This is a genomic window from Mycobacterium sp. NPDC050041 (assembly GCF_049541695.1).
Lineage (GTDB): Bacteria > Actinomycetota > Actinomycetes > Mycobacteriales > Mycobacteriaceae > Mycobacterium.
The window spans coordinates 168,969-224,746 of the sequence record NZ_JBMVDG010000008.1; the positions used below are offsets into that span (position 1 = coordinate 168,969).

Annotated in this window: 55 protein-coding genes (1 of these 55 only partly in view); 23 read left to right on the plus strand and 32 right to left on the minus strand. The window is 71.4% G+C overall.

What is annotated here, in order from left to right; all coding sequences use genetic code 11:
• A protein-coding gene (locus ACPCHZ_RS22815; protein WP_423486824.1) for a protein adenylyltransferase SelO crosses the window boundary here: on the plus strand, positions 1-477 show its 3' portion. The gene continues 975 nt to the left of window position 1, outside the view; the window shows 477 of its 1,452 coding nt (coding positions 976-1,452); the start codon falls outside the window, past its left edge; it ends in the stop codon at positions 475-477.
• A 6-nt stretch (positions 478-483) separates the two neighbouring features.
• Here the strand turns inward: ACPCHZ_RS22815 and ACPCHZ_RS22820 are convergent, their stop codons facing one another.
• From ACPCHZ_RS22820 to ACPCHZ_RS22845, 6 genes are all read right to left on the minus strand, one after another.
• On the minus strand, positions 484-1,146 hold the full coding sequence (locus ACPCHZ_RS22820; RefSeq protein WP_423486825.1) for an IF2 family translation initiation factor: 663 nt from the start codon (positions 1,144-1,146) through the stop codon (positions 484-486).
• 25 nt (positions 1,147-1,171) lie between these two features.
• The gene (locus tag ACPCHZ_RS22825; protein WP_423486826.1) at positions 1,172-1,717 is read right to left on the minus strand and encodes a CsbD family protein; all 546 of its coding nucleotides are present in this window, start codon (positions 1,715-1,717) and stop codon (positions 1,172-1,174) included.
• 82 nt (positions 1,718-1,799) lie between these two features.
• Complete coding sequence (locus tag ACPCHZ_RS22830; protein WP_423486827.1) at positions 1,800-2,228, minus strand: Zn-ribbon domain-containing OB-fold protein; 429 nt, start codon at positions 2,226-2,228, stop codon at positions 1,800-1,802.
• A gap of 1 nt (position 2,229) precedes the next feature.
• On the minus strand, positions 2,230-3,438 hold the full coding sequence (locus ACPCHZ_RS22835) for a thiolase family protein (RefSeq protein WP_423486828.1): 1,209 nt from the start codon (positions 3,436-3,438) through the stop codon (positions 2,230-2,232).
• A 36-nt stretch (positions 3,439-3,474) separates the two neighbouring features.
• Entirely contained in the window at positions 3,475-5,694 is a 2,220-nt protein-coding gene (locus ACPCHZ_RS22840; protein WP_423486829.1) for an acyl-CoA dehydrogenase, read from the minus strand.
• Positions 5,691-6,710: an NAD-dependent epimerase/dehydratase family protein gene (locus ACPCHZ_RS22845; RefSeq protein WP_423486830.1), complete on the minus strand. Its 1,020-nt coding sequence runs from the start codon at positions 6,708-6,710 to the stop codon at positions 5,691-5,693. Before ACPCHZ_RS22845 ends, ACPCHZ_RS22840 begins: the two co-directional genes overlap by 4 nt.
• A 96-nt stretch (positions 6,711-6,806) precedes the next feature.
• Between ACPCHZ_RS22845 and ACPCHZ_RS22850 the strand changes: the two genes are divergently transcribed.
• Together ACPCHZ_RS22850 and ACPCHZ_RS22855 are read left to right on the plus strand one after the other, a co-directional pair.
• Positions 6,807-7,406 (plus strand): TetR/AcrR family transcriptional regulator, encoded by a 600-nt coding sequence (locus tag ACPCHZ_RS22850; protein ID WP_423486831.1) that lies wholly within the window; start codon positions 6,807-6,809, stop codon positions 7,404-7,406.
• Between the two features lie 11 nt (positions 7,407-7,417).
• Positions 7,418-8,200: a hypothetical protein gene (locus ACPCHZ_RS22855; RefSeq protein ID WP_423486832.1), complete on the plus strand. Its 783-nt coding sequence runs from the start codon at positions 7,418-7,420 to the stop codon at positions 8,198-8,200.
• 3 nt (positions 8,201-8,203) lie between these two features.
• On the opposite strand, the gene ACPCHZ_RS22860 is transcribed toward ACPCHZ_RS22855, so the two are convergent.
• From ACPCHZ_RS22860 to ACPCHZ_RS22870, 3 genes are read right to left on the minus strand one after another with little or no spacing between them, the layout of a single operon-like run.
• Positions 8,204-8,452 carry a DUF6480 family protein gene (locus ACPCHZ_RS22860; protein WP_423486833.1) on the minus strand — a complete coding sequence of 83 codons (249 nt, stop codon included), beginning with the start codon at positions 8,450-8,452 and terminating at the stop codon, positions 8,204-8,206.
• A gap of 41 nt (positions 8,453-8,493) precedes the next feature.
• Positions 8,494-8,859 (minus strand): hypothetical protein, encoded by a 366-nt coding sequence (locus tag ACPCHZ_RS22865; RefSeq protein ID WP_423486834.1) that lies wholly within the window; start codon positions 8,857-8,859, stop codon positions 8,494-8,496.
• 60 nt (positions 8,860-8,919) lie between these two features.
• Entirely contained in the window at positions 8,920-9,555 is a 636-nt protein-coding gene (locus ACPCHZ_RS22870; protein WP_423486835.1) for a TetR/AcrR family transcriptional regulator, read from the minus strand.
• Between the two features lie 56 nt (positions 9,556-9,611).
• On the opposite strand from ACPCHZ_RS22870, the gene ACPCHZ_RS22875 reads away from it, so the two are divergent.
• The 10 genes from ACPCHZ_RS22875 (at position 9,612) to ACPCHZ_RS22920 (ending at position 19,590) form a co-directional block, all read left to right on the plus strand.
• Positions 9,612-10,247 carry a hypothetical protein gene (locus ACPCHZ_RS22875; RefSeq protein ID WP_423486836.1) on the plus strand — a complete coding sequence of 212 codons (636 nt, stop codon included), beginning with the start codon at positions 9,612-9,614 and terminating at the stop codon, positions 10,245-10,247.
• A gap of 13 nt (positions 10,248-10,260) precedes the next feature.
• The gene (locus ACPCHZ_RS22880) at positions 10,261-11,145 is read left to right on the plus strand and encodes an endonuclease/exonuclease/phosphatase family protein (RefSeq protein WP_423486837.1); all 885 of its coding nucleotides are present in this window, start codon (positions 10,261-10,263) and stop codon (positions 11,143-11,145) included.
• On the plus strand, positions 11,145-12,122 hold the full coding sequence (locus tag ACPCHZ_RS22885; RefSeq protein WP_423486838.1) for a DNA polymerase domain-containing protein: 978 nt from the start codon (positions 11,145-11,147) through the stop codon (positions 12,120-12,122). Before ACPCHZ_RS22880 ends, ACPCHZ_RS22885 begins: the two co-directional genes overlap by 1 nt.
• A gap of 93 nt (positions 12,123-12,215) precedes the next feature.
• Positions 12,216-14,504, plus strand: a complete 2,289-nt coding sequence (gene treS, locus ACPCHZ_RS22890; RefSeq protein ID WP_423486839.1) for a maltose alpha-D-glucosyltransferase — start codon at positions 12,216-12,218, stop codon at positions 14,502-14,504.
• Between the two features lie 38 nt (positions 14,505-14,542).
• On the plus strand, positions 14,543-14,953 hold the full coding sequence (locus tag ACPCHZ_RS22895) for a MarR family winged helix-turn-helix transcriptional regulator (RefSeq protein WP_423486840.1): 411 nt from the start codon (positions 14,543-14,545) through the stop codon (positions 14,951-14,953).
• The gene (locus ACPCHZ_RS22900; protein WP_423486841.1) at positions 14,946-15,920 is read left to right on the plus strand and encodes a GlxA family transcriptional regulator; all 975 of its coding nucleotides are present in this window, start codon (positions 14,946-14,948) and stop codon (positions 15,918-15,920) included. Before ACPCHZ_RS22895 ends, ACPCHZ_RS22900 begins: the two co-directional genes overlap by 8 nt.
• A 63-nt stretch (positions 15,921-15,983) precedes the next feature.
• Complete coding sequence (locus ACPCHZ_RS22905) at positions 15,984-16,763, plus strand: SDR family oxidoreductase (RefSeq protein WP_423486842.1); 780 nt, start codon at positions 15,984-15,986, stop codon at positions 16,761-16,763.
• 6 nt (positions 16,764-16,769) lie between these two features.
• Entirely contained in the window at positions 16,770-17,777 is a 1,008-nt protein-coding gene (locus tag ACPCHZ_RS22910; protein ID WP_423486843.1) for a CobW family GTP-binding protein, read from the plus strand.
• A gap of 28 nt (positions 17,778-17,805) precedes the next feature.
• On the plus strand, positions 17,806-18,522 hold the full coding sequence (locus ACPCHZ_RS22915) for a TVP38/TMEM64 family protein (RefSeq protein ID WP_423486844.1): 717 nt from the start codon (positions 17,806-17,808) through the stop codon (positions 18,520-18,522).
• Between the two features lie 45 nt (positions 18,523-18,567).
• Positions 18,568-19,590 (plus strand): YihY/virulence factor BrkB family protein, encoded by a 1,023-nt coding sequence (locus ACPCHZ_RS22920; RefSeq protein ID WP_423486845.1) that lies wholly within the window; start codon positions 18,568-18,570, stop codon positions 19,588-19,590.
• On the opposite strand, the gene ACPCHZ_RS22925 is transcribed toward ACPCHZ_RS22920, so the two are convergent.
• From ACPCHZ_RS22925 to ACPCHZ_RS22940, 4 genes are all read right to left on the minus strand, one after another.
• Positions 19,568-20,020 (minus strand): DUF350 domain-containing protein, encoded by a 453-nt coding sequence (locus ACPCHZ_RS22925; RefSeq protein ID WP_423486846.1) that lies wholly within the window; start codon positions 20,018-20,020, stop codon positions 19,568-19,570. The genes ACPCHZ_RS22920 and ACPCHZ_RS22925 overlap by 23 nt on opposite strands.
• Before the next feature lie 14 nt (positions 20,021-20,034).
• Positions 20,035-21,198, minus strand: a complete 1,164-nt coding sequence (locus ACPCHZ_RS22930; RefSeq protein WP_423486847.1) for a glutathionylspermidine synthase family protein — start codon at positions 21,196-21,198, stop codon at positions 20,035-20,037.
• Positions 21,199-21,711 (minus strand): hypothetical protein, encoded by a 513-nt coding sequence (locus ACPCHZ_RS22935; protein WP_308214653.1) that lies wholly within the window; start codon positions 21,709-21,711, stop codon positions 21,199-21,201.
• Between the two features lie 264 nt (positions 21,712-21,975).
• On the minus strand, positions 21,976-22,464 hold the full coding sequence (locus tag ACPCHZ_RS22940) for a hypothetical protein (protein WP_423486848.1): 489 nt from the start codon (positions 22,462-22,464) through the stop codon (positions 21,976-21,978).
• Positions 22,465-22,599: 135 nt separating this feature from the next.
• Between ACPCHZ_RS22940 and ACPCHZ_RS22945 the strand changes: the two genes are divergently transcribed.
• Positions 22,600-23,835 (plus strand): HNH endonuclease, encoded by a 1,236-nt coding sequence (locus tag ACPCHZ_RS22945; protein ID WP_423486849.1) that lies wholly within the window; start codon positions 22,600-22,602, stop codon positions 23,833-23,835.
• 7 nt (positions 23,836-23,842) lie between these two features.
• On the opposite strand, the gene ACPCHZ_RS22950 is transcribed toward ACPCHZ_RS22945, so the two are convergent.
• The 9 genes from ACPCHZ_RS22950 to ACPCHZ_RS22990 all read right to left on the minus strand — a co-directional run bounded on the left by ACPCHZ_RS22950 (position 23,843) and on the right by ACPCHZ_RS22990 (position 35,750).
• Positions 23,843-26,047, minus strand: coding sequence for a molybdopterin-containing oxidoreductase family protein (locus tag ACPCHZ_RS22950; protein ID WP_423486850.1), 2,205 nt, complete (start codon positions 26,045-26,047; stop codon positions 23,843-23,845).
• 66 nt (positions 26,048-26,113) lie between these two features.
• A complete protein-coding gene (locus ACPCHZ_RS22955) occupies positions 26,114-27,298 on the minus strand; it encodes a metallophosphoesterase (protein ID WP_423486851.1) in 1,185 nt (394 codons plus the stop codon).
• A 54-nt stretch (positions 27,299-27,352) separates the two neighbouring features.
• Positions 27,353-27,769, minus strand: a complete 417-nt coding sequence (locus tag ACPCHZ_RS22960; protein WP_364982103.1) for a DUF5313 domain-containing protein — start codon at positions 27,767-27,769, stop codon at positions 27,353-27,355.
• 25 nt (positions 27,770-27,794) lie between these two features.
• Positions 27,795-28,286: a MarR family winged helix-turn-helix transcriptional regulator gene (locus tag ACPCHZ_RS22965; RefSeq protein WP_423486852.1), complete on the minus strand. Its 492-nt coding sequence runs from the start codon at positions 28,284-28,286 to the stop codon at positions 27,795-27,797.
• Between the two features lie 65 nt (positions 28,287-28,351).
• The gene (locus ACPCHZ_RS22970; protein WP_364982098.1) at positions 28,352-28,678 is read right to left on the minus strand and encodes an STAS domain-containing protein; all 327 of its coding nucleotides are present in this window, start codon (positions 28,676-28,678) and stop codon (positions 28,352-28,354) included.
• Positions 28,678-32,841 (minus strand): SpoIIE family protein phosphatase, encoded by a 4,164-nt coding sequence (locus ACPCHZ_RS22975; RefSeq protein WP_423486853.1) that lies wholly within the window; start codon positions 32,839-32,841, stop codon positions 28,678-28,680. Before ACPCHZ_RS22975 ends, ACPCHZ_RS22970 begins: the two co-directional genes overlap by 1 nt.
• A gap of 92 nt (positions 32,842-32,933) precedes the next feature.
• The gene (locus ACPCHZ_RS22980) at positions 32,934-33,953 is read right to left on the minus strand and encodes a helix-turn-helix domain-containing protein (RefSeq protein ID WP_423486854.1); all 1,020 of its coding nucleotides are present in this window, start codon (positions 33,951-33,953) and stop codon (positions 32,934-32,936) included.
• Positions 33,954-34,169: 216 nt separating this feature from the next.
• A complete protein-coding gene (locus tag ACPCHZ_RS22985; RefSeq protein ID WP_364982086.1) occupies positions 34,170-34,763 on the minus strand; it encodes a TetR family transcriptional regulator in 594 nt (197 codons plus the stop codon).
• Positions 34,764-34,790: 27 nt separating this feature from the next.
• On the minus strand, positions 34,791-35,750 hold the full coding sequence (locus ACPCHZ_RS22990) for a GlxA family transcriptional regulator (protein ID WP_423486855.1): 960 nt from the start codon (positions 35,748-35,750) through the stop codon (positions 34,791-34,793).
• A 90-nt stretch (positions 35,751-35,840) separates the two neighbouring features.
• Between ACPCHZ_RS22990 and ACPCHZ_RS22995 the strand changes: the two genes are divergently transcribed.
• Entirely contained in the window at positions 35,841-36,500 is a 660-nt protein-coding gene (locus ACPCHZ_RS22995) for an HD domain-containing protein (protein WP_423486856.1), read from the plus strand.
• A gap of 1 nt (position 36,501) precedes the next feature.
• Here ACPCHZ_RS22995 and ACPCHZ_RS23000 read toward each other — a convergent pair whose 3' ends face one another.
• Positions 36,502-37,308, minus strand: coding sequence for a YhjD/YihY/BrkB family envelope integrity protein (locus ACPCHZ_RS23000; RefSeq protein WP_423486857.1), 807 nt, complete (start codon positions 37,306-37,308; stop codon positions 36,502-36,504).
• 24 nt (positions 37,309-37,332) lie between these two features.
• On the opposite strand from ACPCHZ_RS23000, the gene ACPCHZ_RS23005 reads away from it, so the two are divergent.
• Positions 37,333-38,010: a CDP-alcohol phosphatidyltransferase family protein gene (locus ACPCHZ_RS23005; protein WP_423486858.1), complete on the plus strand. Its 678-nt coding sequence runs from the start codon at positions 37,333-37,335 to the stop codon at positions 38,008-38,010.
• Here ACPCHZ_RS23005 and ACPCHZ_RS23010 read toward each other — a convergent pair.
• Together ACPCHZ_RS23010 and ACPCHZ_RS23015 are read right to left on the minus strand one after the other, a co-directional pair.
• Complete coding sequence (locus ACPCHZ_RS23010; protein WP_423486859.1) at positions 37,919-39,463, minus strand: phytoene desaturase family protein; 1,545 nt, start codon at positions 39,461-39,463, stop codon at positions 37,919-37,921. The genes ACPCHZ_RS23005 and ACPCHZ_RS23010 overlap by 92 nt on opposite strands.
• A complete protein-coding gene (locus ACPCHZ_RS23015) occupies positions 39,460-40,578 on the minus strand; it encodes a glycosyltransferase (protein ID WP_423486860.1) in 1,119 nt (372 codons plus the stop codon). Before ACPCHZ_RS23015 ends, ACPCHZ_RS23010 begins: the two co-directional genes overlap by 4 nt.
• 40 nt (positions 40,579-40,618) lie before the next feature.
• Here ACPCHZ_RS23015 and ACPCHZ_RS23020 point away from each other — a divergent pair, with 40 nt between their 5' ends.
• A complete protein-coding gene (locus ACPCHZ_RS23020; protein WP_423486861.1) occupies positions 40,619-41,428 on the plus strand; it encodes a carotenoid biosynthesis protein in 810 nt (269 codons plus the stop codon).
• Here the strand turns inward: ACPCHZ_RS23020 and ACPCHZ_RS23025 are convergent.
• Genes ACPCHZ_RS23025 through ACPCHZ_RS23035 form a run of 3 tightly spaced genes read right to left on the minus strand, consistent with a single transcriptional unit; the run spans position 41,409 to position 44,372 of the window.
• Positions 41,409-42,866: a phospholipase D-like domain-containing protein gene (locus tag ACPCHZ_RS23025; protein WP_423486862.1), complete on the minus strand. Its 1,458-nt coding sequence runs from the start codon at positions 42,864-42,866 to the stop codon at positions 41,409-41,411. The two genes, ACPCHZ_RS23020 and ACPCHZ_RS23025, sit on opposite strands and share 20 nt — an antisense overlap.
• A gap of 19 nt (positions 42,867-42,885) precedes the next feature.
• Positions 42,886-43,611, minus strand: coding sequence for an NUDIX hydrolase (locus ACPCHZ_RS23030; protein WP_423486912.1), 726 nt, complete (start codon positions 43,609-43,611; stop codon positions 42,886-42,888).
• Positions 43,612-43,643: 32 nt separating this feature from the next.
• Positions 43,644-44,372 carry a hypothetical protein gene (locus tag ACPCHZ_RS23035; RefSeq protein WP_423486863.1) on the minus strand — a complete coding sequence of 243 codons (729 nt, stop codon included), beginning with the start codon at positions 44,370-44,372 and terminating at the stop codon, positions 43,644-43,646.
• A gap of 67 nt (positions 44,373-44,439) precedes the next feature.
• Between ACPCHZ_RS23035 and ACPCHZ_RS23040 the strand changes: the two genes are divergently transcribed.
• Together ACPCHZ_RS23040 and ACPCHZ_RS23045 are read left to right on the plus strand one after the other, a co-directional pair.
• Entirely contained in the window at positions 44,440-46,977 is a 2,538-nt protein-coding gene (locus ACPCHZ_RS23040) for a DEAD/DEAH box helicase (protein WP_423486864.1), read from the plus strand.
• 167 nt (positions 46,978-47,144) lie between these two features.
• On the plus strand, positions 47,145-47,975 hold the full coding sequence (locus tag ACPCHZ_RS23045) for a hypothetical protein (RefSeq protein ID WP_423486865.1): 831 nt from the start codon (positions 47,145-47,147) through the stop codon (positions 47,973-47,975).
• On the opposite strand, the gene ACPCHZ_RS23050 is transcribed toward ACPCHZ_RS23045, so the two are convergent.
• The 3 genes from ACPCHZ_RS23050 to ACPCHZ_RS23060 form a co-directional block, all read right to left on the minus strand.
• The gene (locus tag ACPCHZ_RS23050) at positions 47,965-48,849 is read right to left on the minus strand and encodes an RNA polymerase sigma-70 factor (RefSeq protein ID WP_423486866.1); all 885 of its coding nucleotides are present in this window, start codon (positions 48,847-48,849) and stop codon (positions 47,965-47,967) included. The genes ACPCHZ_RS23045 and ACPCHZ_RS23050 overlap by 11 nt on opposite strands.
• Entirely contained in the window at positions 48,846-50,036 is a 1,191-nt protein-coding gene (locus tag ACPCHZ_RS23055) for an NAD(P)/FAD-dependent oxidoreductase (RefSeq protein WP_423486867.1), read from the minus strand. Before ACPCHZ_RS23055 ends, ACPCHZ_RS23050 begins: the two co-directional genes overlap by 4 nt.
• A 108-nt stretch (positions 50,037-50,144) precedes the next feature.
• Positions 50,145-51,041 carry a DUF1295 domain-containing protein gene (locus ACPCHZ_RS23060; protein ID WP_423486868.1) on the minus strand — a complete coding sequence of 299 codons (897 nt, stop codon included), beginning with the start codon at positions 51,039-51,041 and terminating at the stop codon, positions 50,145-50,147.
• Positions 51,042-51,103: 62 nt separating this feature from the next.
• Between ACPCHZ_RS23060 and ACPCHZ_RS23065 the strand changes: the two genes are divergently transcribed.
• The 4 genes from ACPCHZ_RS23065 to ACPCHZ_RS23080 all read left to right on the plus strand — a co-directional run bounded on the left by ACPCHZ_RS23065 (position 51,104) and on the right by ACPCHZ_RS23080 (position 54,476).
• On the plus strand, positions 51,104-52,495 hold the full coding sequence (locus tag ACPCHZ_RS23065; RefSeq protein WP_423486869.1) for a DoxX family protein: 1,392 nt from the start codon (positions 51,104-51,106) through the stop codon (positions 52,493-52,495).
• Positions 52,496-52,599: 104 nt separating this feature from the next.
• The gene (locus tag ACPCHZ_RS23070; protein ID WP_364982031.1) at positions 52,600-52,866 is read left to right on the plus strand and encodes a YdeI/OmpD-associated family protein; all 267 of its coding nucleotides are present in this window, start codon (positions 52,600-52,602) and stop codon (positions 52,864-52,866) included.
• Between the two features lie 25 nt (positions 52,867-52,891).
• A complete protein-coding gene (locus ACPCHZ_RS23075; protein ID WP_423486870.1) occupies positions 52,892-53,614 on the plus strand; it encodes a cutinase family protein in 723 nt (240 codons plus the stop codon).
• Positions 53,615-53,723: 109 nt separating this feature from the next.
• Positions 53,724-54,476 carry a cutinase family protein gene (locus tag ACPCHZ_RS23080; protein WP_423486871.1) on the plus strand — a complete coding sequence of 251 codons (753 nt, stop codon included), beginning with the start codon at positions 53,724-53,726 and terminating at the stop codon, positions 54,474-54,476.
• Between the two features lie 2 nt (positions 54,477-54,478).
• Here ACPCHZ_RS23080 and ACPCHZ_RS23085 read toward each other — a convergent pair whose 3' ends face one another.
• Entirely contained in the window at positions 54,479-55,615 is a 1,137-nt protein-coding gene (locus ACPCHZ_RS23085; RefSeq protein ID WP_423486913.1) for a 1,4-beta-xylanase, read from the minus strand.
• Between the last annotated feature and the right edge of the window lie 163 nt (positions 55,616-55,778).

The following is a 55,778-nucleotide window of genomic DNA, read 5'->3' on the forward strand; positions in this document are numbered from 1 at the left end:
GAGGCGCTCGGCGGATTCACCCAGCGCTACCAGGCGGCCTGGTCGGCGGGCATGGCGGCCAAGCTCGGCCTGGCCGCCGACACATCGGCGCCGTTGGTGACCGACCTGCTGGCCCTGCTGCACGCCAGCCAGGTGGACTACACGTCCTTCTTCCGCCATCTCGGCGCGGCAGCGCGCGGCGACGCCGAACCGGCGCGGGCACTGTTCGCCGACCTGGCCGGCTTCGACGCGTGGGCGGCGGCGTGGCGGGCCGCGGGTCCCGACCCGGCGGTGATGGAGCGCGCCAATCCGGTCTACATCCCCCGCAACCACCTGGTGGAGGAGGCGCTGGTGGCGGCGACGGCCGGCGACCTCTCCCCCGTTCGGCAGCTGCTCGAGGTGCTGGCCCGCCCGTACGACGAGCGCCCCGGCCTCGACCGCTACGCCGAGCCGGCGCCCGGCGACTTCGGCAGCTACCGGACGTTCTGCGGCACCTGAGAGGCGCTAGTCGGCCTTGCGCTTGTCCTTCTCGACGTCGGCCAGTTCCTCGATGCGGTCGGCCTGCTGCTTCTGCTCGGCCGCGGCGGCACGCTTGTCCTGCGCGTCCTCCCGCTTTGCCGCGGCCTGCTCGGTGGCCTTCCGCTCAGCGGCCGTGATGTCGTCCTTCTGCTGACGCTTGGCCGCCTCGGCGGACTTCACCCGCTTCTCCGCGACGTCGTCGGCCCAGTCCTTCACCGCGGCGGTGCGCTTGCGCGCGGTCTCCGCGGCGTTGCGGGTGCGCTCCTGAGCGGACTCGCGGGCCTCGCGGACCTCCTGGACCTTGTTTTCCTGCGCGGCCTTGCGTTCCTGCGCGGCCTGATCGCGCTTGGCCTCGAACTCGGCGTCGGCCTTGGCCTTCTTCGCCTCGGCAGCCGTGTCGAGGCGGGCTGCCCGACTCAGCGCGTCGCTGCGCTCGACCGAGGCCGCACCGCGCTGCACGAGGTCCGGATCGTTGAGGGCGCCGCCGACGGTGGCGTCGAGGATGCCGAGCGAACGCTCGTAGAACAGCCGGGCCGGCGTCTCCTCGTTGAGGCGGGACACCACGCGTTGTTCGATCAGCTGCAGCGGGAAGCGGGCGAGTTGATACTGGAACCGCAGCACGGCCACGGGTAATTCGGTGATCTTCACGAGATTCTCCTGGATATCTATCGGGTCAGGACTGGTCGGCGGGCGGCGCCTGCTGGCGGATCCGCTCGGCCTCGGCATGGGCGCTGGCCGCGGCCTGCTGTGCGGCGCGGTGTTCGGCGTCGGCGTCCACGACCTCGGCGGCCGCCGCGGTGGCCTGTGCGCGTGCCTCGCCCTCGGCCTGCGCCACCTCTCGCTGGGCTTCTGTCTGCGCCGCCGCGGCGGTCCGTGCCACCTCGGCCTGGGCGGCCTGCTCAGCGGTCTGCTTCTCCGCCAGCTGCTGCTGGCGCGCGGCGTTCTCGACGGTGGCCGCCTGCGCGTCGACTGTCGTGCGCTCCTCGGCGGCGGCGACCCTGGCCTCGGCGGCCTCGGACTGCGCCTCGGTGGCCTTGGCGTCGGCCACGGCTTCCTGGGCGTTGGCCTCCCGGCGTTCCTTCGCCTGGGTCTGGTCGAGCTGCCCCTCGGCGGTGAGCGAGTCGTTGCCCGTCACCGCGCCGGCGATCTCTTTGGCCTTGCCCTTGACCGCGTCGACCAGTCCTTTACGGGCCTGATCGGCCTTTTCGTGCTCGGACATGTGTCCCCTCCTGGCTTTGGCTGTCGAGCTGACAGGTTCCACCAGAGCGGATGTTCAAACCTTCGTGTGAGCTGCGCCACCGTCAGGCGGGCCGGTACCGCAGCATCGTCACGTCCCGGTCGGGGTGGTCTCCGGGATAATCGAAGTACACCGGCCGCACCCGCATCCCGATGCGCAGATCCTCGGGTGCGACGTCGACCATCTCGGTGGAGAACCGGGGACCCTCGTCCCACTCGACGATCGCGGGCAGCAACGGCACCGTGTCGGCGAAGTGCGGGCCGACGGGACGGCGCGCGACGGTGAACGAGTACAGCGTCCCCATGCCGGAGATCTCCCGCCACTCCAGGTCGTCGGCGAGGGTCCGCGGCGCACGCACCCGCGGGTAGAACACGTACGCGCCGGACGACGGCGAGTACTGGATGCGGATGCGGTGCTCGGCGAGCGCATCCCAGAACGGCGCCGTGGTGGGCGTCTTGACCGGCATCGGCCGCTCGAACGTCATCTCGCCCATCTCAGTCGCCCTCCAGGATCAGCGTGGTCTGCTCGGAGAGGATGCCGCCGTTGCCGGACACGAACGCGCGGTGGCAGTCGGCGACCTGCGCGGCGCCTGCGCGACCCATGATCTGGCGGGTGGCGTCGCAGACGTGGTGCATGCCGCCGGCGAGGCCGGCCTGCCCGAAGCCGAGCTGGCCACCCGCGGTGTTGAGCGGGAAGTCGCCGCGGAACGTCAGGTCGTGCTCGGCGACGAAGCCCATGCCCTTGCCCTTCTCGCAGAAACCCGCGTCCTCCAGGGACAGCAGCACGGTGATGGTGTAGCAGTCGTAGATCGACACCATGTCCATGTCCTCGCGGCGCAGGCCGGTCATCGAGAACGCGGTGTCGGCGGCCTTGGCGATCGGCGTCTGCAGCAGGTCGGCCGCATACGTCGGGGTCTTGAACGGGACGTGTTCGCCGAATCCCCTGATCCACACCGGCCGGTTGCGGGCGCGCCGCGCGATGTCGGCGTTCGCCACCACGACGGCCGCTCCCCCGACGCACGGCATGACGATCTCCAGCATGTGCAGCGGGTCGGCGATCACGGGGCTGGCGAGCACGTCGTCGACCGTCAGCGGCTTGTCGCGCCAGATGGCGCCGTCGGTGTGGTTGGCGTTGACCCGCTGGTCGACGACGATCTTGGCCATCGCGCGCTCGTCGTAGCCGTACACCGCGCCGTAGCGCTGCGCCACCTGGCCGTACGGCCCGTTCTGCCCGAGGTTGCCGTAGGGGATCTCGAATTCGGCCTGGGGAGAACCGAACTGGTTGCTCGACGAGCCGAAGAACACCGCGTCGGACAGCGCCTTGGGCTTGCGGTCCGACGTCGGGGTGATGTAGCGGGCAGGCAGCACACACAGCACCACGTCGCACAGACCGAGCTCGACGGCCGCCGCGGCCCGCCACACCATGCCTGCGGCGCTGGCGCCGCCGAGGTCCACCAGCTCGGCGAAATTCGCTCCGACGCCGAGGTATTCGGCGATCGTCGACGGCACGAAGATCTCCGACTCGGCCAGGTGCGACGTCACGATGCCGTCCACCACGTCACCGGTCAGCCCGGCGTCGGCCAGCGCGTCGGCGCTGAGCTCGGCCCACTGCTCCAGGGTGAACGGCGCCGGGGACGCCTTGCTCATCCGTTCCGGCGGCAGCTCCACATAGCCGACGATGGCGGCCTCACCGCGCAGTCCCATTCGAACTCCTCTCCGCTGCAATCACGTTGGCAGTCGTCACTTCCGCGGCAGGCCCAGGATCATCTGCGCGATGATGTTGAGCTGGATCTCGGGCGTGCCTCCGCCGATCAGCTCGGCGGGCAGGTGCAGGTACGGCGTCACGACCGGCGGGTCGGACTGCTCGGTCACCGCCAGCGGGCCGGCCAGGTCGAGCGTGTGCCGGGACACCTTGCGCAGCAGCACGGTCGTGGCGACCTTGGCGATGCTCGACGCAGGCCCGGCGGCCTGGCCGTCGAGCAGGCGCAGCGTCTCGCGCACACCGAGCGCCCTGATCGCGTTGGTGTAGGCGTCGATCTCGCCGAGCGCGCGCCGCACGTCCTCGCCGTCGGGTCCGGATGCCATGGCGCGCAACGCGGTGGCGCGGTCGTTGTTCACGTAGCCGCTGATCGCGACCCGTTCGGTGGCCATCGTGCTGATGGCCAGCTGCCAGCCTGCGGCCGGGTCGCCCAGCAGCATCTCGTCGGGGACGAACACGTCGGCCAGGAACACCTCGTTGAAATGTGCTTCGCCGTTGGCCTGTTTGATCGGCTGCACCTCAACGCCGGGTGAGCGCATGTCGAGCACGAAGTAGCCGATGCCGCGGTGCTTGGCCGCGTCGGGATCGGTGCGGGCCAGCAGGGCGCCGTAATCCGCGCGGTCGGCCGACGACGTCCAGATCTTGTGGCCGTTGATGCGCCATCCGCCCTCGACCCGGGTGGCCCTGGTCACCAGTGAGGCCAGATCCGATCCGGCGCCGGGCTCACTGAACAGCTGGCACCAACCCAACTCGCCGCGCTGCGTCGGCGGGATCAGCCGCTGCTGCACGTCGGGCGGGGCGGCCTGCAGCAGGGTCGGCACGATCCACTCGGCGATGCCCAGCGACGGGCGCACCAGATCCGGCCGCCGGGCGAACTCCTCGTCGATCACCAACTGCTGCAACGGCGTGGCGTCCAGTCCCCAGGGCGCGGGCCAGTGCGGGGCGACCAGTCCGGCGTCGGCGAGCAGGGTGCGCTGCGGTCCGGTCATGAAGTGCTCGTAGTCGCCCTGTTTACCGGTGCCGTCGTTGCCCAGGGTCAGCGCCCGGTCCAGGGTGTCGGCGACCTCGGAGCGCAAATCCGCCTCGGCCGCACCGAGATTCACCGCCATGTCGCGGACGGCGGTGGTGGCCAGCTCGCCCATCCGCCGGGTCCACCTGCTCATCGGCCCGACGGCGCCGGCCAGGCTGATGGCCCGCCGCCAGTAGAGGTGCAGGTCGTGTTCCCAGGTGAAGCCGATCGCACCGAACATGGTCAGCGCGTCGAGCACCAGTTCGGGCGCCGCCGCGACGGCCGTCACGGCCGCTCCCGCCGCGGCGATGCGGTGCTGCTCGGTGGAGTCGCCGTCGGCGCGGACCGCGTCCCACGCCGCGGCCGCGGCCAGTTCGGCATTGACGAGCAGCATCGCCGCCCGGTGCTGCAGGGCCTGGAAGGCGCCGATCGGCCTGCCGAACTGCTCGCGGGTGCGCAGGTGCGCGGTCACCGCGCCGACACACCAGCCGACGATGCCCGCCGACGCGCATGCCGTCAGCGCCACCACGACGCAGCGCGCCCGGTCGTCGTCGATGCCGGTGAGCGCAGCGGATGCGGGCGCGTCGTACCCGTCGAGGCGCAGGCTGCCTGCGTCGGTGGTGATGTCGGTGCCGCCCACCGGTTCTGCGGTGACGCCCGGCGCGTCGGCGGGCACGGCGAGCCAGATCACTCCCGCATCGCCGGTGTGGGCGGGCAGCAGCAGGATTCGTGCCGAGCAGGCGCCGGGGATGGCGGTGGTGACGCCGCTGACGCGCCAGCCGCCGTCGCTCGGCGTGGCCCGCAGGTCCGAGTACTCGGGCAGCACCACCGCGGCGGGGGCGCCGTCGGCGAGGGCGGTCAGCAGGCCGGTCGCCGCGGGGGTGGGGTCGGCGTGCAGGGCCACCGCGCCCGCGGCGACGGTCGGCAGCAATGGTCCGGGCAGCGCGGCTTGCGCGGCCGCCTCGACGACGCATGCGGTGTCGGCCAGCGTGCCGCCCTGCCCGCCGCAGCTCTCCGGTAGGTGTACGGCGTGGAAGCCGTTGGCCACCAGTTCGTTCCACCAGGGCGGCAGTTCGCCCCCGGCGAGTTGGTCGAGCAGCTCGCGGGTGTGGCTGACCGGGGCGTGCCGCGCCGCGAACTGCGCGACGGCGTCGGTCAGGTGCTGCTGCTCCGGGGTGAGCCCGATGGTCATGACGCCTCCTCGGCCGCATTGGTGTCGCGGCGCCGCCGGTCGCGGAAGAATCGGGCGGCGTCGGCGATCGCCTCGGTCGCGGGCCGCGGCTGCCAGCCGAGTTCCCGGACCGCCTTGGAATGGTCCAGCGGCGACATGATGTGCATGAGCCGCACGCTGATCCGGGTCAACCGGGTGTCGCGGCCCCGGATCCGGGCCGCCGCCTCACCGGCCGCACCGAGCGCCGACATCACCGGGAGCGGCACGCCGATCCGCGGTGGCGTCGCTCCGACGGCGTCGCAGGCGCAGCGGTAGACGTCGCGGGCGCACATGTTTCGTTCGGAGACGATGTAGCGCTCGCCGACGCGTCCGACCCGGCCGGCCAGCAGCATCGCGCGTGCCGCGTCCTCGACACCCACCACCTCCGACTGCGCCCCGGCGACGTAGAACGGCAGCCTCCCGCGGACCGCGGCCGCCACCAGACCTCCGTGCGGGGTGGGCAGCCAGTCACCGGGACCGTAGGTGTTCGCCACGCACATCGCGACGCCGGGCAGCCCGCGGTCGTGGCAGTAGTCGAACAACAGGTTCTCCGCCGCCACCCGGGTGCGGATGTACTCGCCGCCGTCGTCGAGCCAGTTGTGGGCGGTCGCCTCGGTGGCCAGCCCGTCGCGGACGCGGCCGATGGTGCCGATGGAGCTGGTGAACACGAACCGGTGCAGTGGCGCCTGCGCGGCGATCTCGAGCACGCTGCGCAGACCGTCGACGTTGGTGCGCCACATCGGTGCCGGGTCGCGCAGCCACGGCCGCGCGTCGACCACGCAGTAGTACACGGTGTCGCATCCGTCGATCGCGTCGCGCACCGCCGCGGTGTCGAAGACGTCGCCGTAGCGGCGTTCGACGTCCAGGCCGTCGATGCCGCGGGTGGAGCTGGTGGTGCGGATCAGCACCCGCACGTCCTCACCGGCGGCCACCAGCGCCCGGGTGACGTGCGAGCCGAGGAACCCGCTCGCGCCGATGACCAGACTCCTCGAGGCCACTCCACTGCTTCCGTCGTCGCCTGGCGAGACGGACCGTCTCGTCTCGCGCTAGGTTACGCTAGCCGGATCCGGCCGACGACCGCGCAGGGGGTGGCTGTGCCACAGCTCGACACCGCGCCGCGACGGCGCAGCGAGAAGTCGCGCGCCGCGATCGTCACCGCCACCCGGGAGTTGCTGCTGGAGCGCGGCTTCGACGGGTTGAGCATCGAGGCCGTCGCGGCCCGCGCCGGTGTCGGCAAGCAGACCATCTACCGCTGGTGGCCGAGCCGGCCCGCGCTGGTGGCCGACGTGCTGCTCGAGGACGCCGACCGGATCCTTCGCCCGGTGGCGTACTCCGACGACGTCACCGCCGACCTCGCCCGGTGGGCGGGCAGGCTGGCGGCCACCCTGACCACTGCGCGGGGTTCGGCGATGCTGCGCATCCTCACGGTCGCGTCCATCGAGCACGACGACACCGCGGACCGGCTGCGCAGCGGATTCAGCGGTCCGTTGCAGGAGGCGGTGCGGTCGCGGCTGCTCGCCGACGGCGTCGACGAGGCGGTCGCCGAGGCCGCCGCCGACGCCATCGTCGGCGGCATCGTGTATGCCGTTCTGCGCGAGGGTCGTTCGTATCCCCGCCACCGGGCGGAGTTCGCGACCCGCACCATCGTGGACTCGCTGACCGGACGCGGCCCGGCCGACGGCCGCCGGCCATAGACTGACCGACCGTGAGCACACTGTTCGGCTTCGCGCCGTGGATCGTCTACTGGGTGCTCGTCGGCAACGTGCCGGCGAGCACGGCCGTCCTGGCGGCGCTGGCGATCGCGGCCGCCGGCTTCGGCATCGGCCGAGCGCTGCACTGGCCGGGCCGCACCCTGGAGCTCGGCGCGGTGATCGTCTTCGCGGTGTTGACGGTGCTGACGTTCACCACCAGCGAGGCGTTCATGGCGGAGTGGCTGCAGCCGCTCGGCAATCTCGGCATCTTCCTGGTCGCGCTGATCGGCCTGCTGGCGGGCCGGCCCTTCGTCCGCGAGTTCGCCGAGGTGGGCCGTCCGGCCAACGTGCTCAAGAGCGAGCTGTTCGAGCGCATCACGACACTGCTGACCTGGATCTGGATCGCCGCGTTCGCCGGCATGACGATCTCGTCGGTGATTCCGCCGCTGGTCTACGGCCGGGCCACCATCTTCGACGCCGACACCCCGCTGTCGTTCGTCTGCTACTGGGTGATCCCGTTCGTGCTTCTCGGACTGGCGGCGCTGGCGTCGAAGGTGCTCCCCGACCGGATGACCGCGGGCATCGACGACGCCCAGCGCAACACCACGTTCGTCGCTTACGGCGAGGCCACCATCGACGAGCTGTACTACCTCGCCAAGGAGCACGCCGACCGGGAGACGGGCGCGGGCGAAGAGGCCTACGACGTCAGGGTCGGCGGCAAGGGCACCCCTTTGGTCGGCGACGAGGACCGGATGTCCTGGCCGTCCAGCTACAAGGTGCGCAAGGTCAACCGCTGAGGGTCAGCGGAACACGCCCGCGATCTCGAGCAGCCGCAGCACCGCCACCACCAGGAACACCGCCGCGATGATCCCGACGATCGCGAACGCGGCGATCGCGCCAGGGGTGAACCGGCGAGCGGGTGTGGGGTCGGTGTTCGCCGACTGGGTGACGTGCGCCGAGTCGGGCGGGGTGTCGCCTGGCGCCACGCCGCCGCCGGGTTCGAGCCCCGGGGTGTCGGCGGGATCCGGGTCTGGGGGCTGAGCTGTCATCGGGAGAGGCGTACCCGATGGCACGGGGCTCACACGTGACGTCACAGCATCCCGGCGATCGCGCTGACGATGTAGACGCCCGACACCGCGGTGAAGCAGATGATCGCCAACGCCGCGGCCGGCCACGGCGCGGTGGGCCTGCCCTGTCTGCGCGCCCGCCGGATGCCGACCGTCATCAGCACGAAGGCGACGGCGGCGCCGCCCCACACCCAGCCGAAGACCGTGAGGTTGACGCCGGTGTCGCACCCGCTGCGGCAGACGTCGAGGGCGGTGGCCCCGGCGAGCATCGACCAGAGCATCGACACGCAACCGGCGAGGACCACCAGCGGAGCCAGGATGCTGGTCCTCCTGCTGTCCCGCCGCTGGGCAGGCGACGGGACGGGCGGGTACGGCGGGTGCTGCGACATCTGCTCAGTATCGCCGCGGGTCAGACCCCTTCGGCGCAGCAGTTCGCCGGGCCGCGCGGATCACGGCAGGCGGGCGCAGCCCCGCCAGACGGTGTCGACGAGGCCGGTCAGCGCGTCGTCGTCGAGGGCGGGCAGGCCGAACACCAGGCGGTAGTACGCCGGTGACACCAGCGCGTCGACGACCACCTCCGGGTCGGCGCCATCGCGCAGTTCACCGCGGGCCGCGGCGTCGTGCAGCACCGCCATCAGTGCGGCCCGCCGCGGCAGCAGCCACTGGTCGAGCAGTGCGGTGCCGACGTCGCGGTCGGTGTCGGCGGCGCTGATCACCCGCCGGACGAGCGGTCCGGTGCCGGTGTCGGACAGGATCGCGTTGAGCGAGTGCACGTGGTGGGCGAGCGCCTCGCGGGTGCTGCTGCCCTCCGGCCGGATGATGGATCCCACGGTGGAGCCGAGGAGGCCCTCGAGCACGATCGCCGCCGACGACGGCCACCACTTGTAGACGGTGGTGCGGCTGACGGCGGCGCGCTTGGCGATCGCGTCGATGGTGGCCGCCCCGGGGCCGCCGGAAAGCGCCAGGTCGGCGGCGGCGCGCAGCACGGCGTCGCGGACGGTGACGTCGCGGGGTCTGCCGCGGCGCGCCGGGCCGGCGGTGTTTGCGCCGTCCTCGACGGCGCGTGTACCGTGTTTTGTGGACATCGTGTCCAGTATATGTCCAGCTCATGAACCACAATCGGGGGAACCAGCAGATTTCCATGCGTGTCTTGTCGAGCACCACCGTCACCATCGCCGCAGCGGCCGTTCTCGCCGCCGTCCTGGCCGGCTGCACGCCGCCGTCCGGTCAAGAGGCGACGGCCCCGACGGGGCTGCCCGCGGCCACCACCACGGCGCCCAGTTCGGCCCCCAAGGAGAACAGCAGCGCCGTCGACTACTCGGGTCTGCTCATCGAGCCCGGTGACATCGACAGTCCCGGTGACACCTTCACCCCGCGGTCGTCGGTGCCCAACCGTCGTGGCGGGCAAGGGGTTTCGGCACTGTTCGTGAACCAGGACGACACCAGGGCCGTCGGCGTCACCATCAACGTCACCCCCGACGAGACCGCCGCGACCAGTGCCCTGGACGCCAGCGTGAAGTCCATGACCGCCTCGGTGGTGGGCGGCACCCCGCAGCCCTCGCCGGTCGGCACCGGCGGAACGGTGATCAGCGGAACCGCGCCCGACGGCAACAAGGACGTCACCCTGCTGTTCTTCACGCAGGGTCCCGCGGTGGTCCGGATCGAGTTCGGCAGCGTGCTGGGCCAGCCCACCCCGCCCGAGGTGGTCACCGACGTCGGCACCAAGCAGGCCATCGCACTGCGCACGGGGCTGTCCGACTCCTCCGCGCCGCGCTGATCCGCATGGTGCCGTGAGGGGTCGTCGCCGCCTCCCGGTCGAGCGGTTCGATGCTGCCGGCGGCCGGTGGCGTGAGGTGCACGCGCCCGCGCCGGTCGAGTGCGACGAACTCACCCTGGCCACCTTCAACATGTGGTTCGACGAACACTTCGCCGATCACCGCTACCGTGCGATGGCCGCCCTACTCTGCGACGCCATGCCCGACGTCATGGTCTTCCAGGAGGTCACGCCGCCGGCGCTGGAGGTGTTCCTCACCCAGTCCTGGGTCCGCGAGCACTACCTGGCGAGTTCGATCACCGGTGACGGCGTCGGCAACTACGGGATGCTGCTGCTCACCCGGCTGCCGGTGGACGGCGTGACCTACACGCGGCTGCCGACGCGGCTGGACCGCGGCTATCTGCGCGCAGACCTCACGGTCAACGGCGCCGCGGTGGCGGTCTGCTGCGTGCACCTCGACAGCGGCAAGCGATCGGCGCGGTTGCGGGCCCGGCAGCTGCGCTCACTCTTCCGCGCCGTGCGCGGGGTCGACGAAGCGGTGCTGCTCGGCGACTTCAACATGCGCGACGCCGAGGACGGCCGCATCACCGCGCCGTTCACCGACGTGTGGCCGGCGCTGCGTCCCGGCGAGGACGGCTTCACCGAGGACACGTCGATCAACCTGATGCGCTTCGACAGCAAGAACAAGCACCGCCACGTCCGGTTCGACCGGGTGCTGGTCAAGGGCAGGCGGTGGGAGCCGGTCGGCATCGACCTGCTCGGCACCCGGCCGGTGTCCGCCGCGCTGCCGCGGGTCTTCCCGTCCGACCACTTCGGGGTGGTGTGCCGCCTCGCCCACCGCGCGGCCGCGCAGGCCCCACGACCGCCCTGGTGGCGCCGCGCGGGTTCTAGGGTGGGCTGATGGGTGGCGAGCACCGCGACGGCGTCGAGCTGACCAACCTCGACCAGGCCCTGACACCGGATGCCGGGGCCACCAAGCGGGACCTGATCGACTACCTCGACGCCGTGGCCGACCGCATCCTGCCCGGCCTGGCCGGCCGCCCGCTCACGGTGCTGCGGGTGCTGCGCGGCAGGGCGCCGTTCATGCAGAAGAACGTCCCGAAACACACACCGGACTGGGTGCGCACGGCGTCGATCTGGGCCGAGTCCTCCCACCGCGAGGTGCGCTACGCACTGTGCGACGACCGCCGGACCCTGTTGTGGCTGGCCAATCAGCGCGCCGTCGAATACCACCCGACGCTGGGCCTGGCCGCCGACATCTACCGGCCGACGCACCTGATCCTCGATCTCGACCCGCCCGAGGGCGCCGACTTCTCCGCGGTGGTGGCCGTCGCGCACCTGGTGCGTCAGGCGCTGACCGACAGCGGGCTGGCGGGCGCCGTCAAGACCAGCGGCGCCAAGGGCCTGCACGTGTTCGTGCCGATCGACGACCACACTCCGGTCGACGACGTCGCGGGCGCCACCCGCGCGCTCGCCGCACGGGCCGAGGCGCTCGACCCGGACATCGCGACCACCGCGTTCATCGTCTCCGACCGGGGCGGCAAGGTTTTCGTCGACTCCACCAGGGCCGGCGGGGCCACCGTCGCCGCTGCGTACAGCCCGCGGCTGCGGCCGGGCACGCCGGTGTCGTTCCCGGTGCCGTGGTCCGACCTCGACCGGGTGACGCCCGCCGATTTCACGGTGCACACCGCGATCGACGCGCTCGGGGCGGGCGACCCGTGGGCGGAGTCGATGCCGCCGCCGCAACGGCTGCCCGACGACCTCGTCGCGCACGGCCGGACCATCCCGGTGGCGCGCGTCGCGGCGATGCACGAGGGCAAGCGCCGGGCCCGCGCACGGCGGGCCGGTGACCCGGCGGCGCCCGGTACCGATACGTAGGGTTGAACGCGACCGGTTTCGACACCGAGGTGCGCTGGCAATACTCCGTCGGAACGGCACTCGGCCGGTCACCACATCCAGTGAAGGGGATTCATGTCTCAGGCGGCAGAGTCGGAGCCCGACGATCAGCTGACGGCTCTCGACGAACAGGCCACCGGCGAGCAGGCCCCGGACGACCAGCCCAACGAGCCGACCGAAGTCACCTTCGACGAGTACCTGCACCCGGCACGCCCGCGGTCGCTGCGGTTCCGCCCGCGCGTCAAGGCGCCGTTCACCCGCCGCTCGCTGTCCCAGGACGGCTCCCCCACCGGCGACAACCCGGCGTACGTGTCCTGGCTGCTGTCCCAGTCGATGCTGGCCGACGCCAACGAGATCAGCCAGCAGTTCTCCGGGCAGGGCTCGATGTGGCAGAACCCGTACGCCACCCCCAGTCCGCGCGGCGCCGTCGAGACCGCATCGGTGTGGTTCACCGCCTACCCGCTGTCGCTGATCACCCGGTCCAACGAGTCGTTCCTCAAGGCGATGTCCGACGAGGACATGTGGAAGGCGTTCTCCGAGATCGGCATCGAGGCCATCCACACCGGCCCGGTGAAACGCGCGGGCGGCATCTCCGGCTGGCAGCTGACGCCGAGCGTCGACGGGCACTTCGACCGCATCAGCACGCAGATCGATCCGGCGTTCGGCACCGAGGAGGAGTTCCGCCACATGTGCGGGACCGCCAACTGGTACGGCGGCACCATCATCGACGACATCGTGCCCGGCCACACCGGTAAGGGCGCCGACTTCCGGCTCGCCGAGCTGAAGTACGCCGACTACCCCGGCATCTACCACATGGTCGAGATCGACCCGCGGGACTGGGAGCACCTGCCCGCGGTCCCGGCCGGCCAGGACTCGGTGAACATCGACCCCACCACCGAGGAGTGGCTGGACAAGGCCGGCTACATCATCGGCAGGCTGCAGCGGGTGATCTTCTACGCCGAAGGCGTCAAGGAGACCAACTGGAGTGTCACGCGTCCCGTGGTCGGCATCGACGGTGTCGAACGGCGCTGGGTGTACCTGCACTACTTCAAGGACGGGCAGCCGTCGATCAACTGGCTCGACCCGTCGTTCGCAGGCATGCGCCTGGTCATCGGCGACGCGCTGCACTCGCTGGCCGACCTCGGCACCGGCGGCCTGCGGCTGGACGCCAACGGCTTCCTCGGCGCGGAGAAGACCGCCGCCGAGGACGGTGTCGGCTGGTCGGAGGGCCACCCGCTGTCGGAGGCCGCCAACCATCTGATCGCGAGCATGGTGCGCAAGGTCGGCGGGTTCACCTTCCAGGAGCTCAATCTCACCATCGACGACATCCGCGAGATCGGCGAGGCGGGCGCCGACCTGTCCTACGACTTCGTCAACCGGCCCGCCTACCACCACGCGCTCGCGACCGCCGACACCGAGTTCCTGCGGCTCACGCTGCGCACCACCCTGGAACTGAACGTGGACCCGGCGTCGCTGGTGCACGCGCTGCAGAACCACGACGAGCTGACCTACGAACTCGTGCACTGGTCGACCGGGCACCGCGACGACATCTACACCTACAAGGGCGAGGAGATCACCGGTGAGGTGCTCGGCGAGACCGTCCGCCGGGACCTGTCCGACCGGCTGACCGGTGAGAACGCCCCGTACAACCTGGTGTTCACCACCAACGGCATCGCCTGCACCACTGCGACGGTGATCGCCGCGACCCTCGGCGTCACCGATCTCGATCAAATCCAGGACGTCGACCGGATCCGCCGGGCCCACCTACTGCTGGCGATGTTCAACGCGCTGCAGCCCGGGGTGTTCGCGCTGTCGGGCTGGGACCTGTGCGGGATGCTGACGCTGCCGGCGGGCAAGGTGGCCGAACTGCTGCGCGGCGGGGACACCCGCTGGATCCACCGCGCCGCCCACGACCTGATGGGGGTCAACCCGACGGCGACGCAGTCCCAGGCCGGGATGCCGCGGGGGCGCAGCCTCTACGGCCCCATCCCCGAGCAGATGGCCGACGAGACCAGCTTCCTGCGTCAGCTGCAGGCCATCCTGCGGGTGCGCTCGCACTACGGCATCGCGACCAGCCGCCAGATCGACATCCCCGAGGTGTCGCACCGCGGGATGCTGGTGCTCGTGCACCAACTCGCCGACGAGAACCGGTACCAGCTCACGGTGCTGAACTTCGCCAACGAGGACATCGCCGGATCGGTGCGCTCGAAGAAGCTGCCGCCGGGTTCGTCGGTGTCGGACATGTTCACCGGCAAGGCCTTCGCGACGGTCGACGACCTGCACAGCTTCGCCGTCGAGATGCCCGCGCACCACGGCATGTCGCTGCTCGTCGAAGCGCCGGTCGAGGAGCTCGACGAGGACTGACCTTCAGTCCGACTTACAGTCTGGCTTATAGTGGTCGGGTGAGCCGGAGTTCCCTGATCGACAGCACCACCATGCTGCTCATCGGCGCCGGTCGCGCCGCGCAGCGCCGCCTCGAGGACGCGCTGGCCGATCACGGCCTGACGCTGCGTCACCTCGGTGCGCTGGGCCACCTGTCGCGTGCGCCGGACCTGTCCTACAGCGACCTCGCGCGACGGGCCCGGATCACCCCACAGAGCATGCAGGCCACCATGATCCAGCTCGCCGACGCCGGCGCCGTCGTGATCGAGAGCCGCGGCCGGGCGTCGTACCCGCGGCTCACCGCGCACGGCAGGCACCTGCTCACGGTCGCCGCGGACGCCGCGGCCGACTGCGACCGAGCGCTGGCCGTGCCCGACGCGCTGCGCGACACGCTCGCCGCGGTGGTGCGACGGGAGATGTTCGGTGAATAGTCCGGCGCACACAGTGGCGGTGGTGGCGCTGCCCGACACCATCGCGTTCGACCTCAGCACGCCGGTCGAGGTGTTCGGCTGGGTCACCCTCGCCTCGGGCGAGCCGGGCTACCGGGTCCTGGTGTGCGGCACCGAACCCGTCGTCAGCGCAGGACCGTTCCGCATCGCCACCGACCGCGGCCTCGACGCGCTGTCCGAGGCCGACACCATCGTGGTTCCCGGTCGCCGCGACGTGACGGCGGCCCCGCCCGCTGCGCTGGTGATCGCGCTGCGCGCCGCGTACGCCCGCGGCGCCCGGATCGTCTCGATCTGCACCGGGGCCTTCACCCTGGCCGCCGCCGGACTGCTGGCAGGCCGCCGCGCGACCACCCACTGGATCGGCACCGACGCCTTCCGGGCCGCCTTCCCGGACGTGCTGCTGGATCCCGACGTGCTCTACGTCGACGACGGGCAGATCCTCACCTCGGCGGGCGCGTCGGCCGGCATCGACCTGTGCCTGCACATCGTGGCGCGCGATCACGGCGCCGCCATCGCCGCCGACGCCGCCCGGCTGTCGGTGGCCCCGCTGCACCGCAGCGGCGGCCAGGCGCAGTTCATCGTCCGCAACCGGGTGCCGCTGCCCGCCTCCGGCGTGCGCCGCGAGTTCGACTCGGTGCTGGCCTGGATCGAGACCGAGGCACACCGCGAGCTGACGCTCGGCGAGATCGCGGCGCGGGCCGCGATGAGCGTGCGGACGCTCAACCGCCGCTTCCAGGCCGAGACCGGCCAGACCCCGATGCAGTGGGTCACCGGCGTCCGGGTGCGCCACGCCCAGGAGCTGCTCGAGACGTCGGACCTCGGCGTCGAGTCGATCGGCAGGCGAGTGGGCTTCAGTTCGCCCGCGAACTTCCGCGAGCAGTTCCGCAGGCTGGCCGGGGTGCCGCCGCGCAGCTACCGGGCGGCGTTCCAGGACCGCCTCGCGGGGTAGCGGTTTGCCCTTCGTCGCGCGGCACTGGTTCCATGGACTGACACTTACGAAAGGCTTGCCTAAATGAACGCTCCCCATGCCGACGTCGCGGGTCTGCGCCTTCTCGTCGTCGGGGCGTCGTCGGGGATCGGCCACGCCGTCGCCACCGGGGCAGGCAGGCACGGCGCGCGGGTGGCCGTCGCGGCGCGCCGGATCGACCTGCTCACCGAGCTGGCCGAGACGGTGAGCGGCCTGGCGTTCGAGCTCGACGTGGCCGACCCGTCGGCCATCACCACTGTGGTGTCCGCCGCGGCATCCGCACTCGGCGGGCTGGACGCCGTCGTGTTCACCAGCACCGTGATCCCGTTCGCCTTCGTCGAGGACACCGACGTCGCCACCTGGATCCACGCGTTCACCGTCAACACCGTCGGCGCGAGCAACGTGCTGCGGGCCGCGCTGCCCCACCTGTCGGAGAGCGGCGTCGTGCTCATCGCGTCCGACCACAACGTCGGCAGGCCGCGGGCCGGAGTCGCCGCCTACAGCGCCAGCAAGGCCGCACTCGACGAGATCCTGCGGTCCTGGCGCGGCGAGCACCCGGAGCTGTCGGTCATCCGGGTCGGCATCGGCCCCACCGAGGACACCGAGATCCTGCGCGGCGCGGACCGCGACCTACTGGCCCAGCTGTTCCAGTCCTGGGTCCAGGACGGTCAGCTGCCCGCCAGGATGTCCGCCCTCGACGACGTGGCCGACACCCTGCTCACCCTCATCGCCGCGGCGCACGCGAACCCGACCGTCGTCCCCGAGTTCGTCCAGCTCGCACCCCGATTCAAGAAGTCGGCGGCGCGGCCCGCGCAGGCCGACTGACCGCCGGTGCGGGCCGTCCCGGTCATCGCGCTGACCGGTTATCTCGGCGCCGGGAAGACCACGCTGCTCAACCACGTGCTGCGGGCCCCGGACGCCCGAATCGGCGTGGTGATCAACGATTTCGGTGAGCTTAACGTCGACGCAGCACTCGTCACCGGGCAGGTCGACGAGCCGGCCTCGATCGCGGGCGGCTGCATCTGCTGCCTGCCCGACGACGGGGCGCTCGACGTCGCGCTGCAGAAACTGGCCGACCCGAAGCTGAATCTCGACGCGATCATCGTCGAGGCCAGCGGACTGGCCGACCCGGTCGCCATCTCCCGGATCATCCGGTTCAGCGGCGTCGACAACGTGCGGCCGGGCGGGATCGTCGACGTCATCGACGCCGCAATGCATTTCGACACCGTCGACCGCGGCGGCACCGCGCCGGCCCGCTACGGTGCGGCGTCACTGGTGGTGGTCAACAAGCTCGACCGGATCCCCGAGGACGGTCGTGGCGCCGCCTTGGAGCGGATCGAGGCGCGGGTCCGCGAGCGCAACCCCGATGCGCACGTCGTCGGCGCGGTGGGCGGCAGGGTCGACCCCACGCTGCTGTACGACGCGGCGGGCACCGCTGAATCCGTCGGGCAGTTGTCCTTCCGGGAGTTGCTGATCGAGGATCAGCACCACCACGTGCACGCCGACTCGGTGACGGTGACCGGCAGCGGAGGCGTCGACCCCGGCGCGCTGGTGGACCTGCTCGAGCAGCGGCCCGCAGGCGTCTACCGGCTCAAGGGCACCGTCGCCGTCCGCTACCGGGCCCGCACGCGCGGCTACGTGGTGAACGTGGTCGGCACGTCGATCCATGTGAGCACCGCCGACCGCGCGCCCGCGGTCAACGGGCTGGTGGCGATCGGCACGTCGTTCGACACCGACGAGGTGCGCGCGCAGATGACGACCGCACTGCGCCCGCCCGAGGGCGCGGTGTCCGCGGCCGGGCTGCGCAGGCTGCAGCGCTACCGGCAGCTCAGCTTCTGAATGCCGGTGCGGCAGGATCGCGGATGACATGACCGACTCCGCTGACGACGACGGCGACGCCGCGGCGCCGAACCGGCGCAGACACATCCTGCGGCTGGCGCTCCTCGCCGCGCTGCTGCTGACGCTGTTCTACGTCGTCGCGGTGACGCGGGTCGTCGACGTCGAGGGAGTACGGCAGGCGGTGGCCGCCACCGGCCCGGTCGCACCGCTGACCTATGTGGTGGTGTCGGCGGTGCTCGGCGCGGTGTTCGTGCCGGGGCCGCTGCTCGCCGCCGGCAGCGGTGCGCTGTTCGGCCCGGTGCTCGGCCTGTTCGTCACGCTGGGCGCGACGGTGGGCACGGCCGTCATCACCAGCCTGCTCGGCCGGCGGGCGGGCCGCGACAGCGCCATGGGCCTTCTCGGGCCGGAGCGCGCCGGACGCATCGAGGCCCAGATCGCCCGGCACGGGCTGTGGGCCGTCGTCGGCCAGCGCTTCGTTCCCGGTATCTCCGACGCGCTGGCCTCCTACGCCTTCGGCGCGTTCGGGGTGCCGGTCTGGCAGATGGCCGCGGGTGCGCTGATCGGATCGGTGCCGCGGGCGTTCGTCTACACCGCGCTCGGCGCCTCCATCGGTGACCTGTCCTCACCGCTGATCTATGCGGCCATCGCCGTCTGGTGCGTGACGGCCGTCGCCGGCGCGTTCGCCGCACACCGCGGATTCCGGCACTGGCGGGCCGGGCGCTTGGACCGCCGCGATAACGGGTAGTTCCGAGCGCAGCAACCGGCCATCCGCACGTCAGGGAGTCCGTACATGGTGGGCTGGCTCGACAGACTGCAGCAGCGCAACCGCGCTGTCGGTTTCGCGATCGCGGTGGTCTACAAGTACATCGACGACCAGGGTGGCTACCTCGCCGCGCTGATCACCTACTACGCGTTCGTGTCGATGTTCCCGCTGCTGCTGTTGCTCACCACGGCGGTCGGCGTGCTGCTGGTCGGACAGCCCGACCTGCAGCAGCAGGTGGTGCAGTCCGCGATCGGACAGTTGCCGGTGATCGGCAGTCAGCTGCAGACACCCGAGGAGCTCAGCGGCGGCGCGGTGGCCGTGGTGATCGGCATCGCGGGCGCCCTCTACGGCGGACTGGGCGTCGGGCAGGCCGTGCAGAACGCGATGGACACGGTGTGGGCTGTGCCGCGCAACAACCGGCCCGACCCGATCCGCTCGCGGCTGCGCAGCCTGCTGCTGTTGCTCGTGCTCGGGACGGCGGCGATCACCGCGACCGTGCTGTCCGCGGCGGGCCGGGCCACCGAGACCCTCGGCTGGTGGGGCAAGGCCGGCCTGATCCTGACGGCCGTCATGATCAACGCGTTCATCTGCCTGGTGGCCTTCCGGGTCACCACGGCCCGGCATGTGACCTACCGCCAGGTGCTGCCGGGCGCGCTGACCGCCGCGGTGCTGTGGCAGCTGCTGCAGTCGTTCGGTACCGGCTACGTCGGGAGCGTGGTGGCGAGGTCCAGCGCCACCAACAGCGTGTTCGCCCTGGTGCTCGGCCTGCTGGCGTTCCTCTACCTGCTCTCGGTCAGCCTGGTGATGTGCGCGCAGATCAACGTGGTGCTCGTCGACCGGCTGTACCCGAGGGCGCTGCTCACCCCGTTCACCGACGCCGTCGACCTCACCTCGGCGGACCGGCGCACCTACACCCGCAAGGCGAAAGCAGAACGGGTGAAGGGTTTTCAGCGCGTCAGCGTGCACTTCGACCCGAGAGCCGAACCGGCGGAGGAGAAGCCGGCGGATCCGAAGCCGGGAGAACCTGCTACAGAATCGCCGCAGCGATGATGATGCCGAAGGCGAAGTAGGACGACGCGATCACCCACACCTGCGGCACATAGACCTCGGCCGCCAGCACGTCGCCGATGTCGATCCCGGTACCCACGTGAATCAACCGCACCGAAAGCGCTTGCGCGGCAAGGCCGACCAGACCGAAGACCAGCGTCCGCAGCAGCCCCTCGATGAGGTCGCCGGAGGAGCTGAAGATGGCCAGCACCACGATCAGCGCCATGGACAGCGCACCCGAGCCGGCGACCACCGCGGCGTTCGGCCTGCCGGCCTGCACCAGCGTGCGCAGCGGACCGGGGGTGGTCCAGTCGATGATGAAGAAGCCCAGCACCATCAGGGCGATGCCGACGATCGTGTAGAGCGCGATCGCCGCGACACCGTGGCCGACGATCGACCAGTATCCGGGCTCGAGCTCGGCGGCCAGCAACATGGGTTCTCCTCGGGTCATAGTGGAATGCGGTGTGGCACAAAGGCTGCGCCGTCGTCGGTGATCAGTCCCGCGGTCTCGCGGATGCCCAGCCCGGCCGATTCGTCGCCCACGATCCACGTCCCCAGGCAGGGACGCATGCCGTCGAACTCGGGCAGCGGGTCGAGCAGCTGGTACACATAGCCCTCTTCGCCGTAGACACCGCCGGTCTGGGTCTCGAAGCCGGGCCCGACGATCGTGATGTTGGCGCCCTCACGGCCGAGCTTGGGCTTGCGCACGTACTCGGTGAGTTCGTGCGGGTTGTCGAGGTAGGCGGGCAGCAGGTTCGGATGCCCGGGGTTCATCTCCCACAGCACCGCCAGGATCGCCTTGTTGCTCAGCAGCGTCTTCCACAGCGGCTCCACCCACATCGTCTCGGGCAGCAGTTCGACGACGCGGCGGCCGAAGTCGTCGTCGAGCACCCATTCCCACGGGTAGAGCTTGAACAGTGACGAGATGGGCGCCTCCTCGAGGTCGACGAAGCGGTTGAGCTCCTCGTCGAACCCGATCTGCTCGATGGCCAGCGCGACGGTGTGCAGTCCCGCTTCGGCCGCGCACTCCTGGATGTAGGCCAGGGTGACGTTGTCCTCGCCGCTCTCGTCGGCCGACGACCATGTGAAATGTGTTTCGGCGCCCATCAATTGAGGCCTGATCTCACCCCACCGTTCGACCAGCTTCTCGTGCAGCGAGTTCCACTGGTCGTCCTCGGGATAGACGTCGGTCTTCCAGTGCCACTGCAGGATCGCGGCCTCGAGCAGGCTGGTGGGGGTGTCGGCGTTGTACTCCAGCAGCACGGGCGGACGCCTGCCGTCGTAGCGCAGGTCGAAGCGGCCGTAGAGGTGCGGATCGCTGCGCCGCCACGACGCGGCGATGGGCTCCCAGCTCCAGTCGGGCAGGCCGAAGTCGGCGAAGCGCTCGGTGAGCACCACGTGTTCGACGGCGGTGAGGCACATCGAGTGCAGCACCTCGACGCTCGCCTCGATGGACAGCACCTCGTCCATGTCGAAGACGTAGTGCACCGATTCGTCCCAGTACGGGCGCGCGCTGCCGTCGGCGAGGCGGGCCGGGGTGCCGAAGCACATCCCCTGGGCGGCGACGATCTGCTCCCAGTCCGGCCGGGGAGCGCGTCGTTCACGTCGCATTCAGCTGCCCGAACTGCCGTAACTGGACGATGAGCCGAAGCCACCGCGCTTGATGGAGGTGCCGGACTTGGTCTTGGCCGAGGTGCCCTTGGGCAGCTCGAGGGTGCCGCCGGAGGCGATCGTTCCGACGCCGCGGTTGGACCCGCCGTAGTAGTACCGGTAGGGCGAGCCCGCGTAGATGAACACGCCGCCCGACCCGGAGCTGCTGCCGGAGCTGCAGTAGCTGTCGGGCACCACCTCGTTGCTGCCGTCGCGCACGCAGCTGGCGGCGACCTCTTCGTCGTCGTCACTGAGCAGGGTGTAGCCGAGGGCGACGACGCCGACTACGCCGACCACCGCCGCGGTGCCCATCAGCGCCTTGCGGCGTTTACGTGCCTTCTCGGCCTGCTTCTCGGCCTGCTCGGCGGCGAACCGTTCCGCCGCTTCGCGGGCCTTCTTCGCCTTGTCGCGGGCGCGGGCCTCGGCGACGGTGGGCTGGCGGGGCCGCGTCATGCCGGGCTCCTGCGTGCGGATGACGCCGCGGGTGGGCGGTGGTGGTGGCGGCGGAACCTCGGGCGGCTGCCCGGCCGCCGAGCCGACGGTGGGCGGCGTCGGGTCCGCACCCGAGCCACTCTGACCGGCGGGATCGGGTCCCGGAGTCCCTGGATCCTGCGGATCGCTGTTCACGCTCTCACCCCCACACGAGTTGCCCAGACGACTATAGGTCGCCCACGGCGGACAGTGAGCACCTAATTCAAGATCGACGCCCGCGTCAGGGCGGGGCGGCGGCCGTGCGGCCTAGCTGCCGCCACCGACCTCGGCGGGCAGCGGCGGGGGCAGGGGCTTCGACGGGGTGGGCGACGACTCGGCTTCGGCCGAGTCCGGGCCGTGGTACTCCACCATCGGCTCGTCGCGGACGATCTTCTCCTCGATGCTGACCATCAGCGCCGAGGGTGAGACGGTGTACGCGGCGTCGCCGCTCTCCGCGACGAAGTCGTCGCCCGACCGGGTCGCGGACAGGATCAGCTTGGCGCCGTCGCGCACCCGCACGCCGCGGTATTCGAGTTCACCGTCCGGGCTCTCACAGATCGCGATCCGCGAGCTGTCGGTCCGGCCGAAGGCGACGGCCGTGTCAGGCGCGGCGCACCGCGCGGTGGAGTCGACGAAGCCCTGCGCGTCGGAGGACGGCGCGGCCGTCGCCAGCTGGTCGGCGCCGGCGAACACCAGCGCGAGGACCGCCGCCGCGGTCAGGGCCGGGCGGCGCAACGCGGAACGGGTAGCGGTCATCACCGTCCACCTGACCACGGCGACTCCCGTTGCGCGAGGGCCGACATCGAAGGATGACTGAATCGTTAGGCGGCCGATATCAGGCTGTGGACGAAGCGGCTCGCCCTGTCGGTGGTTGCCGGTAGACTCGAACACATGTTCGAGGAACTGGCGACCGTGCCTTTTGGCGCCGACGAAGCACGGTTGATCACGCGCCTGACCGAACTCGAATCGGCGAAAGCCGCCGCATCGGCCGGGCAGGCCAGGGTGGCCGCAGAACTGGACCAGATGCGTCGCGCCGCCGAAGCCGCCGCCGGAATGCCCGCCGCCAAGCGGGGCCGCGGGCTGGCCGCCGAAGTCGCCCTCGCCCGGCGGGCATCACCCAACCAGGGTGGGCGACACCTCGGATTCGCCCGAGCACTGGTCCACGAGATGCCCCACACCTTGGCTGCATTGGAGTGCGGGGCGCTCACCGAGTGGCGCGCCACCCTCATCGTGCGCGAATCGGCCTGCCTGAGCATCGCCGACCGCGCCACCCTCGACGCCGAACTGTGCGGGAACGTCAAGAATCTCGACGGAAAAGGCGACGCACGGATCGAAGCCGAAGCCAAGAAGATCGCCTACCGCCTCGACCCCCAGACCGTCGTCGACCGGGCCGCCAAAGCCGTCGGTGAGCGCACCGTGACCATCCGCCCCGCCCCCGACACCATGACCTACGTGACCGCGCTGCTCCCCGTCGCCCAGGGAGTCGGTGTCTACGCCGCGTTGAAACGCGCCTCCGACACCACCTTCGACGACCGCTCCCGCGGACAGGTCATGGCCGACACCCTCGTCGAACGCGTCACCGGCCGGCCGGCCGACCAGCCGATCCCCATCGCGGTGAACATGGCGATCTCCGATGAGACACTGCTCGCCGGCGACACCGAGCCCGCTCACCTGCACGGCTACGGCCCCATCCCGGCCGAGATCGCCCGCCGAATGGTCCACGACGCAGCTTCGGTGGCCACCTTGCGCCGGCTCTACACCCATCCCCGCACCGGCTCGCTGGTGGCGATGGAGTCCCGATCACGTTGCTTCCCCAAAGGCCTCGCCGCCTTCATCGATCTGCGCGACCAGACCTGCCGCACCCCCTATTGCGACGCCCCCATCCGCCACCACGACCACGCCCACCCCCATCACATAGGCGGACCCACCAGCGCGGTCAACGGCCTCGGCGAATGCGCGGCGTGCAACTACACCAAGGAAGCCGACGGCTGGCAGGTCACCACCACCGAGACCGGCGGCACCCACACCGCCGCCTTCAAAACCCCCACCGGCGCCACCTATTACTCCACCGCGCCACCACCGCCCGGCAGACGCGCGAAACCGGTGACGATGAAACGCGCTGCCTGACAACGGCTCAGGTGCGTGGCGTCACGCTGACCGGGATATTGCCCTGCCGCGGCAGACCGGTGATCGCGTCGTACTCCACGTCGGTGGGCACCAGGCGACCGACGTTGCTGCCGCGGTCACGGACCTCGTCGTCCTCGGCGGGCAGTCCCCCGAAGGCGTGGTGCATCGCGACGACGTCGGGCCGCAGGGTGTCGTCGGCCTCGACGACGCTGGGGATGCTGTCGTGCGGCGACGTCACGGTGACCAGGGCCCCGGTCAGAAGTCCGAGCGCCGCCATCGCGTCGGGATGCATGTAGGTGGGGTTGTAGGGCTTGCCGCGGTGCAGGGCGGCGAGATTCGTGCCCGACGAGTTCATGAAGTTGCCGTGCCGCCGCGGGATGAGACGGAACGGGAACGTCGGGTCCTGCTGCGCGGCAATGGATTCTTCGGCCCGGATGGCGACGAGTTCGGCGAGCAGCTGGCCGTTGCCGACGTCGAGCCTGGCGGTGCAGTCGGCGTCGCGGGGCGCCACCACCGCGTCGACGTCGAAGATCTTTCCGTGCGGATGGCTGCGCACCTCGTCGAACGGGATTCGCGATGTCGCGCACATCTGCTCGAACAGCTCCTCGGTGGTGAGCCGGGTGTCGCCGTTCATGTTCAGAATGATCGGCGGCGACTCCATGAACCGGCCGCCCCCTCCTCCGAAGAAGTTCACGAACCACATGTCCAGCCCCATCCGCTGGGCCAGGCCGAGGAAGAACTGCCACTCCTCGATCAGGTCCGAACCGGCGGGCGGATCGATCAGCCGCGGCACGTATTGCCCGTAGGCCGCCGGGATGCCGGTTCCGCTGGCGTAGTACTTGATGAGCTCGCTGCCCATCGTCATGGCCGGCGTCTCCATCTGCATGCGCGGAGCGATGACGTAGTCGGCCAGCCGCGACGTCAACGACATCTCGGTGTCCAGGGTGACCAGCAGATCGAGGTTCTCCAGCGCCCGCAACGTCTTCCGCTGATCCGGCCACGCCGCCATCGGGTTGCCGCCGATGCAGATCAGCGCCTTGACCTGCCCCTCGCCCTCCAGCAGGATCTCGTCGGCCAGTGCGGCCGTCGGCATCCCCGCCACGGTGTCGGTCAGCCCGCGCACCCGCAGCCGCTCGCCGTATCCCCAGCCCTCGTAGGGCGGATGCGGCTGCGCCTTCGCGGTGAAGGCGGGCAGCAGGGTGTTCGGCCGGGTCACCCGTTCGCCTGCCCGCTGCCAGCGCCCGCAGATCGTCGTCAGGCACAGGCAGAGGTACTCGAGCACACTGCCGTGCATGGCGAAGTTCGCGCCGGTGCCCGCGTTGACCATGCCGCCGCGTGTGCCGTGTGTCGCGAACATCCTTGCCGCATCGACGAGTTGCTGCTCCGGAATGTCCGCGCGGTCGGCGACGTAGGCCGGGGTGAACCCGGACACCGCTTCGGCCAGCGCCTCGAAGCCGTCGACGTTATCGGCGAGAAAGTCCCAGTCGCAGAGCTTTTCGCTGATGACGATGTTGATGATGCCCGCGACGATCACCGCGTCGGTGCCCGGGCGGGGCTGGATGTGGATCGCCGCCCGCGCGGCCGTCTGTGAGCGGCGCGGGTCGATGACGATGAGCTTCATGCCGCGGCCGACGGCGGCCTTGAGGTTCTGCGCCGGATTCTGGCCCGGGATCCCGATCGCCTTGGACACCAGCGGATTGGTGCCGATCAGCAGCCAGCTGTCGGCCTCGCCGAAGTCGACGTCACCGCCGAGCCAGTGGCCGTGGGCGGCCAGCGCGATCTGCTTGCCGGGTTGGTCGATGGTGTTGGCGGTGAAGAACATCGGCGATTCGATCGCCCGGATGAAGGCGTTGCCCATCAGCGCGGAGGCCGGGTAGGGCAGCCCGTTGGTCCCCAGGTACAGCGCCACCGACCGGGGTCCGTGCGCCTCGATCAGCGCCTGCAGCCGGGCGGCGATCTCGTCCATCGCGACGCCGGACTCGACCGGCTCGTACTCGCCGTCGGGCCTGCGCTTGCGGCTGTGCAACAGCCGGGCGGGGTTGTTGTGGATCTCGGGCAGCGCACGGCCCTTGGCACAGCTGTAGCCCTTGAACATCGGGTTGTTCGGATCGCCGGTGACCTTGGTGAGCCGCCCGTCGGTGACCGTCGCGAGCACGCCGCAGTGGGCGGAGCAGATCCGGCAGATGCCCGGCCGCGTCGTCGTTGATGGCATCGATGCATGCTAGGCGGTCGCTCAGCGTCGCGGACCGGAATGCGCCGCAGGAAGTGTGACGGCGGATCAGGCTTGTGGGCTCAGTGAGAGGACCGTGACGTCCGGCGGCGCGCCAACCCGTACCGGCGGCCCCCAGAACCCCGCGCCCCGCGACACGTACAGCTGGGTGTCGTCGACGGTGGACAGCCCGGCCAGCGAGGGTTGCACGAGCCGCACCACGTAGTGGAACGGCCACATCTGCCCGCCGTGCGTGTGGCCAGACAGCTGCAGGTCGACGCCGCGGGCGGCGGCCTCGCCGACCATGATCGGCTGGTGCGCGAGCAGCACCGTCGGCCTGGCCTGGCCGACGCCGGCGAGTGCGCGGTCGAAGTCCGGCGGGTCGGAACGCGACCTGCCGGCGAGGTCGTTGACCCCGGCCAGGTCGAAGGCCGCCGCCCCGCGGCGGATCGGGGTGTTCTCGTTGCGCAGCACGTGCACGCCGAGCCGGTCCAGCTCGGTGAGCCACTGCGCCGGCTCGTCGACGAAGTACTCGTGGTTCCCGGTCACGAAGAACGTGCCCTCGCGCGACGCCAGATCGCGCAGCGGTTCGGCGGCCGGGCCGAGTTCGGCGACGCTGCCGTCCACCAGATCGCCCACGATCGCCACCAGATCCGGCTCGGCTCCGTTGATGGTCTCGACGATGCGTTCGGTGTGCCGGCGGCCGGCCAGCGGGCCGAGGTGGATGTCGGACACCACCGCGATGCGGAAGCCGGTGAACGCGGGGTCGAGGCGGCGCAGGCGCACCGGCACAGCCAGGACGTCCGGCGGGCCGAGTGCGCGGGCGGCGCCGACACCGACCAGGCTCACCGACGCGGCTCCGGCGGCGACGGCGCCGGCCCTGGCGAGGAAGAGCCTGCGGTTCACCGGCGAGGACGGCTCGGCGGCTTCGGGCTCCGCGGGCGCGTCGGCCGGTGGGCCGCGCCGAACCCAGCCGCGCAGCAGTAGCCGGACGGGTTCGAGCACGAGTGACGTCAGGAACAGGTACGCGGCGAGGCCGAACCACAGGAAGCCCGGCCACGCGAACCAACCGAGGCTCGTCACCCCGAAGGTCCGCGGCACCACCAGTGCGGCGACCAGCAGCAGGGCGCAGACCACCAAGGCTGCCGTGAGCGCCCACCGCACCCGCCCCGGCCGGGTGGTGTCCCTGATCAGCCGCTTCCACAGGTACAGATGCATCAGGGCCAGGACGGCGGTCAGGATGACGATGAACATGGGCGCCCGCAGCCTACCGGCGGCCGGCGCCTGCATCCCTCCGTGAGGCTGCGGTCAGAACGGACTGCTGTTGGACTGCCACTTCGCTTCCTCCGGGCGTGGCCCGAACCGGCGTGCGTAGTCCTCGTGGATGTGCGCGTCCCTGCGCCGCTTGAGCTGGTCGACCAGATTCGGGTCGATCCCGTGCTGCGCCAGCCGGTGCCGTCGCCAGACCTTGTTCAGCGCGAGCGACATCAGCACCGCCCAGATGAAGATCGGCGCGGTCATCTCCAGCCGCACGTAGAACGACGTGGGCAACAGCCAGAACGGTGCGAGCACCAGGAACGGCGGGATCGCCATCCGGATCATGTGCCGGCGCACCGCGCCCTGCCCGGCCAGGTCCTCGGCGACCCAGGCGCGCATCGCGTCCGGCAGGCGGCGTCCGTAGGCGTAGGGAATGCGCTGCCACAGTGTGGGTTCGGTGGTGGCCATGGTGGCTCCTGGTGGTGGTCGGTGGTCAGGGGGTGAGGGCGCCCGCCGCGACGGCGGCGGCGTTGATCCGGGTCAGCACCCGGCGAAGTTCCTCGAGTTCGGCGAGGTCGACTCCGAGCCGCGCGACGACGGCGGGCGGGATCTCGAGTGCGCGGTCGCGCAGGGCGGCCCCCGCCTCGGTCAGCGCGATGTGGGTGGACCGCTCATCGGCGGCGCTACGGGTGCGGGAGATGAACCCGAGTGCCTCCAGCCGCTTGAGCATCGGCGACAGCGTGGCCGAATCCAGCTGCAGCGCCGAGGCGATCTGCTTCACCGACAGCGGCGGGTCGTCCGCGGCGGCCGCTTTGCGGTGGTCCCACAGCGCGAGCATCACCAGGTACTGCGGGTGGGTCAGCCCGAGGGGTTCCAGCAGCGGCCGGTACACCCCGAGCACGGCACGGTTGGTTACCGCGAGCGCGAAGCACACCTGCTGCTCGAGGGCGAGCGGATCGATTTCCGCGGTGGTGGATCGGGGCACGACTAGATCGTACCCACTTAGTTAGTGCCCTAACAATATCGCGGTGGTCACACCGCGCGGCGCACCTAACCCGCGCCGTCCACCCGGGCGGCCTCGACGGTCGCGAGCTGGGTCAGCCCGCTGATGTCGAGCACCCGCATCAGCAGGGGATGGACGATCAACCGCAGCCGGTCCGACACATCGGCGATGGTGAACAGGGCGTTGATGGCGGCGCTGTCGACGTAGCGGACGGCACTGAGGTCGACGGTCACCGCTCCCGCGCCCGCGGTCTGCGCGGCACCGGTCAGGCCCTGGCTGAATTCCTCGACATTGCTCAGGTCGATCTCCCCGGCAGCGGTCAACACGACGGTGCCGTCGATCCGCTGGGTGTCCAGACTCAGTGGGGTGGCCATCACATGATCCTCGTCGACAGATTAACCGTGGTGCCTGCCTCGTCGCTGTCGATCGCGAAATCGTCCATCAAGCCCTTCATCAGGGTGATCCCCCTGCCCCTGCTGACGTCGGCGACCGCCCGCGGCGGCCGCCACGCGCCGGTGTCGACCACCCGCACCCGCAGCCGGTCGACCAGGACGGTGGCGCTCAGCGTCACGGTGCCGTGCGGCCGGTCGCGGTGGCCGTGTTCGATCGCGTTGGCCACCGCCTCGCCCGTGGCGATGAGCGTGTCGTAGGCCTGCTCCGGCGCCACCCCGGCGCGATCCAGCCACTCGCGCATCGCGGTGCGGGTGTGCGCGAGTTGCCCCACCTCGGCGGGGAACTCCATCTCCAGCGGACCGGGCTGCCGGTACAGCAGCAACGCGACGTCGTCCTGGTAGCCGTCGACCGGGGTGAGCCGGTCCATGATCTCGTCGGCCAGTTCCTCCAGCGGCGCCGGACGCCCCTGCTGGACCACCTCGGCGGCCCGGGCGATGCCCTGGTCCAGCGACACCCGGCGCCGTTCCACCAGGCCGTCGGTGTAGAGCAGCAGGGTGGCGCGCGCCGGTATCGTCCGGCGCACCTCCGGGCGGGGCTGGCCGGGGCGCACCGCCAGCGGGAAGCCACGGCCGTCGTCGAGGATCGTCAGCTCGCCGTCGGCCTGCGCCATCACGGGCGGCGGGTGGCCGGCGCTGGAGTACACCAGCTCACCCGTCCCGGGTTCGAGCACGGCGCAGAACGCGGTGGTGCAGCGTGCCCCCGGCAGCCTGGCCGCGAAGCGGTCGAGTTTCGTCAGCGCCGCCGCCGGGCTCGGCTCGTCGAGCAGCAGTGCCCGGCAGGCGCTGCGCAGCTGTCCCATCACCGTGGCGGCCGCCAGCCCGTGCCCGACGCAGTCACCGACGATCATCGCCACCCGGCCGTCGTCGAGGTTGACGACGTCGTACCAGTCGCCGCCGACCTGCAGCGGACTGCTCGCCGGGTGGTAGCGCACGGTGAACCCGCCGGGCAGCCGGGACGGACCGAGCATCGCGTGCTGCAGGGCCAGCGCGGTCTCCCGCTGCGTGTCGAACTGGTGCACCCGCTGCAACCCCTGGGAGAGCCGGCCGGCGAGCACGGTCAGCAGGGTGTGGTCCTGCCGCGTGAACGGCCGGTCCTCCGACAGCTCGATCCAGACGACGAGCAGTCCACGAGGGTTGCGCAGCGCGATACCGACGGTGCCGGGTTCCGACGTGCTGATGTTCAGCGTCTCCGCGTCGCAGAGCGCGAGGATCGAGTCTCGATGTGCTGCAGGCAGTTCCGTCCATTCCGCCGGCTCACCCGCGCACACCAGGGTCGGCGGGCCCGCGGTCTTCCGGACCTCGCGCCGCGCCGGGAAGATGAGCGCGAGCACCCGGCGGGCGTGCCAGACGCCGCGCAGCACCTCGGCCGCCGCGCGTATCGCCTGGTCGAAGGTGTCGACCTGGGACAGTTCCTGGTTCAGCGCGGCCAGCGCGGTCTCGCGCTGCACGGCGTAGTGCTCGGCGGTGACGTCGCGGATGGTGCCGACCATCACCCGCCGGCCGCTGTCGGGGTCCTCGGCCTGGTTGAAACTCACGGTGATCCAGAGCCGGTGGCCGTCGTGGTGGTTCACCGGGATCTTGTGGTTGCCGTGCGTCTGGTTCAGCAGCGCCTCGAGCACCTCGGCGCTCTGCCGGTGCGCCTCCGGATCGGTGTCGGCGTCGGGCCACCACGGCTGCACGGGTTCGTAGGGCAGCCCGTCGGGTCCGTAGCCGAGGATGTCCGCGAACGCCGAGTTGACCTCCACGAAGGCGCCGTTCTCGTCGCAGACGAAGAACGCCTCCTGCAGCGAGTCGATCAACGCCGACCGCCAGTCGGCGTGGTGGTTGCGCAACCGCGCCATCTCCACGTTGGCGCGCACCCGGGCGAGCAACTCCGCGGCGGCGAACGGCTTGACCAGGTAGTCGTCGGCGCCGGCCTGCAGGCCTTCGATGGACGCCTCCTGGCCGGCCCGCGCCGACAGCAACAGCACCGGAAGGGCGGCCGTGCGCTGGTCGCCGCGCAGGGCGGCGAGCAGCTCGAGCCCGTCGAGCCGCGGCATCATCACATCGCTGATCAGCAGGTCCGGCGGCTCCGAACGGACCGCCTCCAAGGCCTCACGACCGTCGATGACGGTGCTGACCTCATAGCCGGCCGAATGCAGCAGGCTGGTCAGGTATTCGCGCATGTCGGCGTTGTCGTCGGCCACCAGCACGCGCGCAGGCGGGCCGGAGGACGGGACCGCCACGGGCATGCCGGTCCCGACGCGGGCCGCCTCGGAATCCGCTCCGCCGGGCAGCCAGCGCAGCGCCTCCTGGACGTACGGGTCGGCGATGCCCGACGCGGGCCGGGCGGCGTCGGGCGAGATCAGGTCGGCCACCGGCAGGTGCGCCGCGCCGAACGGCAACCGGACGGTGAAGGTGGTGCCCGCGCCCGCGGTGCTGTCCGCGCCGATGGTGCCCCCGTGCAGCCCGACCAGCTCCTTGACCAGGGCCAGTCCGATCCCGCTGCCCTCGGTGGACCGCGCCCTGGCGTTCTCGATGCGGTGGAACCGTTCGAACAGGCGCGGCATCTCGGCCTCCGGGATGCCGGTGCCGGTGTCGGCGACCGTGACCACCGCGCCGGCGTCGTCGGTGCTCACCCGGATCGAGATCGCGCCGTCGAAGGTGAACTTCAGCGCATTGGAGAGCAGGTTGAGCACCACCTTCTCCCACATGTCGCGGTCGATGTAGACGTCCTCGGGCAGCGGCGGGCAGTCCACATGGAACGCCAGGCCTGCGCGGTCGACGGCCGACCGGAAGACGCTGGCCAGCTCGGCGGTGACGACGCCGAGGTCGACCGGTTCGAAGTGCGCCCGCATCCGGCCGGCCTGGATGCGGGAGAAGTCGAGCAGCGTGTTGACCAGCTTGGCCAGCCGTAGGCCGTTGCGGTGCACCAGCTCCAGCTCGTCGCGGGTCTGGTCGTCGAAATCCGAGGTGCGCCCGCGCAGGTCGTTGACCGGCCCGAGGATCAGCGTCAGCGGTGTGCGGAACTCGTGGCTGATGTTGGAGAAGAACGTCGTCTTGGCCCGGTCGAGCTCCGCGAGCTCCTCGGCCCGCCGCTGCTGGGACTGGTAGCTGCGGGCGCTGCCGACGCCTGCGGCCACATGCCCGGCGACCAGTTCGACGAAGCCGCGGTAGCTCTCGTCGAGCCTGCGGTGCCGGTTCAGCCCGGCGACGAGGAATCCGAGCGGGGCGTCGCCCTGCTGCTGCAGCGGCACCACCAGCGCCTGTGCGGGCGGCTCGGTCCAGGTGCCGGTCGGCAGGGTCAGCGACTCGGCGTCCAGATTCATCAGCACCGACCGGCCGAGGGCGGGCTCGTCGATCGGCCACACCCCGAGCCCGTCGGCCGCCAGCACCTCCGGTGCGGCCGGATGCCCGGCGGGCACACCACTGGCGCCCGCCAGCCGCGCCGCACCGTCGTCGCCGAACAGGTAGGTCAGGCTGAACGGGAGATCGCTGAGGTTGCGTTCGAGCTGGGTGGCGGCGAAGTTCAGCATCTGCCGCTCGGAGCGCACCACGCTGGTGTCGGAACCGAGGTCGCGCAGCGTGGCCATCCGCCGTTCGCCGATCACCCGTTCGGTGTCCTCGCTGACCACGCACAGCATGCCGACCACGTCCCCGTCGTCGTCACGCAGCGGGCTGTAGGAGAACGTGTGATAGGTCTCCTCGCGGTAGCCCGCCCGCTCCAGGAACAGCAGCAGCGCGACGTCCCAGGTCGCCTCCCCCGTCGAGAGCACCCGCTGGATGCGGGGGCCGATGTCCGGCCAGATCTCCGACCACACCTCGTTGGCGGGCCTGCCGAGCGCCCACGGGTACTTCCGGCCCAGGGTGTCGCGGCGATAGGCGTCGTTGCAGAAGAACGTCAGCTCCGGTCCCCACGCCATCCACATCGGGAAGCGCGAGGACAGCAGGATGCTCACGGCGGTCAGCAGGCTCTGCGGCCACTGCGCGGGCACCCCGAGTGGGGTCGCCGCCCAGTTCACCCTGGCGAGATCCCGGCCGACGACCTTGTCGACGGTGAAGATCGCCGCCTCCGCGGAGTCCGGCGGCGTGTGCTCAGCGACCACCGCACGTCCTCTCCGCCGTCTGCACGTGGTCCTCGGGTGAGGACGACGCCGGGGACCACATTAGGGCCGGACCGGCTGTGCCGGTGGGCCGATCAGCCGCTTCTCCCGCGAACCGTCCTGTACCCGGCCGCACCGCCGTCGAATCGCGGTTGACCGGTGAAGGCGCTGCGGTAGTCGCTCGGCGTGGTCCGCAGCTGCCGGACGAAGTGGTGCCGGAAGGTGACGGCCGACTCGAAGCCCACCCGTGCGGCGATCTGCTCGATCGACAGCGACGACGACTCCAGCAGCGCCAGGCTGGCGTGGATGCGCTGCTCGATCAGCCACCTGATCGGCGTGGTGCCGGTCGCCTTGGTGAACTGCCGCAGATAGCTGCGCCGCGACATGGCCGAGCGGGCGGCCAGCTCGTCGAGGGTGATGGGTGAGTCGAGATGCTCCAGCGCCCAAGCCATTCCGGCGGCGATGCGGCCGTCGGTGGCCGGTTCCGGCACCGGCGTCTCGATGTACTGTGCCTGCCCGCCCGCGCGGTGCGGCGAGATCACCAGCCGGCGGGCCACGTCGTTGGCCACCCGTGCGCCGCGGTCGGTACGGACGATGTGCAGGCAGAGGTCGAGGCCGGCCGCGCAGCCCGCACTGGTGAGCACGTCGCCGCCGTCGACGTAGAGCGGCGCAGGGTCGACGTCGACCGCGGGATGGCGCTGCGCGAGCTGGTCGACGTAGATCCAGTGCGTGGTGGCCGAGCGGCCGTCCAGCACACCGGCCGCGGCGAGGGCGAACGCGCCCGAGCAGATCGACACCAGCCGCGCGCCGCGGGCGTGGGCCGCGCCGATCGCCTCGACGAGTTCGGGGGTCGCGGGATCGGCGACGTCGCGCACGCTCGGGATGATCACGGTGTCGGCGGCGGCCAGCTCGTCGAGCCCGTGCGGGGACCGCACCGTGGCGCCGCCCAGCATCCGGATCTCCGGTGTGGCGGTGCACAGCTTCATCGAGTACCAGGGCCGCTCGATGCCTGCGGAGAACGGCTCGGAGAGTTCGGTCATGCCGAAGATCTCTGCGGCCATGCCGGACTCGAAGCCCGACATGCCGTCGTAGGCCAGGACCGCCACCGAGTGCATGTCACTATGTTAACGAAGTGTGGCATCAGTGCCACTGTTGTCGGCATGCGCGACGGGTCACGATCGAAAGATGTTGTACAGAGCACCCTCTCGCAGAGTCCGATTCCGCGCGGTGCGGCCGCTGCTCGACTTCGTGGCCGGACTGCACGCCGCCAACGGCCTGGCCCACGGCGTCCGCCCGGCGCCCCAATCCCCCGCCCGGAACCGGACGGCGCGCTAGGGGCGGGCGCCTGCGTCGGTCTTGGCGTCGAGCAGTTCCAGCGCCCGCGAGAGCGGGTCGTCGGGCATTGGCTCGTTGTCGGAGGTGGCGATGAGCACCCCGACGATCGCGCCGGCGATCACCCGCCGCTCGAAGGCGTCCACGTCCGGCCCCATCCGAAGGGCCAGGGCGTCGGTGATCAGCCCGATGAGCCGCACGTACTCGGTGTAGACCAGGCCGCGGGCCTCGGGCACCGTGTACATCAGCCGCTGGCCTGCAATGGCGTCGTCGCGTTCGTCGGCCGTCATCGCACCGAACACCGCGTCGACGGCATACCGGTACGCGGCGACCGGCGCGAGGTCGGCCGGGGCGTCGACGAAGGCCGCGACGATGGGTGCGATCTGGTCGTCGGAGAGCAGCACCGCCTCTTTGGTGGGGAAGTACCGGAAGAAGGTGCTCGCCGAGACCTCGGCGGCGTCGGCGATCTGCTCGACGGTGGTGTTGCCGAAGCCCTGCTCCTCGATCAGCCGGAAGGCCTCCCGCCGGATGGCGGCGCGGGTCCGGATCTTCTTGCGCGCCCTCAGGCCGAGGGGCTGCTGTCGCACCGGCATGTCCCGATTGTCCCGTACCGGTGGCGCTCAGGCCGGTTCGGCGGTCCGGAACCGGTCCCGGTAGGCCTTCGGGGAGACACCGAGGGTGCCGACGAACACCCGGCGGAACGTCTCCGTGCTGCCGAACCCGCCCAGGCGCGCACTGTCGGCGACGCTGTGGCCTGCGTCGAGCGCGGCCCGGGCGATGTCGACGCGGACGCTCTCGACGTAGCGCGCGGGCGTCGTCCCCAGTTCGGCGTGGAACAGCCGGGTCAGCTGCCGCGTGCTCAACGACGCCGTGGCGGCCAACCTGCCCACGCTGTGGTCGCCGCCCGGGTCGGCCTTGATCGCGTCCGTGACCACCCGCAGCGCCGACGTCGACCCCGAGTCGGCGTCGACGAGTACCGAGAACTGCGACTGGCCGCCCGCCCGCTTGAGGTAGACCACCAGCGATCGCGCGACCTCCCGCACCAGGTCGCTGCCGTGGTCCTGCTCCACCAGCGCCAGCGCCAGGTCGATGCCCGCCGACACCCCGGCGGAGGTGTACACGTCGCCGTCCTGGACGAAGATCGCGTCGGGCTCCACGGTGACGGCGGGGTAGGCCCTGGCGAGGCGGCGGGTGTGGCGCCAGTGTGTGGTCGCGCGCCTGCCGTCGAGCACGCCTGCCCTGGCGAGGATGAACGCACCCGTGCAGATCGAGGCCAGCCGCCGCGTCCTGGCGGCCACCGCACCGACCGCGTCGACCAGCCGCGGGTCGATGGGCCGGCCGACCAGCTCGTCGCCACCGGCCACCAGCACGGTGTCGGCTCCCTTGATCGACGAGAGTTGTTCGGACACAGCGAGTCTGGTGCCGATCGAGGTGGTCACGTCGCAGCCGTCCACCGAGGCGAAGTGCAGCCGGTAGTCCGCGCCGAAGCGATTCGCCTCCGCGAACACCTCCGCGGGCCCCGCCGCGTCCAGCAGCTTGACCCCGTCGAACACCACCAGCACGACGTCGAGTTTGGCCACGCACCCAGTGTGACCCCGGTGTCCGTTTCTGTGGGGAAGACGGCAGTTGCGCCACGGCACGATGGGTTCCGCCGGGCGCAGCCTGGAGTCATGACCAATTCACTCACCGGCCCGTCGACCGTCGCGGGCATCGAGATTCCCGACACCCCGCTGGTGCGCGCCGCCACCGACGTCATCCGCGAGGCGGAGGACGACCTGCTGTTCCACCACTCCCGCCGGGTGTTCCTGTTCGGCGCCCTGCACGGCCGCCGCCGCGGCCTCGATCCCGACCTCGAACTGCTCTACGTCGGCGCGATGTTCCACGACCTCGGGCTCACCGAGCGCTATCGCACCTCCTCGCGGCTGCGCTTCGAGGTCGACGGCGCCGACGCGGCACGGGACTTCCTCTTGCAGCACGGCGTCGACGAGTCCGCCGCCCGCAAGGTGTGGCTCGGCATCGCGCTGCACACCACCCCGGGCGTCCCGGAGTTCCTCGACCCGGAGACCGCGCTGGTGATCGCCGGCGTGGAGACCGACGTGGTCGGCATCGGCCGCGACGACCTGCCCGCCGAGGCGCTGGCCGCCGTCACCGCGGCTCACCCGCGGCCCGATTTCAAGCGCCGGATCCTGCACGCGTTCACCGAGGGCATGCGGCACCGCCCCGAGACGACGTTCGGCACCATGAACGCCGACGTGCTCGCGCGCTACGACGATTCGTTCGTCCGTGACGACTTCGTCGACATCGTGCTGAACAACGGCTGGCCCGAATGACTCACCGGGCGCGCAAGGTCTCGTCGAGCACCACGGTGGCCCGGAACCCGCACAGCACCAGGATGTGCACGAGGTAGAGCCACAGGGCGAGGGCGGAGACGGCGCCGACGATCGGCAGCCCGCCGAACGGCGCCGACCACTCGATCGGGATCGCCAGGAACAGCACGAACCCCTGCAGGAACCCGGCCAGGATCGCCCCGGTGCTGAACGCGCCGATCAGCAACGCCCGCAGGCCGATCCGGCCGGGGCCGATCAGGCCGAACACCCCGACCAGCGCGGTGGACACCGTGACCCAGACGATGTGGAACGCGACCACCACACCCCACACCAGTGACCAGCCCTCGGCGGCGTACAGCGGGCCGACGTAGCGGGCCGAGGCCAGCACGGCGAGCACCAGGAACGGCGCGACCGCCGCGACCGCGAGCAGGCCCGCCCGGCCGCGCCAGCCCGTCAGCGTGTCCCGTGCGGCCGACATCTGCACGAACGCCCGGCGCAGCCCCTCGCCGTAGAGGCTGGCGGGGAACAGCACGACCAGCGCCTGCAGCCATGACATCGAGAGCGCGACGGACGTCAGCGTGCGCAGCGCCTCCGGCGTCCCGTGCCCGCCGGGCAGCCCGCCGATGGCGTCTTCCATCGCCGCGGTGACGGTGTCGTGGCCGACGAGCCCGCCGACCGCCCACAGCGACGCCAGCGCCAGCGGGACGAGTCCGATCACCCCGAAGTAGGTGGCGCCGGCCGCCCACAGGGCGAGGTCGCTGCCCGGGAACGTCGTGCGCACCCCCGACCCGAAGTCGCGCAGCCGGCTCATCGCGCGCCCTGGCAGGCTGGCGTCATGAGGCCGCAGGACCCCGCCGACGACGAGGGCTGGTCGGCGCGCCACGACGGGGTGCGGCCGTCGCCGGTGGTGCGCGGCTGGTTGCGGATGGTCCGCGCGCTGGCCGCCGGCCCGGTGCTCCGCATCCCGCCCGATGTGCTGTCGGTGATCGGGGTGCTCGCGCTCGGCGCTGCGCTGGCGGCTGTCGCGGGCCCCGGCCGGCCCGCCCTGGCCGTGCCGCTGATCGCGGCCGCGGGGGTGCTCGACGGGCTCGACGGCGCGGTCGCGCTGCGCACCGGCCGGGCCCGCCCGCTCGGCGCGGTGATCGACGCGATGGCCGACCGCCTCGGCGATCTGTTGCTCGGCGGCGTGCTGCTGGCGCTCGGCGCCCCGCCGGCGTGGGTGGCGGCGGCACTGGCGCTGGTGTTCCTCCTCGAATACCTGCGGGCGCGCGCGCAGGCCGTCGGCATGCCCGGCGTCGGGACCGTCACCGTCGCCGAACGGCCGACCCGGCTGATCGTGGTCGGGCTGGCGGCGGCGGGCGCCGCCGCGTTCCCCGCAGGCGTACCGCCGCCCGGCTGGGGGTGGGGCCTGCTGATGGCCGTCACGTGGACCGCCGTCGGGGTGGTCGGACTCGCCCAGCTGACGGTCGGGGTGCGGCGGTCGATGCCGCCGGAGTTCCCGCCCGCCCGATGAGGCCGGCGACGATCTCGGCCGACATCAGCACCAGGGGGATGCCGCCGCCGGGGTGCGCGGATCCGCCCACGAGGTAGAGCCCGGGCAGCGGGCTGCGGTTGGCCGGCCGCCGCAGTGCCGCCCGCGGCCCGTGCGACGCCGAGCCGTAGATCGCCCCTCCCGGTGCGCCGGTGCGGCGCTCCAGATCGGCAGGCGTCGACGCCTCGACGAACCGGATGCGGTCGCGCACGTCGGCGCCGCGATGGGCCAGCACGTCGAGCACGCGGTCGGCGTAGCGCTCGCGCAGGCCCGGCTCGTCCCAGTCGACGCCCCGGCCAGGGTCGTGGGCGGGTGCGTTGACCAGGACGAACCAGCCCTCCGAGTCGTCGTCCGGGCGCAGCGCTGGGTCGTCGGGGGCGTGCACGTACACCGTCGGGTCGGTGACCGGTTGCGGCACGCGGCCGAAGATGGCGTCGAACTCCGCGTCGTAGTCGCGCGGGAAATAGACCCGGTGCGCGGCTCCCGGTCGTCGGCCTGAAAGGCCGAGCAGCAGCACGAATCCGGCCATCGACCGGGTGTGCCGACGCACCCGCCGCCGCATGGCCGTGGCGGCGCCCGACGGCAGCAGACGGTCGTAGAGCACCGTCGCGTCGGCGTTGCTCACCACGATGTCGGCGGCCACCTCGGCCCCTGCGGCCCGCACGCCGCGGACCCGGCCGCCGGACACCAGCACCTCGTCGACCGGTGTCCCGGTGCGGATCTCGACGCCGAGGTCACCGCAGCGCGTCTCGACGGCGTCGACGATGCGGCGCAGCCCGCCGGGCACGTACCAGGCGCCGAACTCCTGCTCCACGAACGCTGTCACCCCGAGCACCGCGGGCGTGCGGCGCGGATCGGACCCGGAGTAGGTGGCATACCTGTTGAGCCACATCCGCATTCGCGGGTCGGGCAGCATGCGGCGGCCGAGGCCGTCGATCGTCCGCCACGGCGCCACCGCCCGTAGATCCGCAGGCCGTGCGCTCATCCGGGCCAGCGCCGGCACCGAGATCGGCCGGCGCAGCACCGGCTCGCCGACCAGTTCCCACAGCCGCCGCGACCGCTCGTGCAGCCGCCGCCACGACTCCCCCGCACCCTGGCCGAGGGCGCCGTCGAACGCCGCGGGCACGTCGGCCGCGGCGTGCGGCAGCGCAAGGGTGGTGCCGTCGGCGAAGGTGTACGCGCAGGCCGGGTCGACGCGGGTGAGCGGCAGGTCGGCCGGCCCGCCGGTGTCGGCGAACAGCTGCTCGAGCACGTCGGGCACGGTGAGCAGCGACGGGCCGGTGTCGAAGGTGAAGCCGTCGCGTGACACGACGCCGAGCTTGCCGCCGACGGTCGGGGCGCTCTCGAACACCGTGACGCGGTGCCCTGCCGCGGCGAGGCGGGCGGCGGCGGCCAGTCCGCCCAGACCGGCGCCGACGACGACGATGCGGCTCATACCGGTCGGCCCTTCCAGCTCAGCGATCCCGTCACCCGGCCCGCCCAGGACGACGCCAGCAACCCCAGCAGGGCGAGCACCGACAGCGGGTGGGCGAATGCGTCCACCGGTCCACCGCCCCACCGCGCCGCCAGGGCGCGTCCGGCGACCGCGGCGCCGTAGCCGAGCGCCCCGGTGCGCGACCCGGTCAGCGCGGCGGCGGCCGGCAGGACGTACACCACGGTCAGGGCGGCCGCGACGGCGACGGCTCCCGCCGGTGACCCGAACGCCGCCCACAGCGACTTGCGGTAGCCCTCGCGCAGTTCGCGTCCGGTGGCGTACATGTGGCAGGTGGCCAGCGCCGATCCGTCGGCGATGCCGGTCCGGCCGCCGGCGCAGCGCACCGCACGCGCCAAGCCGATGTCGTCGAGGACGGCGCCCGACACCGCCTGCCAGCCGCCCGCCCGCGCCAGCGCGGCGGCCTCCACCAGCAGGAACTGCCCGTTGGCCGCAACCATCGACGGCCGTGCGGACCGCTCGGCGATCCGCAGCGGCAGGGTGGTCAGCCAGGACCACGCCAGCAGCGGCTGCACCAGCCGGCCCGCCAGGCCCGCCGCGACCTGTCGCGGCCACGGGCTCACCAGGTCCAGCGGCCGCGGCCCACGCAGCAGCGCCACCGCGGCGGCGACGGCATGCGGGGCGAGCACCACGTCCGCGTCGACGTACACCAGGATCTCGCCGCGGGCCACGGCCGCCAGTTGCGCGCACGCGTGCGGTTTACCCAGGAATCCGGGCGGCGGCGCCGCGCCCGTCAGCACCCGCAACCGCGGGTCGGACCCGGCCAGCAGCCGCACCAGGTCGGCGGTGCCGTCGGTGGAGCCGTCGTCGAGTACCAGGATCTCGGCGTCGGCAAGGCCCTGCTGGGCGAGCAGCGAGCGGATCGTCGGCGAGATCCGGTGTGCCTCGTCGCGGGCGGGTACCAGCACCGACACCGGGGCGGACACCTCCGGCGGCACGTCCGGCGGGCGCCGCAGCAGCCGCCGGTTGACCAGCGCATGCGCGGTCCCCGCCGCGGCCAGCGCCGATCCGGCGGCGACGAGTGCCCGTAGAGTTTTGGGCGGGCGCGCAGCGGGCACCTGCAAACTCTACGGAACCGTCGACCAGCGGAGGTATTGCGTGGCGTTGGCCGGCCCCCTGCTCGGAGCGCGGGTGCGGATACCCGCAGACCGCCTGGTGTGGGCGCTCGTCGCCGCCGCGGTCCTCGTGCAGATCGCCTATCCGTTGACCCCCGAGATGTGGCGCACCGAGGTCACGGTCAGCAGCGTGATGGTCTTCTTCCTCGCCGCCGTCGCCGACGTCGCGCGGTTGCACGGCGCGGCCGGGGCTGCGCTGCTGATCGCGGTCGCGGGCGGCGGCGGGCTGCTGGCGGAGGCGGTCGGGGTGGCCACCGGCTGGCCGTTCGGGCCCTACGCCTACACCGGCACCCTCGGCGCCGAGGTGCTCGGTGTGCCGCTGGTGGTGCCGATGGCCTGGGTGATGATGGCCTGGCCCGCGCTGGTGGTGGCCCGCACGCTCGCGGTGCGCGGCCCCGCGGTCGTCGCCGTGGGTGCGGTGGCGCTGACGGTATGGGATGTGTTCCTCGACCCGCAGATGGTCGACGCCGGCCACTGGACCTGGTTCCGCCCGGATCCCGGGCTGCCGCTGGTCCCGGGCATACCGCTGACCAACTACGCGGGCTGGCTGCTGGTGTCGGCGCTGGTGGTGGCGGCGCTGCACGCGCTGCTGCGCCGCGAGGAACGCCCGTCGGGCCCGGCGGCGGCGCTGTACCTGTGGGTGTACTTCTCCTCGGTGCTCGCGCACGCGGTGTTCTTCGGCCTGCCGGGCTCCGCGGTCACCGGAGGGCTGCTGATGGGGGCGGTGGCAGTGCCGTTCGCCGTCACCCTGGTGCGTAACCGGAACCGCGGGGTCACTCCCGCAACCCGGTGAAGAACCGCTGCACGCTGCGGGTCAGCGAGTCGGGCACGCGGTCGGGGTCCATCAGGTCGTTCTCGGCGAGCGGCCCCGCCTCCTTGGCCACCGTCTCCTCGGTGAACACCCGCAGCGTCCTGCCGTGCCCGCGCAGCTCCTCGACCGCCTGCAGGAACGATCCGCGGCGGGTCAGCGTCCGTTCGAACTCGCCGGCCGACACCCCGAGGTGCTCGCTGATCAGCCGGTGCCGCACCGCGACGATGGTGGCGCGGACGTCGTCCTGATCGCTGCCGTCGGCCGCCTCTGTGCCGGCTTCGACGGCCACGTCGCACTCGCTGTCGAAGCCCATCGACCGGTTGTTGAGATTCGACGACCCGACGCGCAGCAGCCGGTCGTCGATCACCATCACCTTCGCGTGCACGTAGACCGGGGCGCCGCCGTCGGTCACCGGCCAGTAGACGCCTAATCGGCCGTGCTCGTCGGCCGACCAGAGCACGTGCAGCAGCCGCTGTCTGGCGCTGTCCATCGACGTCTGTTCCAGCCGGCTCTCCGAGTGCCGGGGCATCACGACGACGACGTCCGGACCGTCGGCTTCGCGCAGCCGGTCGGCGAGCGCCTCGACGAGTGTCCGGGAGGCGAGGTACTGGTTCTCCAGATAGATGGTGTGCCGGGCCTCTGCGATCGCCTCCAGGTTCAGCGCCTCCACCTCGCGCACCTCGGTCTGGTTCTCCAGCGCGGGCAGAGTGCGGGCGATCCCGACGTCGACATCGGTCAGGGTGGGGTCGAGGCTGCGCGGCCACGCCCTGTGCGCGGCGTGCACGGGTTCCAGGCGCCGTCCGGTGGCGGTGCGCCAGCGGTCCCGGGCCAGCTCGCCGAGCGCCTGCGCGGCATCGCCGTCGACCGCGACGCCGACCTCGTGGCGAGGGCCGTAGTTGCTGCCCGCCGCGCGGCGGAACCGGCTGTTGTGCTCGTGATCCGGGGTGTCCCAGCGGTCGAGGGTGAAGTCGATGCCGCCGCAGAAGGCGATCGCGTCGTCGATGACGAGGATCTTCTGGTGATGGACCGAACCGGTGGGGTGGGCACCGTCGATGGCGAACTGCAGCCGCTCGTTGCTGAACCAGTTCTTCACCACCACCGGGGTCATGCCCTGCCAGATGCCTTGCAGCGCAGGGAACATGTTGAGGTTCGACTTGAGCACGTGGACCTCGAGCTCGGGCCTGCGCCGGGAGATCCACCGCAGGAAGGCGCCGAGTTCGTTCGGCCCGGCGATCCGTTTGCCGCCACGCTCGAAGGTCATCCTGGTGTCGAAGTCCCAGCCGATCAACACGATTTGGTGCCGCGCGCGCAGCATCGCCGTCTTCGCGTGGTGGAAGTAGTCGGCGGCGTCGACGATGCAGGCGAACCGCTGCGCGCGCTCCACCCGCCAGCACGTCTCACCCGGAACGAGCACCGACATGGGGCTGTGTCTACCCGCTCTACGTCCAGGCGAACACCGGTTGCTCCAGTTCGTCGACCGGATCGTGGCGGCCTTCGAGGCCGAGCCACCGCAGTTGCAGCAGCACCGCGCCGGTCGGGGCGTGGATCAGGTCGTTGCCCAGCGGGATCTGCACGACGGGCCGCGGGCTCTCCGGGATGGTGATGAACCGCGGCGAGTCGGCGCGCTGCAGCTGGTGCAGGCCCACCCGGTACACCGCGACCACCTCGTCCGGCGCGGGGCGGGGGTCGAGCCTGCCGCCGCCCCAGACCACCACCGGGGTGATGACGTAACCGGACCGCGTCGGGTAGTCGTCGAGCAGGCCCAGCACGTTCTGCTCGGGCAGCGCCACGCCGACCTCTTCGTCGAGTTCGCGCAGCGCCGCCTCGACCACCGTCTCGCCCGGGTCCAGCCGGCCGCCGGGCAGCGCCCACTGCGCGGCATGGGTGTTGAGCCGGGACGCTCTGCGGCACAACAGGAACGCCGCACCGCCCGACACGTCGACCATGCGGCCGTCGAGCCCGGCCTCGGGCATCGGCCGCCCGGCGATCCAGTCGTCCACCGGCGCCGGGTCCACCCGGTCCTCGCCGAGGTCGGAGTCGACGAGCACCACGGCGACGGCGGCGTGCCGTTTGGTCGGGTCGGTCACGGTGCGCCGGTCGTGCCCGGCCAGGTGCGTGGTGATGCGGCTCCGCAACGCCTCGTCGTAGCTGATCTGGCTGGGGATCGTCACCGCTCGACCATAGGCGAGGGCCGGAATCAGCCCGTCGTGACGGCGAACGGCAGCCGCGCGTCACCGATCTGGATCAGTGATCCGTCGGCGGTGACCGCGGTCGCGGAGATCCCGCCCTCGCCGTCGGTCATGGACGCGTCGAGGGCGATCCGGTACCGCAGCGTGACGGCCCTGCCCTTCGGGAAGGCCCCGAGGTCGGCGAACTGCCCGAGGTGGTCCATGCCCACGCCCGCCGCCGGGTTCTGCACCGGCACCCAGGTGCCGGCCGCCGCGTCGTAGCGCTCGACGGTTCCCTTCGCGATGCCCGGGACCGGCGCGCAGCTGCAGTTGTCCAGCACCAGCCCGATACCGACCGACGCGTAGTCGACCGGGGTGTCGTTGCACAGCGTCACCTCGACATCGGTGGGCGGGGCGCCAGGTGTGACGGTGCCGGAGGCGATGCCGCTCATCGCGACCGAGAGGCGGTACTCCTTCGGGACGAATCCGTAGGGCTCGTCGTGGGGCACCGGCCAGTTCTGCGGGCTGACGGCGCAGTTCCCGGCCGGCTGCGCCGTCGGCTCAGCTGTCGGCGTGACGGTCTGTGTGACGGTCGGCGCGGCGCCCGTCGGCGCGGTGCCCGTCGGCGCGGCGACCGTGGTGGTGACGGTCACCGTGCCCGGCGCCGTGGGCGGCGTCTCCGTCGAGCATGCGGGGGTCATCGCCAGTGCGGCGAGCGTCGCGGCGAACCCGACGAACCGCGCGTGTGTGCGTGTCATGCGCCAAGTGCACACCCCCGGCTCCGATTACCGATCCCAATTGCGCGTCGGGCACGCTGGTGGGGCCATGCCACCCACGCCCCTGCTCGACGACCCAGACGACCTGTCGGCGCTGCGCGCGATGGGCGACGACGCCGACGGTCTCTTCGCGTCGTTCGCCGCGTGGGCCGAGGCGAACGGCACCGCGCTGTACCCCGCCCAGGAGGAGGCGCTGATCGAACTGGTCAGCGGCGCCAACGTGGTGCTGGCGACGCCGACCGGTTCGGGCAAGTCGCTGGTGGCCACCGGCGCGCAGTACGCGGCGCTGGCCGCGGGACGGCGCACCTACTACACCGCGCCGATCAAGGCACTGGTGAGCGAGAAGTTCTTCGCGCTGTGCGGGGTGTTCGGCGCGGTGAACGTCGGCATGCTGACCGGCGACGCGGCGGTCAACGCGGACGCGCCGATCATCGCGTGCACGGCCGAGGTGCTGGCCAACATCGCGCTGCGGGAAGGGCCGGACGCCGCGATCGGCCTGGTGGTGATGGACGAGTTCCACTTCTACGGCGACCCCGACCGGGGCTGGGCCTGGCAGGTGCCGCTGCTCGAGTTGCCGCGCGCCCAGTTCCTGTTGATGTCCGCGACGCTCGGCGACGTCACGTTCCTGCGCGACGACCTCACCCGCCGGACAGGGCGGCCGACGGCGCTGGTGGCCCACGCCGAGCGACCGGTCCCGCTGTTCTACTCCTACGCCACCACACCGATGCACGAGACCATCGGCGATCTGCTCGACACCCGGCAGGCGCCGATCTACGTCGTGCACTTCACCCAGGCCTCCGCGCTGGAACGGGCACAGGCACTGATGAGCGTCAACGTCAGCACCAAGGAGGAGAAGGCGGCGATCCGCGACCTGATCGGCGCCTTCCGGTTCTCCTCGGCGTTCGGCGCCACGCTGTCGCGGCTGGTGCGGCACGGCATCGGGGTGCACCACGCCGGGATGCTGCCCAAGTACCGGCGGCTGGTCGAGCAGCTCGCGCAGGCCGGGCTGCTGAAGGTGATCTGCGGCACCGACACGCTCGGCGTCGGCATCAACGTGCCGATCCGCACCGTGGTGTTCTCGGCGCTGTCGAAGTACGACGGTGTGCGGACCCGGCTGCTCAATGCGCGCGAGTTCCACCAGATCGCCGGGCGGGCGGGCCGCGCCGGCTACGACACCGCGGGCACCGTCGTCGTGCAGGCCCCCGAGCACGAGGTGGAGAACCTCAAACAGTTCGCCAAGGTCGCCGACGATCCGAAGAAGCGCCGTAAGTTGGTGCGCCGCAAGGTGCCCGAGGGCATGGTGCCGTGGAGCGAGAAGACCATGATGCGGCTGGTCGAGGCGGTGCCCGAGCAGCTGACGAGCAACATGCGGGTGTCGACGGCGATGATCCTCGACGTGGTCGACCGTCCCGGCGACCCGTTCGACGCGATGCGGCGGCTGCTCACCGACAACCACGAACCGCGCAAACGCCAGCTACAGCTCATCAGGGAGGCGGTCGGCATCGCCCGCTCGCTGCTGCAGGCCGGCGTCGTCGAGCGCCTCGAGGTCCCCGAACCCGACGGGCGGCGCTACCGGTTGACCGTCGACCTGCCCCGCGACTTCGCGCTGTACCAGCCGCTGTCGACGTTCGCCCTCGCCGCGATAGACGTGCTGGACACCGAATCGGAAACCTATGCGCGCGATGTGGTCTCGGTGATCGAGGCGACGCTGGAGGACCCGCGCCAGATCCTGGCCGCGCAGCTGAACAAGGCCAGGGGCGAGGCGGTGGCCGCGATGAAAGCCGAGGGCATCGAGTACGACGAGCGGATCGAACTGCTCGACGACGTCACCTACCCGCGGCCTCTGGAGGACTTGCTGCAGCACACCTACGAGGTGTACCTGCAGACGAATCCGTGGGCGGCGGACTCACCGCTGTCACCGAAGTCCGTCGTGCGGGAGATGTGGGAGCGGGGGCTGTCCTTCCGCGAGTACGTCGGCACCTACAAGCTCACCCGGTCCGAGGGCGCGGTGCTGCGCTACCTGTCCGACGCCGTCAAGGCGCTGCGGTCCGGGGTGCCTGCCGCCGCGCGCACCGAAGAGGTCACCGACATCGTCGAGTGGCTCGCCGAACTGGTGCGCCAGGTGGACTCCAGCCTGCTCGACGAGTGGGAACAGCTCACCAGTCCGGACCAGCCGCTGGACCAGCCGGTGGCGGTGCCCGTCCGGCCGCGACCGCTGACCGGCAACGAGCGGGCGTTCACCGCGATGGTCCGCAACGCGCTGTTCCGCCGGGTGGAACTGTTCGCCCGGCGCCGCTGGAATGAGCTGGGCGAGTTGGACTCCGGCGCCGGGTGGCACGCAGAACGCTGGGCCGACGCCGGGCGGGAGTACTTCGCCGAGCACGCCGACGTGGGGATCGGCGCCGACGCGCGCGGCCCGGCGCTGCTGATCATCGACCGGCAGCCGGGCGTGTGGCGGGTGCGGCAGATCCTCGACGACCCGGCGGGCGACCGCGACTGGGGCATCGACGTCGAGGTCGACCTGGAGGCGTCCGACGAGGAGGGCGTCCCGGTGATCCGGCTGGTGGACGCCGGCCGGATGGACTAGCCGTCTGAACGGACACGCCCGAACTCAGCGCGTCTCGCCGGGCATGACTCATTGGCCTCCCTACGAACGAAATTGCACACAGGGTTGTTCGCCGCGATCCACAGCCCTGCGTGCAATCTCGCGTGCAGGCACCCGACGTGTCAGTGCCTCCGGTGAGGCTCGGCAGCATGGAGGACGTCTTCGTCGGCAGCGAGGCCGTGTCCCGCGGCGCACTCACCCGCGGGCAGCTGCGGTGGCACTACCGCCCGATCCACCCGGACGTGTACATCAGCCGGGCATCGATTCCGTCGCTGGCGCAACGCACGGCCGCCGCCTGGCTCTGGTCCAAACGGCGCGGTGTCGTCGCCGGTCTCGCCGCGTCGGCGCTTCATGGAGCCCGGGTCTCCGACGACGCAGACGTCGAGCTGATCTGGCGCTGCGGTCGACCGCCCCCGGGAATCGTTGCGCGCAAAGAACGCATCGATCCGGATGAGATCACCGAGATCGGCGGCCTGCCCGTCACCACGCCTTCCCGGACGGTCCTCGATCTCGCCAGGCACGCCGGTCGAGACACCGCCGTGGTCAACATGGATGCACTCGCCCATGCGGCCGCCCTCACGCGATCAGACGTCGAGCCGTTGATCGACCGCTACCGCGGCGGTCGCGGTGTCGATCAGGCGCGCGCCGCGCTGGAACTGATGGACGGCGGGTCCGCGTCGGCCGTGCAGACCATGGTTCGGCTGAAACTCATGGCTGCCGGTCTTCCGGCTCCGAGAACGCAGATTCCGGTGACCGACGGAACGGCGCTCGCTCACGTCGCTCTGGGTTACGAGGCGCCGAAGGTCGGAGTGGTGTTCGGCGATGAGGCACCTGACGTCGTCCTCCGTTCGGGATGGACGATGGTCTCGACAACCCACGCCTTCAACATCGGCGGACTGATATGCCTCGTGCGCGCCGCGGTCATCGAAAGGGGCTACCCCCTATGGCGACTACGAGCAGAGCAGCACGCTACCGGCTGATGGTGCGCGCCGTCGTGACCGTCGAGAGCTTGTCCGGGTTGGCGATCGCGTAGAGGTGGGTGATCCTGCCGTCGACGATCTCGACGGCCAGCACGGCTTCGAGCCGGTCACCGCGGTAGACGGCGACGGCCGGTGCGCCGTTGGCCGTGACCACCGCGGTCCGCAGCGTCGCCAGCCCCCGGCGGAAGGGGCCGACGATCAGCGGGACCAACCGGTCGACGCCGGTGATCGGCCGTCGGGCCGCGCCGACCCTGCCGCCACCGTCGGCGGTCCAGGTGACGTCGGGCGCCAGCAGCCTCATCAGCTCGTCCACGTCGCCGGTGGTGGCCGCGGCGAGGAACTGCTCGGTGATCCGGGTGGTCTGCCCGGGGTCGACTGGATCGAATCGCTTGCGGCGCGCCCGCACGTGTTCGCGTGCCCGGTGGGCCATCTGGCGTACCGCGACCGCGGATTTGCCGACGGCCTCGGCGATTTCGCCGTACTCGAAGTCGAACACCTCGCGCAGCACGAACACCGCCCGCTCGTCTGGGCCGAGCGTCTCGAGCAGCACCAGCATGGCCATCGACACCGATTCGGCGAGCACCACGTCGGTCGACGCATCACGGTCGTCGAGCAGCAGCGGCTCGGGCAACCACGGGCCGACGTAGTCCTCGCGACGGCGGGCGCCGGACCGCAGCGCCTTGAGCGCCTGACGGGTGACCAGTTGCGCCAGATACGCTTTCGTGTCCCTGACCGTCGCGAGGTCGACGTCGGCCCAGCGCAGGCAACTGTCCTGCAGCACGTCGTCGGCCTCGGTCGCCGAGCCGAGCATCTGGTAGGCGATGGTGAACAGCAGCGGCCGCAGCAGGCTGAACCGCTCGGCGTGCTCGTTCACGACGGCGCCACCTCCACCGGCCGATCCGCCAGTTCGGGCCGCGTGCCGGCCTTCGGCCAGACCGTCGAGCCGGGCTTGCGTGCTTCGCGGCGCAGGCCCCACAGCGTGCCCTTGGTGACCGCCTCCTTGACCGCCCCCGCGACACGGCTGCCGATCCCGCCGCCGAGGTGGATGTTGCGCGGCGTGTCGTCGCGGCGGGTGGGCTGGAACACCGCGGCCCGCCGGCCCAGCCCGACGTTGGTCACCGTCCACATCAGGCTCAGCGTCGCCGGCCGGTCGCCGGCGACGCGGCTGAGCACGGTGTCGGCGGCGGTCGCCGCTGTCGGGCCCGCGGCGTAGCAACTCATCCGCAGCGGCCGTCCCGACGGTGCGGCCGCGTCCCCGGCCGCCAGCACCCGATCGTCGTCCACGCTGGTCAACGTCTCGTCGGTGAGTAGCCGGCCAAGGGTGTCGGTGCGCAATCCGCTGCGGGCGGCCAGGTCCGGCACTCCGAAGCCTGCCGTCCACACGGTGATCGCGCTCGGGTGCACGGTGCCGTCGGCGAAGACGACGGCGTCGGGCCGAACCTCGGTGACGACAGCCGCCTCCATCACGCGGACATTGTTGGCGGCGAACCACGCGGCCACCGACCGCCGGGCGGGTGCGGCGAACGACGGCGCCAGCCGCCCTCCGCCGACCAGTGTGACGGCGTGTCCGCTCTCGGCGAGCTCGGCGGCGGTCTCGATTCCGGTCAGTCCAGCGCCGACGACGGTGACCGGGGCGTTCGGCCCGACGGCGTCGAGGGCGGCCCGCAGTCGCGCGGCATGCTCGAATTCTGCGACGGCGTAGGCATGTTCGGCCGCGCCGGGCACGGCCGTCGGCAGCGCCGCTGTGCTGCCGACGGCGTAGATGACGTAGTCGTAGGGCAGCGCACCGCCCGATGCGAGTCGCACCACGCGGTCGGCGGTGTCGATGCGGATGGCGCCGTCGACGACCAGCCTCACCTTCTCGCCGAGCAGCGTGGCGTAGTCGGCGGTCGCCTCACCGGTGCGGGCCGCGAACTGGTGCAGCCGCAGCCGCTGGACGAACTCCGGGCGTGCATTGACGAGGGTGATGTCGAGGTTTGGGTTCTGCTGCAGACGGTTGGCGGCAAGGGTGCCTGCGTAGCCACCGCCGATGACGACGACGTGGATGCGGTTCTCGGTCATCTCGGTCTCCTGTTCCTCCGGGGGTATGTCCTCGAGATCCCGGCGGACGCCCGTTCGTGACAGGACAGAGTGAATTGTGACCTATGCCACAACACTATGTGGTGGCGGTCAGGTCCGGGATCGCTCGCGCGGCGGCCGCGGGACGAACCGGGAGACCCGCTCGACGACGCCGGCGTAATCGGGCCGGCGCGCCAGGCTGCGCTCGTCCATCATCGGGATGCTTGCGGCGAGGAACATCGCGAGAATCGCCGCGGCGCCGATGATCTGCCACCACCAGTCGCCGGGGGCGGCGGCGATGCCGAACAGCGCGAGCGACACCCAGAAGGCGAACTCGCCGAAGTAGTTCGGGTGCCGCGACCAGCTCCACAGCCCGCGGTCCATCACCTCGCCGGGCCGCCGGGCCGCGACGAACCGGTGCATCTGGGCATCGGCGGCGTACTCGAGCGCCACCGCCGCGAGGCCCACGACGAACGCCGCCCACGCCAGCCAGGTCAACCCCGGACCCGGCCGGGTCACCGCGACGTAGACGGGGACCATGCCGAGGAACACCTGGATCGTGGGGATCAGGTGGATGGCGAACAGGTCGGCGGCCCACTCCCACCGGCCTGCGCGCTCCTTGAACATCGGGTAGCGCCAATCCTCGTGGTGCAGACCGGGAAACGCGAAGACCCAGTTACCGGTCAGCCGTATCGCCCAGACCACCACCACGACCGCCACCAGGCAGCACCGCAGCGTGTCGGGCGCGGGCGCCTCGATCCACCAGTACGCGAGCAGCAGCGGCGGGATCACGCTCCAGAAGGCGTCGTAGAAGCTGGAGTTCCGGTACACCCGGCTGAATCCGAAGATCACCAGGGTGGCGAGCACGTCGGCGATGAGGGCGTCCAGCCAGAGCCGGCCGGTGCCGGGACCCCACAGCAGGTAGGCCGCTGCGACGGCGACGGCCACCACGTAGGCGACCGCGACGATCGCCAGCGACCGCCCTCTGGAGTACCGGGCTGACGTCACTGTCGACCTCCGTCGGCAAGAAAGTGTTCGCGGATCCCGCGCGCAGCCCTGACTATAGGTTCATGATCGCCACCGAGGCCGCGGACCGTCCCGGCGGCGAGGTCGACACGGCGCACGTCGCCGAACCCAGTGCGCCGAGGCCGCCGTGGAGCCTGCCGACCCTGCTCGCGTTCCGCTTCGGCAGCTGCTATTTCGGGGCGTTCGGCCTGGCGCTCGCCATCGGGCTGGTGCCGGTGGTGCTCGCGGGCATCGGCATCGACGGTCCCTGGTCGGCGATGCGCGCAGCGCTCACGGTGATGCGTCCGCCGATCGAGTGGACCGGCACCCACCTGCTCGGCCTGCACGTGCAGGGCACGCAGGTCGGCAGTGACAGCGCATTCCAGTGGTCGGCGATCGTCCTGATCGCCGCACTCGCGGCGCTGGCGACGGCGGTGTGGTCGGTGCTCGACCGGCACCGCGGACGCTACGACCGGCTGCAGGCGTGGGTGTGGACGGTGCTGCGGCTCATGCTCGCCGCGGCGATGTTCTATTTCGGGATGGCGAAGCTGATCCCGACGCAGATGCCGTTCGTGCTGAATCGCCTGGTCGAGCCGTACGGGAACTTCAGTCCGACGGGCGCACTGTGGGCACAGGTCGGCATCTCGCAGCCGTACCAGATGATGCTCGGCGCGGCCGAGGTGCTCGGTGGGCTGCTCCTGCTGCTGCCGCGGACGGCCGCTGCCGGCGCGCTGGTGTGCGCGTTCGACCTCACCCAGGTGTTCATCCTGAACATGACCTACGACATCCGGCTGAAGTCGGTGTCGTCGCAGTTGCTGCTGCTGAGCCTGTTCCTGCTCGCTCCCCATGCGCGCCGGTTGTTCGCCGCGCTGTTCACCGCCCGGGCGGTCGGGGCCGCCGAGAACACACCCCTGTTCGCCGGCCGGCGGGCGAACCGGACGGCGCTGGTGGCGCAGGTGCTGATCGGGATGATGCTGCTGGCCGCGTTCGGCGGACAGGGCTGGCGGCAGTTCACCCGGCCGACACCCAATCTCTACGGCATCTGGCAGGTCGACGGGTTCTCCGCCGAGGGCTACCGCCGCGACCCGCTGCTGACCGACGAACTGCGCTGGCGGCGGGTCATCTTCGACCGGCCGTTCCTGATGTCGGATCCGGTGATGGTGACCGTGCAGCACATGGACGACTCGTTCGAGGTGTTCGGCGGGACCATCGACGCGCGCACCCACTTCATCGATCTGACCAACCGGATCGAACTGGGGTCCTACGAGGAGACACCGGCGACGATCCGGCTCACCTACTGGTGGCCCGATGCGGGCAGCACCGACCGGATCGTGATCGACGGCGAGGACTTTGCCGGTCACCGCATCCAGGCGTGGTTCACCCGGATGGACCCGGCCACATTCCCACTCGTCGACCGGGGCTTCAACTGGGTCCAGGAGCAGCCCTACAACCGCTGAGAATTCGCGGCCGGAATCGGGAATAAATCGTCCGGCCGTAACGTGCTGTCGCGGTGGTCTTCCCACGTCATGACGGGGGGCGCGGACGGGGTTACGCTGGTCCGGTGAGCAGCCAGCGGGTGCCCGGCGGGGTGGTGCACAAGCTGCCCGCGGACCTGCGCGAGGCATTGGTCGACGACGCCACCGCGCTCGCCGCGTGGAAGGACATCACGCCGCTGGCGCGCAACGAGTTCATCTGCTGGGTGGAGGACGCCAAGCAGAAGGCGACCCGGGAACGCCGCATCCGGCGCACCCGTGAGGAACTGGAGGAGGGCCAGCGCCGGCCCTGCTGTTGGCCGGGGTGCAAACACCGTGAGCGCACCGGCAGTTAGTCAACTTCGAGATCAGGCGGTCGGGATGAGAAAAGTTGGTCGTTGGTTCGCTGCCCTGGTGCCCGCCGTGACGGCGGTCGCGGGTTCGGTCGTCGTCGCCGCCCCGGCGGCTGCGGCGCCGTGTCCGAACGTGGAGGTGGTCTTCGCGCGGGGCACCTTCGAGCCGGCGGGTGTGGGCGGCGTCGGGCAGGCGTTCGTCGACGCGCTGCGGGCGAAGACGCCCGGTAAGTCGGTCGAGGTCTACCCGGTGAACTACCCGGCCTCGCTGGACTTCGCCACGGCTGCGGACGGGGTGATCGACGCCAGCAACCGGGTCCGCGCCACGGCGGCGAACTGTCCGGACACCGAGATCGTCCTCGGCGGTTACTCCCAGGGCGCCGCGGTGGCCGCCTACATCACCGAGGACGCCGTCCCCGAGGGCTACACACCGCCGCCGGGGATGACCGGGCCGATGGGGCCGGAGGTGGCCGATCGCGTCGCCGCGGTGACGCTGTTCGGTAAACCCTCGAGCGGCTTCCTGCAGATGATCTACACCGGCGCCCCGCCGATCAATGTCGGCTCGGAGTACGTGTCGAAGACCCTCGACCTGTGCGTCGTCGACGATCCCGTCTGCTCGCCGGGCGGCGGGAACAACGGCGCACACGGCGCGTACGTGGTGAACGGCATGGTCAACGAGGCCGCCGACTTCGTGGTGGGCAAGCTGCCCGGCGGCGAGACCGAACCCGTCGAAGCGGTCGCGCAGGGCTGACCTCTTCCTGCTAGCCGGTACCCGTCACGGATGCCAGCGCCGATGTGCTGAAACTCCGCGCGGGGGACTCTTGTGCCGACCACGAGAGCCCCTGCCGGAAGGAACGGCCATGACCATCAGCGCCGCATCGAAAGCCACCGCCGTACCGCCGCTGTTCCGCAGACTCGCCGCCGGCGTCGCGGTGTTCGCCGCCGCGCTCGGACCGCAGGCGGCCGGGGTGGCGACCGCCGACCCGTCGTGCCCCGATGTCGAGGCGGTGTTCGCCCGCGGGACCTTCGAGGCGCCCGGTGTCGGGGCGACGGGCCAGGCGTTCGTCGATGCGCTCGACGCCCGCCTGCCCGGGCGCAGCGTCGAGGCCTACGGCGTCGACTACCCCGCGTCACTCGACTTCCAGGCGGCCGTCAACGGAGTCGCCGACACCGCAGCCAAGGTCGAGGCGATCGCGGCGTCCTGTCCGAACACCAGGATCGTGCTCGGCGGCTACTCCCAGGGCGCGGCGGTGGCCGCCTACACGACCTCCGACAGCGTGCCCGCGGGAGTCGTCCTGCCGTCCGGTCTCAGTGGACCGCTGCCGGCCTCGGTCGCTCCCCACGTCGCGGCGGTGGTGCTGTTCGGTCTGCCCGACAGCTGGTTCGTGGGCCTCGTCGACCACAGCGCACCGCCGATCGCGATCGGCCGGGCGTACCAGCCGAAGACGCTGCAGTTGTGCGCCGCCGGTGATCCGGTCTGCGCCCCGGGCGGATTGGACCGGGCCGCGCACAGCTCCTACAAGTCCAACGGGATGACCGAACAGGCCGCCGACTTCGCGGTGAACGCGCTGAACCTGCCCGCACCGCAGGGCGACCCCGCAACGGTGCAGTGACCTCAGGTGGGCCGCGGCCGGCCGGTCAGCGCTCGGATCGTGCGGATCTCGTCGTGCCGGTAGGGCCGGCCAGCGGGACGTAACAGGTCGTGGAACCACACCGGCGGGTCGGCCGGATACGGGCGCTCCCAGGAGTCCCAGGGAAAGATCGTCTGGCTCCGCCCGGCCACCAGACCCCAGTTGTACGCGCCGACGTTGTGCCGCTTGGCGATCGGCAGGATGCCTTCGACGGTGCTGCCCATCGAACGGGCCAGGTACTCGGTGCACAGCATCGGCCGCCCGAGCGGGGCCAGTTCGCCGATCCGGCCCTCGAATCCGGCCGGGTGGTCGTAGCTGTGGAAGCTGATCACGTCGGAGTTGTCGAGCTGGACGGCGGCGATCGGGCTGCGGCGCAGCGGGTCTCGCCACTCGCCCTGCCAGACACCACTCGTCAGCGGCTGGTCCGGGTCCACCGAACGCGCCCACTGGAACACCTGCGGGAGCAGCCCCGCGACGAGGTCGAGCTTGTCGCGGCGTTCCACCTGGTGGTACTGCGGGGCGAGGTTGTCCGGCTCGTTCCACAGATCCCAGCCGAGCACCCTGGCGTCGTTGCGGTAGCGGGTCAGCACCGCCACGACGTAGTCGCGCATCACCCGCCGATAGCCGGGGTCGCCGAGACGCTCGGCACCGGGGCTCTGCACCCAGCCGGAGTTGTGCACGCCCGGCCGTGGCCCGCGCTGGCGCCCGAACACAGGAAAGGGGTCCCAGCAGGAGTCGAAGAGGACGAACAGCGGCTTGATGCGGTGGCGCGCCGCGATCGTCACGAAGTGTGACAGCCGACGCTGGAATCCCGCCTTGTCCTGCGCCCACAACTGATCGTGCAGGAACACCCGCGCGGTGTTGAATCCGATCAGCCGGGCTGCGCGCAGTTCGGCGTCGATGCGCCGCGGGTCGAAGGTGCCCGCACCGAACATCTCCAGCTGGTTGATCGCGTTCGAGGTGACGTAGTTGGCGCCGACGAGCCAGCCCTGCGCGCGATACCAGCGGTGCGCTCGCTCGGCGGGCCACCGGCCGGCCTCGGCGCCCGCCCGCGGGGGCTGGGTGAGCATCGCGGCCGCTGCCAGCAGCGGAGGCAGCGCGAGCGCGGTCCGCCGGTGTATCCGGGGTGCGCGCAGGTCTGCGGTGAGGTGCTCTCGGGGGCCTGTCACTGGTCCTAAAGGGTCGGTGTGGCCGCCGTCACACGAGCTGGCCCCCGCACAGCTGGACGACGGATTACGTTGGTGCACTGCGTCTTTGCGCTACACCACTGATGCATCGTTGCAC

Excerpts from the sequence above, each read along its gene's own strand:
- ACPCHZ_RS23080 (WP_423486871.1), top strand. The coding sequence starts at position 53,724 with ATGACCATCAGCGCCGCATCGAAAGCCACCGCCGTACCGCCGCTGTTC.
- ACPCHZ_RS23010 (WP_423486859.1), bottom strand. The coding sequence starts at position 39,463 with ATGAGCCGCATCGTCGTCGTCGGCGCCGGTCTGGGCGGACTGGCCGCC.
- ACPCHZ_RS22865 (WP_423486834.1), bottom strand. The coding sequence starts at position 8,859 with ATGTCGCAGCACCCGCCGTACCCGCCCGTCCCGTCGCCTGCCCAGCGG.
- ACPCHZ_RS23025 (WP_423486862.1), bottom strand. The coding sequence starts at position 42,866 with ATGTCGGTGCTCGTTCCGGGTGAGACGTGCTGGCGGGTGGAGCGCGCG.
- ACPCHZ_RS23005 (WP_423486858.1), top strand. The coding sequence starts at position 37,333 with ATGAGGCCGCAGGACCCCGCCGACGACGAGGGCTGGTCGGCGCGCCAC.
- ACPCHZ_RS22860 (WP_423486833.1), bottom strand. The coding sequence starts at position 8,452 with ATGACAGCTCAGCCCCCAGACCCGGATCCCGCCGACACCCCGGGGCTC.
- ACPCHZ_RS22950 (WP_423486850.1), bottom strand. The coding sequence starts at position 26,047 with ATGCCATCAACGACGACGCGGCCGGGCATCTGCCGGATCTGCTCCGCC.
- ACPCHZ_RS23040 (WP_423486864.1), top strand. The coding sequence starts at position 44,440 with ATGCCACCCACGCCCCTGCTCGACGACCCAGACGACCTGTCGGCGCTG.
- ACPCHZ_RS22930 (WP_423486847.1), bottom strand. The coding sequence starts at position 21,198 with ATGCGACGTGAACGACGCGCTCCCCGGCCGGACTGGGAGCAGATCGTC.
- ACPCHZ_RS23035 (WP_423486863.1), bottom strand. The coding sequence starts at position 44,372 with ATGACACGCACACACGCGCGGTTCGTCGGGTTCGCCGCGACGCTCGCC.
- ACPCHZ_RS22995 (WP_423486856.1), top strand. The coding sequence starts at position 35,841 with ATGACCAATTCACTCACCGGCCCGTCGACCGTCGCGGGCATCGAGATT.
- ACPCHZ_RS22915 (WP_423486844.1), top strand. The coding sequence starts at position 17,806 with ATGACCGACTCCGCTGACGACGACGGCGACGCCGCGGCGCCGAACCGG.
- treS (WP_423486839.1), top strand. The coding sequence starts at position 12,216 with ATGTCTCAGGCGGCAGAGTCGGAGCCCGACGATCAGCTGACGGCTCTC.
- ACPCHZ_RS22980 (WP_423486854.1), bottom strand. The coding sequence starts at position 33,953 with ATGCACTCGGTGGCGGTCCTGGCCTACGACGGCATGTCGGGCTTCGAG.
- ACPCHZ_RS23075 (WP_423486870.1), top strand. The coding sequence starts at position 52,892 with ATGAGAAAAGTTGGTCGTTGGTTCGCTGCCCTGGTGCCCGCCGTGACG.
- ACPCHZ_RS22985 (WP_364982086.1), bottom strand. The coding sequence starts at position 34,763 with ATGCCGGTGCGACAGCAGCCCCTCGGCCTGAGGGCGCGCAAGAAGATC.
- ACPCHZ_RS22835 (WP_423486828.1), bottom strand. The coding sequence starts at position 3,438 with ATGGGACTGCGCGGTGAGGCCGCCATCGTCGGCTATGTGGAGCTGCCG.
- ACPCHZ_RS22925 (WP_423486846.1), bottom strand. The coding sequence starts at position 20,020 with ATGTTGCTGGCCGCCGAGCTCGAGCCCGGATACTGGTCGATCGTCGGC.
- ACPCHZ_RS22940 (WP_423486848.1), bottom strand. The coding sequence starts at position 22,464 with ATGACCGCTACCCGTTCCGCGTTGCGCCGCCCGGCCCTGACCGCGGCG.
- ACPCHZ_RS22960 (WP_364982103.1), bottom strand. The coding sequence starts at position 27,769 with ATGGCCACCACCGAACCCACACTGTGGCAGCGCATTCCCTACGCCTAC.
- ACPCHZ_RS22875 (WP_423486836.1), top strand. The coding sequence starts at position 9,612 with ATGCGTGTCTTGTCGAGCACCACCGTCACCATCGCCGCAGCGGCCGTT.
- ACPCHZ_RS22840 (WP_423486829.1), bottom strand. The coding sequence starts at position 5,694 with ATGACCATCGGGCTCACCCCGGAGCAGCAGCACCTGACCGACGCCGTC.
- ACPCHZ_RS23055 (WP_423486867.1), bottom strand. The coding sequence starts at position 50,036 with ATGACCGAGAACCGCATCCACGTCGTCGTCATCGGCGGTGGCTACGCA.
- ACPCHZ_RS22885 (WP_423486838.1), top strand. The coding sequence starts at position 11,145 with ATGGGTGGCGAGCACCGCGACGGCGTCGAGCTGACCAACCTCGACCAG.
- ACPCHZ_RS22970 (WP_364982098.1), bottom strand. The coding sequence starts at position 28,678 with ATGGCCACCCCACTGAGTCTGGACACCCAGCGGATCGACGGCACCGTC.
- ACPCHZ_RS22955 (WP_423486851.1), bottom strand. The coding sequence starts at position 27,298 with ATGTTCATCGTCATCCTGACCGCCGTCCTGGCCCTGATGCATCTGTAC.
- ACPCHZ_RS22825 (WP_423486826.1), bottom strand. The coding sequence starts at position 1,717 with ATGTCCGAGCACGAAAAGGCCGATCAGGCCCGTAAAGGACTGGTCGAC.
- ACPCHZ_RS22830 (WP_423486827.1), bottom strand. The coding sequence starts at position 2,228 with ATGGGCGAGATGACGTTCGAGCGGCCGATGCCGGTCAAGACGCCCACC.
- ACPCHZ_RS22905 (WP_423486842.1), top strand. The coding sequence starts at position 15,984 with ATGAACGCTCCCCATGCCGACGTCGCGGGTCTGCGCCTTCTCGTCGTC.
- ACPCHZ_RS22920 (WP_423486845.1), top strand. The coding sequence starts at position 18,568 with ATGGTGGGCTGGCTCGACAGACTGCAGCAGCGCAACCGCGCTGTCGGT.
- ACPCHZ_RS23065 (WP_423486869.1), top strand. The coding sequence starts at position 51,104 with ATGATCGCCACCGAGGCCGCGGACCGTCCCGGCGGCGAGGTCGACACG.
- ACPCHZ_RS23045 (WP_423486865.1), top strand. The coding sequence starts at position 47,145 with ATGGAGGACGTCTTCGTCGGCAGCGAGGCCGTGTCCCGCGGCGCACTC.
- ACPCHZ_RS23000 (WP_423486857.1), bottom strand. The coding sequence starts at position 37,308 with ATGAGCCGGCTGCGCGACTTCGGGTCGGGGGTGCGCACGACGTTCCCG.
- ACPCHZ_RS22870 (WP_423486835.1), bottom strand. The coding sequence starts at position 9,555 with ATGTCCACAAAACACGGTACACGCGCCGTCGAGGACGGCGCAAACACC.
- ACPCHZ_RS22945 (WP_423486849.1), top strand. The coding sequence starts at position 22,600 with ATGTTCGAGGAACTGGCGACCGTGCCTTTTGGCGCCGACGAAGCACGG.